The organism is Shinella sp. M27, assembly GCF_049199905.1.
In the GTDB taxonomy this organism is placed as follows: Bacteria; Pseudomonadota; Alphaproteobacteria; order Rhizobiales; family Rhizobiaceae; genus Shinella.
Genome location: NZ_JBLZPK010000072.1, coordinates 1 through 40,649, shown reverse-complemented (window position 1 = coordinate 40,649; position 40,649 = coordinate 1). Strand labels below are relative to the sequence as shown.

At 65.7% G+C, this 40,649-nt stretch carries 44 protein-coding genes; 6 read left to right on the top strand and 38 right to left on the bottom strand.

Annotation, left to right across the window (positions count from 1 at the left end):
- The 31 genes from ACOZK4_RS26020 to ACOZK4_RS25870 all read right to left on the bottom strand — a co-directional run.
- Positions 1-2,481 (bottom strand): bifunctional [glutamine synthetase] adenylyltransferase/[glutamine synthetase]-adenylyl-L-tyrosine phosphorylase (locus tag ACOZK4_RS26020; protein WP_421594551.1); only part of this gene is annotated, 2,481 nt, incomplete at its 3' end.
- Between the two features lie 31 nt (positions 2,482-2,512).
- A complete protein-coding gene (locus ACOZK4_RS26015) occupies positions 2,513-3,946 on the bottom strand; it encodes a sensor histidine kinase (protein ID WP_421594550.1) in 1,434 nt (477 codons plus the stop codon).
- Positions 3,947-3,951: 5 nt separating this feature from the next.
- On the bottom strand, positions 3,952-4,635 hold the full coding sequence (locus tag ACOZK4_RS26010; protein WP_064329523.1) for a response regulator transcription factor: 684 nt from the start codon (positions 4,633-4,635) through the stop codon (positions 3,952-3,954).
- A gap of 116 nt (positions 4,636-4,751) precedes the next feature.
- Positions 4,752-6,329, bottom strand: coding sequence for a Do family serine endopeptidase (locus tag ACOZK4_RS26005; RefSeq protein ID WP_313522790.1), 1,578 nt, complete (start codon positions 6,327-6,329; stop codon positions 4,752-4,754).
- Positions 6,330-6,463: 134 nt separating this feature from the next.
- Complete coding sequence (locus tag ACOZK4_RS26000) at positions 6,464-6,922, bottom strand: cytochrome c-type biogenesis protein (protein WP_421594549.1); 459 nt, start codon at positions 6,920-6,922, stop codon at positions 6,464-6,466.
- Positions 6,919-8,904 (bottom strand): heme lyase CcmF/NrfE family subunit, encoded by a 1,986-nt coding sequence (locus ACOZK4_RS25995; RefSeq protein ID WP_421594548.1) that lies wholly within the window; start codon positions 8,902-8,904, stop codon positions 6,919-6,921. The genes ACOZK4_RS26000 and ACOZK4_RS25995 overlap by 4 nt, the downstream gene beginning before the upstream one ends.
- On the bottom strand, positions 8,901-9,350 hold the full coding sequence (gene ccmE, locus ACOZK4_RS25990) for a cytochrome c maturation protein CcmE (protein ID WP_298100707.1): 450 nt from the start codon (positions 9,348-9,350) through the stop codon (positions 8,901-8,903). Before ccmE ends, ACOZK4_RS25995 begins: the two co-directional genes overlap by 4 nt.
- On the bottom strand, positions 9,347-10,474 hold the full coding sequence (ccmI, locus tag ACOZK4_RS25985) for a c-type cytochrome biogenesis protein CcmI (RefSeq protein ID WP_421594547.1): 1,128 nt from the start codon (positions 10,472-10,474) through the stop codon (positions 9,347-9,349). The genes ccmE and ccmI overlap by 4 nt, the downstream gene beginning before the upstream one ends.
- A gap of 113 nt (positions 10,475-10,587) precedes the next feature.
- Positions 10,588-11,016 (bottom strand): hypothetical protein, encoded by a 429-nt coding sequence (locus ACOZK4_RS25980; protein ID WP_313522796.1) that lies wholly within the window; start codon positions 11,014-11,016, stop codon positions 10,588-10,590.
- A gap of 106 nt (positions 11,017-11,122) precedes the next feature.
- Positions 11,123-12,541 carry an ATP-binding protein gene (locus tag ACOZK4_RS25975; RefSeq protein WP_421594546.1) on the bottom strand — a complete coding sequence of 473 codons (1,419 nt, stop codon included), beginning with the start codon at positions 12,539-12,541 and terminating at the stop codon, positions 11,123-11,125.
- Positions 12,531-13,202 carry a response regulator transcription factor gene (locus ACOZK4_RS25970; protein ID WP_298100715.1) on the bottom strand — a complete coding sequence of 224 codons (672 nt, stop codon included), beginning with the start codon at positions 13,200-13,202 and terminating at the stop codon, positions 12,531-12,533. Before ACOZK4_RS25970 ends, ACOZK4_RS25975 begins: the two co-directional genes overlap by 11 nt.
- A 54-nt stretch (positions 13,203-13,256) precedes the next feature.
- Entirely contained in the window at positions 13,257-13,508 is a 252-nt protein-coding gene (locus tag ACOZK4_RS25965) for a hypothetical protein (protein WP_298100716.1), read from the bottom strand.
- 93 nt (positions 13,509-13,601) lie between these two features.
- Positions 13,602-13,811: a hypothetical protein gene (locus tag ACOZK4_RS25960; RefSeq protein WP_421594545.1), complete on the bottom strand. Its 210-nt coding sequence runs from the start codon at positions 13,809-13,811 to the stop codon at positions 13,602-13,604.
- A gap of 15 nt (positions 13,812-13,826) precedes the next feature.
- Positions 13,827-17,663: a baseplate multidomain protein megatron gene (locus ACOZK4_RS25955; protein WP_421594544.1), complete on the bottom strand. Its 3,837-nt coding sequence runs from the start codon at positions 17,661-17,663 to the stop codon at positions 13,827-13,829.
- Between the two features lie 3 nt (positions 17,664-17,666).
- Entirely contained in the window at positions 17,667-18,110 is a 444-nt protein-coding gene (locus ACOZK4_RS25950; RefSeq protein ID WP_421594543.1) for an NlpC/P60 family protein, read from the bottom strand.
- Positions 18,103-18,993 carry a DUF2163 domain-containing protein gene (locus ACOZK4_RS25945; protein WP_421594542.1) on the bottom strand — a complete coding sequence of 297 codons (891 nt, stop codon included), beginning with the start codon at positions 18,991-18,993 and terminating at the stop codon, positions 18,103-18,105. The genes ACOZK4_RS25950 and ACOZK4_RS25945 overlap by 8 nt, the downstream gene beginning before the upstream one ends.
- On the bottom strand, positions 18,990-19,625 hold the full coding sequence (locus tag ACOZK4_RS25940) for a phage distal tail protein, Rcc01695 family (RefSeq protein WP_421594541.1): 636 nt from the start codon (positions 19,623-19,625) through the stop codon (positions 18,990-18,992). Before ACOZK4_RS25940 ends, ACOZK4_RS25945 begins: the two co-directional genes overlap by 4 nt.
- Before the next feature lie 28 nt (positions 19,626-19,653).
- Entirely contained in the window at positions 19,654-20,190 is a 537-nt protein-coding gene (locus ACOZK4_RS25935) for a phage tail tape measure protein (protein ID WP_421594540.1), read from the bottom strand.
- A gap of 3 nt (positions 20,191-20,193) precedes the next feature.
- On the bottom strand, positions 20,194-20,397 hold the full coding sequence (locus tag ACOZK4_RS25930; protein WP_421594552.1) for a rcc01693 family protein: 204 nt from the start codon (positions 20,395-20,397) through the stop codon (positions 20,194-20,196).
- Positions 20,394-20,750: a gene transfer agent family protein gene (locus tag ACOZK4_RS25925; RefSeq protein ID WP_421594539.1), complete on the bottom strand. Its 357-nt coding sequence runs from the start codon at positions 20,748-20,750 to the stop codon at positions 20,394-20,396. Before ACOZK4_RS25925 ends, ACOZK4_RS25930 begins: the two co-directional genes overlap by 4 nt.
- Positions 20,750-21,157: a phage major tail protein, TP901-1 family gene (locus ACOZK4_RS25920; protein ID WP_421594538.1), complete on the bottom strand. Its 408-nt coding sequence runs from the start codon at positions 21,155-21,157 to the stop codon at positions 20,750-20,752. Before ACOZK4_RS25920 ends, ACOZK4_RS25925 begins: the two co-directional genes overlap by 1 nt.
- Positions 21,158-21,182: 25 nt before the next feature.
- A complete protein-coding gene (locus ACOZK4_RS25915; RefSeq protein WP_421594537.1) occupies positions 21,183-21,590 on the bottom strand; it encodes a DUF3168 domain-containing protein in 408 nt (135 codons plus the stop codon).
- Positions 21,587-21,925, bottom strand: a complete 339-nt coding sequence (locus ACOZK4_RS25910) for a phage head closure protein (protein WP_421594536.1) — start codon at positions 21,923-21,925, stop codon at positions 21,587-21,589. Before ACOZK4_RS25910 ends, ACOZK4_RS25915 begins: the two co-directional genes overlap by 4 nt.
- A complete protein-coding gene (locus ACOZK4_RS25905; RefSeq protein ID WP_421594535.1) occupies positions 21,925-22,494 on the bottom strand; it encodes a head-tail connector protein in 570 nt (189 codons plus the stop codon). Before ACOZK4_RS25905 ends, ACOZK4_RS25910 begins: the two co-directional genes overlap by 1 nt.
- Before the next feature lie 110 nt (positions 22,495-22,604).
- The gene (locus tag ACOZK4_RS25900) at positions 22,605-23,855 is read right to left on the bottom strand and encodes a phage major capsid protein (protein ID WP_421594534.1); all 1,251 of its coding nucleotides are present in this window, start codon (positions 23,853-23,855) and stop codon (positions 22,605-22,607) included.
- Between the two features lie 14 nt (positions 23,856-23,869).
- A complete protein-coding gene (locus ACOZK4_RS25895) occupies positions 23,870-24,430 on the bottom strand; it encodes an HK97 family phage prohead protease (protein WP_421594533.1) in 561 nt (186 codons plus the stop codon).
- A gap of 72 nt (positions 24,431-24,502) precedes the next feature.
- Positions 24,503-24,811, bottom strand: coding sequence for a DUF6107 family protein (locus ACOZK4_RS25890; RefSeq protein ID WP_313532719.1), 309 nt, complete (start codon positions 24,809-24,811; stop codon positions 24,503-24,505).
- 380 nt (positions 24,812-25,191) lie between these two features.
- Entirely contained in the window at positions 25,192-26,331 is a 1,140-nt protein-coding gene (locus ACOZK4_RS25885) for a phage portal protein (RefSeq protein WP_421594532.1), read from the bottom strand.
- A 209-nt stretch (positions 26,332-26,540) separates the two neighbouring features.
- Positions 26,541-27,152 carry a glycoside hydrolase family 19 protein gene (locus ACOZK4_RS25880; protein ID WP_421594531.1) on the bottom strand — a complete coding sequence of 204 codons (612 nt, stop codon included), beginning with the start codon at positions 27,150-27,152 and terminating at the stop codon, positions 26,541-26,543.
- 2 nt (positions 27,153-27,154) lie between these two features.
- Positions 27,155-28,579, bottom strand: a complete 1,425-nt coding sequence (locus ACOZK4_RS25875) for a DNA-packaging protein (RefSeq protein ID WP_421594530.1) — start codon at positions 28,577-28,579, stop codon at positions 27,155-27,157.
- 55 nt (positions 28,580-28,634) lie between these two features.
- A complete protein-coding gene (locus tag ACOZK4_RS25870; RefSeq protein WP_421594529.1) occupies positions 28,635-29,180 on the bottom strand; it encodes a hypothetical protein in 546 nt (181 codons plus the stop codon).
- A 241-nt stretch (positions 29,181-29,421) separates the two neighbouring features.
- Between ACOZK4_RS25870 and ACOZK4_RS25865 the strand changes: the two genes are divergently transcribed.
- On the top strand, positions 29,422-29,754 hold the full coding sequence (locus tag ACOZK4_RS25865) for an MmcQ/YjbR family DNA-binding protein (protein ID WP_421594528.1): 333 nt from the start codon (positions 29,422-29,424) through the stop codon (positions 29,752-29,754).
- Between the two features lies 1 nt (position 29,755).
- On the opposite strand, the gene ACOZK4_RS25860 is transcribed toward ACOZK4_RS25865, so the two are convergent.
- Entirely contained in the window at positions 29,756-30,241 is a 486-nt protein-coding gene (locus tag ACOZK4_RS25860; RefSeq protein WP_421594527.1) for a YcgN family cysteine cluster protein, read from the bottom strand.
- Between the two features lie 178 nt (positions 30,242-30,419).
- Here ACOZK4_RS25860 and ACOZK4_RS25855 point away from each other — a divergent pair, with 178 nt between their 5' ends.
- From ACOZK4_RS25855 to ACOZK4_RS25845, 3 genes are all read left to right on the top strand, one after another.
- Positions 30,420-32,594: a transglycosylase domain-containing protein gene (locus ACOZK4_RS25855; protein ID WP_421594526.1), complete on the top strand. Its 2,175-nt coding sequence runs from the start codon at positions 30,420-30,422 to the stop codon at positions 32,592-32,594.
- Positions 32,595-32,676: 82 nt separating this feature from the next.
- Positions 32,677-33,270: a DUF1214 domain-containing protein gene (locus ACOZK4_RS25850; RefSeq protein WP_421594525.1), complete on the top strand. Its 594-nt coding sequence runs from the start codon at positions 32,677-32,679 to the stop codon at positions 33,268-33,270.
- Positions 33,263-33,814 carry a DUF1254 domain-containing protein gene (locus ACOZK4_RS25845; RefSeq protein ID WP_421594524.1) on the top strand — a complete coding sequence of 184 codons (552 nt, stop codon included), beginning with the start codon at positions 33,263-33,265 and terminating at the stop codon, positions 33,812-33,814. The genes ACOZK4_RS25850 and ACOZK4_RS25845 overlap by 8 nt, the downstream gene beginning before the upstream one ends.
- A gap of 136 nt (positions 33,815-33,950) precedes the next feature.
- On the opposite strand, the gene ACOZK4_RS25840 is transcribed toward ACOZK4_RS25845, so the two are convergent.
- Positions 33,951-34,139 (bottom strand): hypothetical protein, encoded by a 189-nt coding sequence (locus tag ACOZK4_RS25840; protein WP_313532207.1) that lies wholly within the window; start codon positions 34,137-34,139, stop codon positions 33,951-33,953.
- Between the two features lie 477 nt (positions 34,140-34,616).
- Here ACOZK4_RS25840 and ACOZK4_RS25835 point away from each other — a divergent pair, with 477 nt between their 5' ends.
- Both ACOZK4_RS25835 and ACOZK4_RS25830 read left to right on the top strand, forming a co-directional pair.
- Positions 34,617-35,429 carry a M10 family metallopeptidase C-terminal domain-containing protein gene (locus tag ACOZK4_RS25835; protein ID WP_421594523.1) on the top strand — a complete coding sequence of 271 codons (813 nt, stop codon included), beginning with the start codon at positions 34,617-34,619 and terminating at the stop codon, positions 35,427-35,429.
- Positions 35,430-35,740: 311 nt separating this feature from the next.
- Positions 35,741-36,718 (top strand): hypothetical protein, encoded by a 978-nt coding sequence (locus ACOZK4_RS25830; protein ID WP_421594522.1) that lies wholly within the window; start codon positions 35,741-35,743, stop codon positions 36,716-36,718.
- A 65-nt stretch (positions 36,719-36,783) separates the two neighbouring features.
- Here ACOZK4_RS25830 and ACOZK4_RS25825 read toward each other — a convergent pair whose 3' ends face one another.
- The 5 genes from ACOZK4_RS25825 to ACOZK4_RS25805 all read right to left on the bottom strand — a co-directional run.
- Positions 36,784-36,915 carry a hypothetical protein gene (locus ACOZK4_RS25825; RefSeq protein WP_281048136.1) on the bottom strand — a complete coding sequence of 44 codons (132 nt, stop codon included), beginning with the start codon at positions 36,913-36,915 and terminating at the stop codon, positions 36,784-36,786.
- A 90-nt stretch (positions 36,916-37,005) separates the two neighbouring features.
- Positions 37,006-38,658, bottom strand: coding sequence for a hypothetical protein (locus ACOZK4_RS25820; protein ID WP_421594521.1), 1,653 nt, complete (start codon positions 38,656-38,658; stop codon positions 37,006-37,008).
- Positions 38,659-38,757: 99 nt separating this feature from the next.
- Complete coding sequence (locus ACOZK4_RS25815; RefSeq protein ID WP_313532214.1) at positions 38,758-39,132, bottom strand: DUF1491 family protein; 375 nt, start codon at positions 39,130-39,132, stop codon at positions 38,758-38,760.
- Between the two features lie 65 nt (positions 39,133-39,197).
- Positions 39,198-39,929, bottom strand: a complete 732-nt coding sequence (locus tag ACOZK4_RS25810; protein ID WP_421594520.1) for a peptidoglycan-binding domain-containing protein — start codon at positions 39,927-39,929, stop codon at positions 39,198-39,200.
- The coding region (locus ACOZK4_RS25805; RefSeq protein WP_421594519.1) for a sensor histidine kinase at positions 39,901-40,649 on the bottom strand (749 nt) is incomplete at its 5' end. The genes ACOZK4_RS25810 and ACOZK4_RS25805, both read right to left, overlap by 29 nt.

Genomic DNA, 40,649 nt, shown 5'->3' with positions numbered 1-40,649 from the left:
CACGGTGCGGAAAATGTCGTCCGCCTCCTTCGTGAGGCTCTCGTCGCCGCACAGCACGCGGGCGCGGGTCAACGCCATATGCTCCCAGGTCCAGGCCTCCTCGGCCTGGTACTTGGCAAAGGACGTGATGCGGGTCGCCACCGGCCCCTTGTTGCCGGACGGGCGAAGCCGCATGTCGACCTCGTAGAGCACGCCCTCCGCCGTCGGCGCTGAGAGTGCTGCAATCAGCCGCTGGGTGATGCGGGTAAAGTATTTCATGTTGTCGAGAGGCTTCGCACCATCCGACTCGAAGGCATCGCTGTCATGGTCGTAGAGCAGGATCAGGTCGATGTCGGAGCCGGCCGTCAGCTCGAAGCTGCCGAGCTTACCCATACCGACCAGCGCCACGCGCCCGCCGGGGAATTTGCCATGCGCCGCCTCCACCTCGTCCAGCACCGCCTTGAGGGCGGCGGCAACGATGAGGTCGGCGACATGGGTTAACGCGCGGCCGGCCTGCTTGCCGGAGATTGCGCCCGTCAGCAGGCGGATGCCGATGAGGAAGCGCTGCTCGGCAGCGATGATGCGCAGGCGGTCGAGGATTTCCTCGTAGTGCCGCGCGCCGGAGACGAAGCCTTCGATGCGTTCGGCAAGATAGGCGCGCGTCGGCAGTTCGGCGAGCAGGCCGGGATCCAACATGCCGTCGAAGACATGAGGTTTGGCGGCGATCACCTCGGCAAGACGCGGCGCCGAGGACATGATGTTGACGATGAGGGAGAGCAGCGCGGGGTTGTTGCCGAGCAGCGAGAAGAGCTGGATGCCCGCCGGCAGGCCGGAGATGAAACTGTCGAAACGCAACAGCGCCTCGTCCGCCCGCTTGCTCTCGCCAAAAACGCGCAGCAACTGCGGTGTCAGCTCCGTCAGGCGTTCGCGCGCCTCGACGGATTGCGTGGCGCGATAGCGGCCGTAATGCCAGGTGCGGATGGTGCGGGAAATGTCCGCCGGTCGCTCGAAGCCCAGACGCTTCAACGTGTCCAGCGTGTCGGGATCGTCCTTCTGGCCTGTAAAGACGAGATTGCCGGTTTCGGAGGACAGTTTCGCCTCCTGCTCGAACAGCGCCGCATAACGCCGCTCGACGGTCTTCAGCACCTCGACGAGTTTTGCCGAGAAGCTGGCCGTGTCCTCGAAACCCATCATGAAGGCGATGCGCTTCAACTCCGCCTCGGTGTCCGGCAGGAGATGGGTCTGCTCGTCGCTCACCATCTGGATGCGGTGCTCGACATCGCGCAGGAACCAGTAGGCCTCCGTCAATTCCTCCGCCGTCGCCGGGTCGATCCAGTTCGCTTTCGCGAGTTCCCCGAGCATCGGCTCGGTGGCACGCAGGCGCAGCGCCGGCACACGGCCGCCGGCGATCAGCTGCTGGGTCTGCACGAAGAACTCGATCTCGCGAATGCCGCCGCGACCGAGCTTGACGTTGTGTCCCTTCACCGCGATCTCGCCATGGCCCTTGTGCACATGGATCTGCCGCTTGATGGAGTGGATGTCGGCGATCGCCGCATAGTCGAGATATTTGCGGAAGACGAACGGCGTCAGCCCCTTGAGGAAAGCTTCGCCCGCCTTGATGTCACCGGCCACGGGTTTTGCCTTGATGAAGGCCGCACGCTCCCAGTTCTGCCCGCGGCTCTCGTAGTAGAGCATGGCGGAATCGAAGGAGATGGCGAGTGGCGTCGCGCCGGGATCGGGCCTGAGGCGCAGGTCCGTGCGGAAGACGTAACCGTCGGCCGTGCGTTCCTGCATGATGCGGATGAGGCGGCGCACGAGGCGGGAGAAAGTTTCGACGGCCTCGCTCGCATCGACGGCGACCTCGGCCATCGGATCGTAGAAGACGACGAGATCGATATCGGAGGAATAGTTGAGTTCCGCAGCACCAAGCTTGCCCATGCCGAGCACGATCAGGCCGGATTTTTCGCTCGGCCGCGTGGGATCCGGCAATTTCAGCTTGCCGCTCTGATGAGCAGAAAGAAGAAGATGATCGATGGCAGCGGAGGTCGCCGCCTCGGCCAGCGCCGTGAGAAGAGCGGTGGTGCGGCGCGCGTCGAAAATACGGGCGAGATCGGCAAGCGCCGTGAGGAAGGCGACCTCGCGCTTGGCGACGCGCAGCCGGGTCATCAGCACGCCTTCGGTCACCTCACCGTCCGAAGCCTCCCAAGCCGTGCGGGCGCGGGCAATGGCGCCGTCGATTGCCGGGACGATCGGCTCCTCCAGCGCACGGACCAACAAACGCGGATCGATGCGGGCGGTATCGCGCAGATAGGGCGAGAGCGTGAAGGCGGCGACGATGAAATCCTTGAGCGGACCGTCCTCGCCAAGAAGCTTTGCGATGGCGGCGTAGTCCTTCGCCCAATCCTTGAGATCGGACAGCACCGACTTGACTTCGGTCTGGCTGAGCGGCCGGATGGGGGAAGCCGAAAGATCGGAAAACCGCGTCGTATCCGTCACGCTCATGATATCTCCTCGTCTTATCGAACGAGATGTATCAGTCCGGACGGATGGGGAAAACCATCCTGACGGTCAGCCCCCGATTGTTTTCCCGCTCGGAATGGGTGGCATCGAGTTCCAGCCGACCGTGATGCATCTCCATGACCGCGCCGACGAGCGACAGGCCGAGGCCCGTGCCGGGTTTCGAGCGGCTGGCATCGAGACGGACGAAGCGCTTCACCACATCGTCGCGTTTGTCATCGGGCACGCCGGGGCCGTTGTCGGCGACGGCAAGCACAACATCACCGTCGCGGCGCGAAAGCGAAACGCGGATTTCCGGTTCACCCTCGCCGCCTTCCGCATATTTGATCGCGTTGTCGATGAGATTGCCGAGCGCCTGGCCGACGAGTTCCCGGTTGCCCTTGATTTCGATAGCCTCGGCGATGTCGGTGACGAGACGCAACCCGCTGTCCTCGGCGACGGGCTCATAGAGTTCCGCACTATCGCGGGCGATCCCGCTGATATCGATCGCGCTCATCTCCGCCGGCGCCTGCCCCGCCTCCACGCGGGAAATCATGAGGAGCGCGTTGAAGGTGCGGATCAGCTGGTCGGACTCGCCGATCACCTCCTCCAGCGCCGTGCGGTAATCGGCCTTTTCGTCGCCAGAAAGCGCCGCCTCCGCCTTGTTGCGCAGGCGGGTCAGCGGTGTCTTGAGATCGTGTGCGATGTTGTCGGAAACCTGCTTCAGGCCCTCGTTGAGCTTTTCGATGCGGCCGAGCATGGTGTTGAGCGACTCGGAGAGGCGATCGAACTCGTCGCCGGAGCCGCTGGTCGGCAGGCGTTGCGAGAGATCACCGGCCATGATGCGCTGGCTGGCGCCGGACATGCGGTCCATGCGCTTCAGCGCGTTGCGGCCGATGAGATACCAGATGGCGAGTGCGCCGATGCCCATGACGCCGAGCGCCACCATCAGCGCCTGACGCACCAGCTTGCGGAAATTCTCGGGCTCGCCGAGATCGCGGCCGACAAGCACGCGCAACCCGTTGGACAGCACCACGACCTGTGCATAGGCCATGGGCCGCTTGCTGCCGCGCGCCTCCTCCTGATAGCGCTGATAGAGGAACGGCGTCTCGGTCCAGCCTTCGGTGTCGAGAACGCCGGGTTGCAGCGAGGCGACGTTGCCGGCCAGCACCTCGCCCGTCGGGCTTGCGATGATGTAGAGATTGGCGCCGGGCTGGCGGGCGCGCCGCTCCAGCGTGCGCAACAGGCCGTTCATGCCGCTCTTTTCGAAAATGGCTTCGATCTGTTGCGCTTCCTGCGCCACGGCATCACGCATCTGCTGGCGCAGAAGGCCTTCCGACATGGTGGAGACATAGAAGACGAGAAACGCCGCGCAGATGGCAAACAGCAGGAGATAGACGGCGGAAAGGCGCACCGCCGTGGTGCGGTAGAGAACGGTCAGGCGGCCGAGCAGTCCATGCAGTCCATTCATGGGGGTCAGCCCGCCGCCTCGTCCTTCATCATATATCCGGCACCGCGCACCGTGCGCAGCAGCGGTTGGTCGAAATCCTTCTCGATCTTCGAGCGCAGCCGCGAGACATGGACGTCGATGACATTGGTCTGGGGGTCAAAATGATAGTCCCAGACGTTTTCGAGCAGCATGGTGCGCGTCACCACCTGGCCGGCATTCTTCATCAGATATTCGAGCAGGCGGAACTCGCGTGGCTGGAGCAGGATTTCCTTGCCGGCGCGCTTGACCGTGTGCGACAGCCGGTCAAGCTCGAGATCGCCGACACGATAGACCATGTCCTGTTCCGGCGTGCCCTTGCGGCGGCCGAGAACCTCGACGCGTGCAAGCAATTCGCTGAATGCGTAAGGTTTTGGGAGATAATCGTCACCGCCGGCACGCAGACCCGTTACGCGGTCGTCGACCTGACCGAGTGCGGAGAGGATCAGCACAGGCGTGTGGATGTTGCGGCGGCGCAGTTCCGAGATCAGCGACAGGCCGTCGCGGCGCGGCAGCATGCGGTCGATGACCAGCACGTCATAGCTGTTTTCGGTCGCCAGAAAGAGGCCACTCTCGCCATCGCTTGCATGGTCGAGCACGATGCCCGCCTCGCGAAAGGCCTTCGAGAGATAGGCGGCCGCCTCCAGATCGTCTTCTACAATCAATATCTTCATCGCACGGACCTTACAGCATGTTCGCCACGCCTTGGCTAGAAGCCGAGGCCTTGGATACGGCAACGCCGCGAAATCTTGCGATTCCGCGGCGCCATTGAAGAGGGCTATGGAGCCGGTCAGCCCTGGTCGATCGGCAGCGCCAGGAAGCGGCTGCCATCCTTGGTCTCGACCTGGAACAGCGCCTTGGAGCGGCCGTCCTTGCGGGCGCCGTCGAGAACCTTCACGACGTCGGCGGCAGACTTGACCACCTGGTTGTTGACCGAGGTGATGCGGTCGCCTTCCTTGAGGCCTCGGTCGCTGGCATCCGAGTCCGGATCGACGGAGGAAACCGTCAGCCCGTCATCGCCAGGAGTGACCGAGATACCGAGATCGGCCAAAGCCTGTTCGCTCGGTGCGGCTTCCGGCTCGGCCTCGTCGGTGCTCGTCGCGGCCTGGATCTGCTCGCCGGCCAGCGTACCGATCTCGACCGGGACGTTCTGCGACTTGCCGTCACGCCAGATCGAAATCTCGACCTTCTTGCCGGGCGCGATCTGCGCGACGCGGCGGGCAAGGTCACGCGGGTCCTTGATCGGATCGCCATCGAGCGCGGTGATCACGTCGCCCTTCTTGATGCCGGCCTTGGCACCGGGCGAGTCGGCCTGCGGCTCGACAACCAGCGCACCGGCGGCATCCGCAAGGCCAAGCGAGTCGGCGATGTCACGGCTGACCGGCTGGATCTGCACGCCAAGCCAGCCACGGTCGACCTTGCCGTCCTTCATCAGGTTGGCGACGACGCCCTTGGCGACGGACGCCGGGATGGCGAAGGCGATGCCGACATTACCGCCCGAGGGCGAGAAGATCGCGGTGTTGATGCCGACGACCTGGCCGGAGAGGTTGAAGGTCGGGCCGCCCGAATTGCCGCGGTTCACGGCGGCGTCCACCTGCAGATAGTCGTCATAGGGGCCGGAGCCGATATCGCGGCCACGCGCCGAGATGATGCCGGCCGTTACGGTGCCGCCAAGACCGAAGGGGTTGCCGACGGCCACGACCCAGTCGCCGACGCGGATCTGGCTGTCGTCAGCGAAGTCCACATAGGTGAATTTGCGCTTGTCCTTTTCCTCGACCTTGAGGACAGCGAGGTCTGTGCGGCTGTCCTTGCCGACCAACTTGGCGTCAAGCTCCGTGCCGTCGTTCATGACAACAGTGAAGGCCGAACCGTCGCTTACGACATGGTTGTTGGTGACGATATAGCCGTCTTCCGAGATGAAGAAGCCGGAGCCCTGTGCGGTCGGGCGCAGATGCGGCTTGCGGCCGGGGCCGCGGCGGTCATCGCCGCGATCGCCGAACTGACGGCCGGGACCACGGTCGCCATGCATGTCGTCCTGGCCGCCGAATTCGCGGAAGAAACGCTTCAGCGGGTGGTCGTCGGGCAGTTCGTCAAAGCCGCGGCCACCGAAATTGAACGAGAAGTTGCTCTCGTCATTGGCCGGCTTGATATCGGACTGGACGCGGACGGAAACGACGGCGGGGGAAACGGCCGAAACGACATCGGCAAAGCTCGCGACCTTCGGGCCTTCGACGGAAACGGCTTCCGCAAAACTCTGGCTGACAGTGGCGGGAATGCCGGTCGCAAGCATCACGGCCGCAAGCCCGGCGACGGTTGTCGTCTTCAGGACGGTCTTGAGGCCCGGACGGAATGCTGAAATCTTGGACATTCTTTGCACCTTTTCTCTCATTTCGTGGCCGCATTCGGCGGCTGATGAGAGAAGAGATAGGACGGTGCACATTACGGCACACTATCCGTCGCATGAATTTTTGGTAATGTTGGAAAAATCCGGGAGCAAACGCGCTATTCGCCTTTGAGGGCACGCTCCAGCTCAGCCTTTTCCGTCTCGGACAGCGGCGTACCCGTCGGCTTCCCGCCGCGCTTGCGGACGAAGAGGATCATCGCCGTCGCACCGGCTAGGAAGAGCACGATCGGCGCGCCCCAGAGCAGCAGCGTCTCGCCGCGCAGGCGCGGGTTCAGCAGCACGAATTCGCCGTAGCGGGAGACGACATAGTCGATCACCGCCTGGTCGCTGTCACCGTTTTTCAGGCGCTCGCGCACGAGAAGACGGAGATCGCGGGCAAGCTCGGCGTTGGAATCGTCGATCGACTGGTTCTGGCAAACCATGCAGCGCAGCTGCGACGACAATGTTCGCGCCCGCGCTTCCAGTGCAGGGTCGGCGAGTACCTCGTCCGGATTGACGGCGAAGGCCGGAAACGCCGTGAGCAGAAAGGCTAAAGCGAGCAGCAGGCGGCGCATCACTCGGCCGCCTCCAGCACGGGCTTCACCTTGCGCGCCTTCTGCGGGGCGCCGACGCGCAGGCGGCGGTCTGAGAGCGATACGGCACCGCCCGCCATCATGATCAACGCGCCGATCCAGATGCACAGGATCATCGGCTTCCACCAGACGCGCACGACGATGCCGCCATCGGCCATCGCATCGCCGAGCGAGACATAAAGCTGGCTGAGACCAAAGGTGCGGATGCCCGCTTCCGTCGTCGGCATACGGCGCGCCGTGTAGAGGCGCTTGGAGGACCAGATGTCCGTGACCGTCACGCCGCCCTGCGCCACCGTGAAGTGGCCGGATTCCTCCGAATAGTTCGGCCCCTGCCCGCGGCGCATACCGTCGAAGGTCAGCGTATAGCCGCCGGCCTCCACCTGCATGCCGGGCTTCATCTCCACAACATGCTCCGTCTCGAAAGCCGTCACAGCGATCACGCCGATCACCGTCACGCCGACACCGATATGGGCAAGCGCCGTGCCAAAGGCCGAGCCCGGGAGACCGATGAATCGGCGAAAGGCGACATTGCCCTTCACTTTGCCGATACCAGCGCGCATCCAGAGATCGGTGACCGAGCCGGCAATCATGTAGAAGCCGAGCGCGATGCCGAAATAGGCCAGAACCGGCCCGCCGCCATGCGCATAGACGACGCCAGCCGCAACGACGAGGCCGGCCGCGACGGCCGCAAACAGCCGTTGTCCGGCCGCGAAGACATCACCGCGTTTCCAGGCGAGCAGCGGCCCGAAGGGAACAGCCAGCAGGAGCGGCAGCATCAAAAGCCCGAAGGTCAGGTTGAAGAAGGGCGGGCCGACGGAAATCTTCTCGCCCGTCAGCGCTTCCAGCACCAGCGGATAGAGCGTGCCGGTCAGCACCGTCGCCGCCGCCGTCGTCAGGATCAGGTTGTTGAGGACGAGTGCCCCCTCACGCGAAATTGGCGCAAAGAGCCCGCCAGCCTTCAGCGTCGCGGCCCGGAAGGCGAAGAGCGACAGCGCACCGCCGATGAAGAAGACGAGGATGGCAAGGATGAAGACGCCGCGCGTCGGGTCCGTCGCGAAGGCATGAACCGAGGTCAGCACGCCGGAGCGCACGAGGAAGGTGCCGAGCAGCGACATGGAGAAGGTGAGGATGGCGAGCAGCACGGTCCAGATCTTCAGCGCCTCGCGCTTTTCCATGACGAGCGCGGAGTGCAGCAGCGCCGTGCCGGCAAGCCACGGAATGAAGGAGGCATTTTCCACCGGATCCCAGAACCACCAGCCGCCCCAGCCGAGTTCGTAATAGGCCCAGTAGGAGCCCATGGCGATGCCGGCGGTGAGAAAGCTCCAAGCGGCCAGCGTCCACGGCCGCACCCAGCGCGCCCAGGCCGCATCGATGCGTCCCTCGATCAGCGCAGCGATGGCGAAGGAGAAACAGACGGAGAAACCGACATAACCGAGATAGAGCAGCGGCGGGTGGATCGCGAGGCCGACATCCTGCAGCACCGGGTTGAGGTCCCGCCCCTCGGCCGGTGCCGGCGAAAGGCGGATGAACGGATTAGAGGTCAGCAGGATGAACAGCGCAAAGGCGGTCGAAATCAGCCCCTGAATGGCGAGAACATTGGCGCGCAGCCGCTCCGGCAGGTTGGATCCGAAGGTTGAGACCAGCGCGCTGAAGAAGACGAGAATGAGGAGCCAGAGCATCATCGAGCCCTCATGGTTCCCCCAGACGCCGGAGATCTTGTAGATCATCGGCTTCAGCGAATGCGAATTCTCCCAGACATTGGCGACCGAGAAGTCGGAAACGACATAGGCGAAGGTCAGCACCGAGAAGGAGAAAAGCACCAGCAGAAAACCGGCAAGGGCTGCGGCGGGAGCCACGGCCATCAACGAGCGGTCGTTGCGGATCGTGCCGACCAGCGGCAGCACGGCCTGGATGATGACGGTCGCGAGCGCCAGAACCAGGGCATAGTGTCCAAGCTCGATGATCATTTGATCGTTTCCTTGCCGGAGAGTTCCACACCCTGCGCCTTCAGGCGATCCGCCACGTCCTTGGGCATATAGGTCTCGTCATGCTTGGCCAGCACCGTATCAGCGACGAACAGACCGTCCATGCCGAAAGCGCCTTCCGCTACCACGCCCTGCCCTTCGCGGAACAGGTCGGGCAGAATGCCGGTATAGGTCACCGGCACCGTCGAGAGCGTATCGGTGACGGTGAAAGTCACCGTCGAGCCTTCGCCGCGCTTCACCGTGCCGGCCTCCACCAGCCCGCCGAGGCGGATGCGGGTGCCCGGCGCGAGGTTCGCCTTGGCGAGATCGCCCGGCACGTAGAAGTAGGCGATGGACTGGCTGAAGGCGAACATGACGAGCAGCACCGCCGCCACGAGGAAGGCGACGCCGCCGCCGATGACTGCCAGACGTTTCTGCTTGCGCGTCATTGTGTGTTGCCCTCAACCGCAATCGACAGCTCCCGCGCCAGCGTCAGAAGCTGTTTGCCGTTCTCGCTGTCCGCCGGGAAGCTCTTCAGCGCCGTCTGTAACGCCGCCTCGGCCTTCGGCCTTTGATCCAGCACAACATAGGAACGGATGATGCGCATCCATCCTTCGAAATTATCCGGATTTTCCTGCAGTTTCGCCGCAAGGTTCTCCACCATGCCGGCGATCATCTGCTGGCGGTCACCCGTCGACATGTCCTGAGCCGCGGCCACATCGTCCGCCGTCGGATTGCCGAGTGCCGGGATCGTGCCGCCCTCGCCCAGCGCCGCGATATGCTTGTTGACCAGCGGCAGCCAGGCGGCATCGGCAGGGGAATCCTTGGCGAGCGCTTCGAAGGCCGCCCGCGCTTCCGGCTTCTTGCCTTCCTGCTCCAGGGCAAGCGCGAGGTAGTAGCGGGTGCGCGGATTGTCCGGCTTCAGCTTCAACGAAGCCTCAAGCTGCTTGCGCGCATCCGCCGTCACCACACCATCGGCAAGCGCGATCAGTGCCTCGGCATAACCATCCAGCCGCTCGGGGCTCTCCCCGAGCAGACGGATCGCCTGCGCGTAGGCATTCGCCGAATCTTCCATCCGGCTGCTGCGGTAATAGATCGGCGCCAGCAGGTCCCAGCCCGCGCCGTCATTGGGATTGCGCGCCAGATGGTTTTCCGCCCGTGCGATCAGGATGTTGATGTCGTTGCCCGGATTGGCAAGGCGTTCCGCAAGCGGCTGTGCCGGAAGATCCGGCCGGCCGGTCGCCAAGTAGAGACAGAGCCCGATGGCCGGAAGCACCACGATGACGAAGGCCTGCGCGAGACGATTGCGCCCGCTCGCACGTGTCTTTTCACCGGCTTCGGCCTTGCTGGCGGCGATCAGCCGGCGTGCGACTTCCGCGCGGGCAAGCTCGGCTTCGCCGGCACCGATGAGGCCGGTCGCCTCGTCGCGCTTCAGCTCTTCGAGCTGGTCACGATAGACCTCAACGTCATGGCCGGCATCGTTCGCGGCCGCCGGAGGGCGCCGCAGCAGGGGAAGAAGCAGGACAGCGGCCACGGCTGCCGTCAGGATGGCGACGAGAATCCAGAAAAGCATGACCGTTCAATTACTGGAACGCCGCGGCGTTTCCAATTCCCCTGGGAACAATGACGCAAAATTGAGGCGTTTCGCCGCAAGCTCAAGCAGTCGGGCGAAAACCGCCCGTTCCGTCAGGACAGCGGCTCCCAGGCCCCTTGGGCGTTCCGGCAGGCCGCGCCGCGTGTCGCGGTGTCGCGGCCATTGACGGTCAGCGTGTGGCTGTATTGCCGGCAGTTCTGCGACCCGACCTGATAGGGCGCCGCCGCCACCACCGATCCGGTCACGCCCTGCCCCTGCCAGACGACCGGCTGGCCGCCGGGCGCCGCTTCCAACGCACGGTATTCGGCTTCGAGCGCGCGCTGCATGTCGGCTTTGGAAAGCTGTGTCGCGGTGTTGCGGCTCACGAGGCCGCCCTGAAGCGCGGTGATATAGACGCCAGGGCCTGCCGCCACCGTGGTAGCACCGGCCGAAGCCTTGCCGCCTGACGTGGTCGTGCATCCCGAGGCCGTCACTGCTGCCAGAAGGAGGGGGAAAAAGGCGCCGCGCAAACCCGTCTTCATCCGCTCGACCGTCTCTCTTCCTGCAAGGCCGGCAGACCACCGGCAATTCGTTCGTCCCGCGATCCTCATCATCGCGAATATGTCTCTTGTTGCATTGTCCGCCGCCTCAGGCAACATCCTTTGTGACGGCCGGCAGCACGAGGCGCGCCAGAAGCCCGCCGCCGGCCCCGCGCGAAAGCCCGAACGTGCCCTGATATTCCGATGCGATCTCGCTGACGATCGAAAGGCCAAGCCCCGTGCCCGGCTTGCTCTCGTCGAGCCGCTTGCCGCGCTTCATCGCCTCGCGGATCTGGTCCGGCTCAAGGCCCGGCCCGTCGTCCTCCACCTCGATGACGACCCAGTTCTTGCGCCCCTCGTCATTGCCGCGCAGATCGGCCGGCGCCACGAAGACGCGCAGCGTCACCACCGTGCGGGCATAGCGCGCCGCATTTTCCAGAAGGTTGCCCACGGTTTCCTCGACGTCCTGCTGCTCCATGGCGAGCACCAGCCCCGGCGGATCCACCGTCAGCGGAAACTGCGTTTCGGCATTCAGCCTGCGCATCACGCGCACCAGCCGCTCAAGAACCGGCTGCGCCTCCGTGCGCGCCAGCACGGATTCACGCTGGGCGGCGATGCGCGCGCGATTGAGATAGGATTGCACTTGGCTCTGCATCGCCTCGGCCTGCGTCTTCACGAGATCGCCCTGCGGCGCCGAAATCAGCCGCGATTCGTTGAGCAGCACGGCGATCGGCGTCTTCAGCGAATGGGCAAGATTGCCCACCTGCATGCGCGCCCGCTCGACGATGCGCCGGTTGCTGTCGATCAGAGCATTCACTTCGCTCGCCAAAGGCAGGATTTCCCTCGGGAAATCGCCGTCGAGCTGCTCGCTCTCTCCCGCCCGGATCTTTTCCAGCGCCTTGCGCGCCCGGTCGAGCGGCCGGAGACCGATGAGGATCGCCGCCGCATTGAGCATAAGACTGCCCACACCGAAGCCGGCGAGCGCGAGATAGAGGCTGCCCGAGAAATCGTCGATGTCATTCTCCAGCACGTCGCGATTGCCGACCACGCGAAAACGCGCCGTGCGTCCCTCGTCGTCCAGCACCACTTCCGTCTCGCCCACCTCCACATCGTTCCCGAAGGAATCGATGGTGGTGTAGAAGCGCTCATAGCGCGTATCGAAGGGAATGCTGTCCGTATCGGGGATCGGAATGCTGCCCGTGCCGAGCGACGCCGAGGTCAGCATCTCGCTTGCTAGCGCCCCGCCGATCGGTTCGACGATCCAGTACCAGCCCGATTGCGGCTGGAAGAACCGGAGATCGCCGAGCTGTGGCGTGCCGGAAAGCCGCGTCGCCTCGTCCGTCGAGACGGAATTGATGACATTGTAGAGCTGGGCACGCAGCAGATCGCGAAAACTCTTTTCCGCGCTTTGGCGATAGAGTGTCGAAATGACGACGGCGATGACGATGAGCGCCAGCGCCGCCCACAAAGAGGCGAGGAAAAGAACGCGGAAGGTGAGCGAGCGGGAGCGCCTGGCGTTATTTGCCATTGGCCGGCGCTTGCATCCGGTAGCCGAGACCGCGCACGGTCTCGATCAGGTCGACGCCGATCTTCTTGCGTAGGCGTCCGACGAAGACCTCGATCGTGTTGGAATCGCGGTCGAAATCCTGGTCGTACATGTGCTCGACCAGCTCGGTGCGCGACACCACCTCGCCCATGTGATGCATGAGATAGGAGAGCAGCCGGTATTCATGCGAGGTGAGTTTCAGCGCCTCGCCATTGACCGTCGCCTTGGAGCCCTTGGTGTCGAGCCGGACGGGACCGCAGACGATGTCGGCGCTGGCATGGCCCGCCGCGCGGCGGATCAGCGCGCGGATACGCGCGAGCACTTCCTCGACATGGAACGGTTTGGCGACATAGTCGTCGGCGCCGGCATCGATACCGGCGACCTTGTCGCTCCAGCGGTCACGGGCGGTGAGCAATAGGACCGGCATGCCCTTGCCGTCGGCGCGCCATTTTTCGAGAACGGTGATGCCGTCCATTTCCGGCAGGCCGATATCGAGGATGATGGCGTCATAGGGCTCGGTATCGCCGAGATAGTGCCCCTCTTCGCCGTCGAAGGCCTGATCCACCACATAGCCAGCGTCCTTCAGGGCTTCGCTGAGCTGCCGGCTCAGGTTGACGTCGTCCTCGACCACCAGGATGCGCATTCGGCCTCTTTCTACGTTCTGCTTTTCCATCGCCGGGCCGAATGCCCGGCGGTTTTACATCGGGACGCGCACCGTCACCTTGCGCGGCCGGGCATTGCCCTTGCCTGGCACCAGCACGGTCACCACGCAGGTGTCTCCCTTCGGCTGCGCCGAGAGAAGCTCGCCGCCCGTCTCGGACACCACCTGCGCCGCGGCGGCGCTGCAGTCGCCCGCAACCTGCACGACATCGCTCCCGGTGCCCGTCAGAACGGGACCCGGCAGGGTCAGGCTGGCCGCAAGGGCGGTGATGAGAAGTGGCGAGGCCATGAACATACTTTCAGGTGCGGATCACTATGTTGCAAGCAATAACCGATCCTCGCTGAATGGCAAATGAATGGGGAGCGGAACTTCGGGCGGCATTCAGCGCACCGGACGGCGCGCCGAAATCCGGCCGTAGACGGCGATAAGGCCCCCGATCACGCCCGCCGCGGAGACCAGAAGATCGGCCAATTCTCCCTCGTCACCCGCCGTTATCTCGATGCCGGCGGCATTGGCAAGCGAAGCGGCAATGGCGATCAAGGCGCCCCAGACGGTGCGCGATGTGTACCAAGGTTTCGTCTCGTCGTTCATCGCTGTTCCTTTCGGTCAGAGGGTAAGATTGGCTTCCGCCGGCACGCCGAGCGGGATTGCCCGGCCAAGCTGGCGCACCCGAATGCGAATCGCCGTCTGCGCCGCGCCGAAATCGGCAAGCTCGCTTGCCGCCGCATAGGTAAAATCCGGACTTGTCGTCTCGACGCGCCGCACCACCGCAGCGCCCGAGAGGATTTCCAGCCGATACGCCTCCGACGGCTCATCGAGCGGGATATCGGCGGAGAGCCAGGTATCCGCGTCGACGCGCCCGCGCCGCACCCAGGAGAAACGCACCACGCCATCGGCCCCGCGCCGGCCGCGAAGATGCACCGGCGCAAGCGGCGTCAGCGCACGCTCACCGCCTGAAAAGACAAAGGGACCGGCCTGCCCGCCCGCCGCCCCCACCGCGTCGACCAACCAGTTGGAAACGCGTCCCACCTCATCGACATCGACCCCGAGCGGCAGCACAGCCTCGTCGAGCACCACCGCCAGTGCCCCGGAAAGGTGCCCCGACGCCATCGCATCCTCGGTCCCGAACAGACCACGCAGCAGCGTGGTGAGCCGCCAGCGCCCCGGCGCGATTTCGCTCGCACCGGCAAAGCCGATGATCTCCCAGCCGCCATTCTGCGCCTGCACCGCCAGCCGGTTCGCCCCGTTCAGCATCGTTACGGGATCGACGGCGGAAAGCCCGCCCGAGGCCAGATCGAGCACGATCTCCCGCTCGGGATCGAACCGCCCGAGCACGCCCGCCGGGAGCGCTGCCGCAAGCCACCCCAAACGCGCCGGCCGCTCCAGCCGCGCCCTTGCGCGAAACCCCTCACTGCCATCGGAACTCGACACGACCATCGCCCGCCACGGCTTCGCATAGGCCGCGACCCGTGCGAAATCCTCCGCCTCCCCGGCCCCATAAATCGGCAGATCGAGAAACACCACTTCGGGCGCAAAAGCATCCGCCGGCCCCGCCCCGCCCGTCGGAGAGCGTCCGCCTTCAGCCGGCGCGAAGGCCGGGCTGTCTCCCGCCGCAATCCCCCGCGCCTCGACTTCGCGCACCAGCCCGTCCGTCACACCGGTCACAAGGAAACGCCCCTCCGGCCCATCCGCAAGGCGCACGACATCGCCCGGCGTCACGCCGAGCGATGTCGGCGGAAGGCGGAAGGTGACGCGGCGCTGACCCGCCCGCTGTTCGCGCAGGACCGCCTCGACGGCCGAGGCCGCCGCGCCGGCATGCAGCACGGCCGGCAGCGCAAGCCGCAACACCCGGTCGCTGCCGTCGGCCATGCGGCGCGAACGCGCCGTCACGCGCCCATAAGCCGCCGCCGCTTCGAAATGATCGAGGATCGCCTCGCCGGAGAAATCACCGGCATGCCCCCGGCTTTCCTCGAAGGCTGCCTCGTCCGGCCGCTCGGCCAGAACGTCGATCTCGACCGGCGGCAATGCCGACTTCTGCCGCGACCGGAAGATGAGCTTGCCATCCGCCTCCAGCGCATCGACCTGAAACGCCTCCATCAGCGGCTCCAGCAACGCCCGCGCCGAAGACTGCTCGGCCTGCACGAAACCCGGCAGGTCACCCGCGACACCCGAGACATCGAACGCCGAAAACCCGTGATCTGACAGGATTGCCGCGATCACATCGGCGAGCGTGCCCGCACCGAGCCGGCCGTTCAGCCAATGCCCGCGCTGCCAGTTGCCACCGTCGGACCACAGCGCCGTCTGCTCCGGAAAGGCCGGATAGGGCCGCGCATCCCAGGTCCAGAGGAAGACATGGCCGGGATCGACCATGCCCGCCCCCGGTCCGCTGCCCTGCCACCAGCCATGATGCGCATCGAGAAACCGCCGCTGCACCGCATCGCTGCGCGCCCCGCCGGAGAAGTACGGCAAGGCGTTTTCAGCGCTTTTCGGATCGACGAAGACATTCGGCTGGTTCGGCCCCTTGTCGACCGCAGGACACCCCAGTTCGGTGAACCAGACCGGCTTCGACCGCGGCACCCAGTCGGTATGCCCCGCAAGTTCGCTCCCGTCAGGCCCACGCTCCCGATGAAAATTCGTCCACCAGCTCTCGATGTCCTTGTAGCGGAACACCCACGGCTTGCCCGCCGCGCCGTCGGTGATCGGCGAACGCACCCGCCCCCGCCGCGCGGCATCGCCGGCATAATACCAGTCGAACCCCTCGCCCGCCGCGATCTGCCCCCGCATCGCCGCCATGTCCTCGCCATGCCGGAACCTGTCCGGATTGCCCGAGAGCACATCGCCATCCTGCCAGTCGGAGAGTGGCATATAGTTGTCGATACCGACGGCATCGATCGCCGCCGACGCCCAGAGCGGATCGAGGTGATAGAGCACCTCGCCGCTTGCCCCCGGCTGGAACCCGAAATACTCGCTCCAGTCCGCCGCATAGGTGATCTTGGTCGCCGGCCGCAGCACCGAGCGCACATCCGCCGCGAGATCGCACAGCGCCGAAACGAACGGAAACCCACCCGTCCCGTCGCGTAGCCAGGTCAGCCCGCGCATCTCCGAGCCGATCAGGAACCCGTCCACGCCGCCCGCCGCCTCCACCAGATGCGCATAGTGCAGGATCAGCCGGCGAAACCCTTCATCGCTCGCCGGTCCGGTAACCGCCTCGCCCGAAACCGAAAAATCGCCCGCCTCTGCACTCCCCACAAAGGCCGCGACCTGACTGCCCGCCGCCACCGTTCCGTTGGCCGATTGCGGATGGCAGGTGATACGCCCCCGCCAGGGATAGGGCGCCTGCGCCGCGCCGCCATAGGGGTCGGGCAGGCTGTTGTCCGCCGGCACATCCATCAGAACGAAGGGATAGAGATAGACCGCGATCCCCCTCGCCTTCAGGTCCTTGATGGCCGCCACCACGCTGGCATCCGAGGGTGTGCCGCCATAGGCCGGCCCGCCGCCGCTCTGGCTCACGACATGTGCCGCGCCGCGCCCGATGCCGCAGACCCGCCACGGCCGGCTTTCATCCGTGCGGGCCGAAACCTCGACACCCGGCACGATGCGGCAATGCCCCGCCCGCAGATCCGTGCCGAACCAGGCGACGACCAGCCCGACCCGCTCCAGGTTCGGGCAGAGCGCCAGCAATTCGTCGATGGAAGCCTCCCAGTCGGTGGCCGCGACGAGCGTGTTGCGGTTGATGTTGCGCCCCTTGCCCTTGCCGAGCTTCTCCGTCACCAGCCGCGGATCGTAACCATGCTCGCTGGAGCCCGGAATGATCGTCACCGCCCGGACCTTCTCCTCCAGCGATCCGACCGGCTTAAGAACTTCGAATTGCAGCACGGGAATACGGTTGCCGAACGTATCGAGCGGCAGCCGCTCGAAGACGACATAAGCCAGCCCGCGATAGGCCGGCGTATCGCCCGCCCCCTGCTTCGCCTCGATCAGCGGATCGGGCGCCTGCGACGCGGTGCCCCGATGCAGCCGCATCGCGACCCCGGTCAGATCAAGCTCGCGCCCATCCGCCCACACACGCCGGATGCCGGCAATCGGCCCCTCACAGACCCCCACCGCGACATTCGCGAAATACCGAAACGTCTCGACGCGCGGCCCGCTCGCCTTGCCACCCGCGCGCTCGACGGACACTTCCTCCTCGAACCGCGTCGCCCAGATCAACGTGCCGCCGAGCCGCGCCGTGCCATAGACGCGGCTCATCGCCGTACCCTCGTCCGCGCCTGGAATGCGCCCGTCGCCGAGCCTTGCACCGGAAATCTTGCTTGCGCCGTTCAGCAGCGAGCGATCGACCACCGAGCCGGCAAGCGCGCCCGCCGCACGCCCGAGAATGGCGCCGAACGGCCCGAACACGCTGCCGAGCGCCGCGCCAGCGGCCTGGAAAAGAAGTGTCGCCATGGATCAAAACGTCTCCGGAAAACGGAAAACGCCGGCAATGCGCCGGCTCCAACAGGGCACGAGCGGCGATTCGATCACCGCCGCCTGCTCATAGGCGTGGATGAACCGTCCCTCGGGCGCCGCGATGCCGGCATGTTTCGCCGCGACGCCCGTGCGCCAGCGAAAGATGAGCAAATCCCCCGGCCGAAGTGCCGCGACCGGCAAAGCCGGCCCGCAATGCCGCACGGCCGCCAGAAGCAGCCGCTCCTCGCCTGCCCGCTCCGCCCAGTCGGGCGCATAGGGTGCCGGCACCTCCGGCTCGACGCCGTAAAGCTCGCGCCAGACGCCGCGGATCAGCCCCAGGCAATCGCACCCGACGCCCTTCCGCGCCCCTTGGTGCCGATAGGGCGTGCCGATGAACCCGCGCGCGACGACGACGACCCGCTCGCCCATTGCCGTGTCAGTCATAGAGCGGCCTCCCGTCATGCACGGTGTCGCCATCGGCATAACCATAGGTGAAATCGCTGCCCGGCATGTGTGGAAAGCCTCGAAAATTCAGCTGGTTGGCAAACTTCGCCTTGCAGGTCGAAAAGCGCTTGTCGCAGCCCGCCGTCACCTGCAGCGTATCGCCCGCCGCAAGCCCCGCCGGCCCCGGCAGCCAGAGCACCAGCTCGTCCGCGCCATCCGCCTTGCAATGATCCTCGATATCGGCCGAAAGCCCCGCCGCCGTGCCGCTCGTCACCGTCAGCACGCCGTAGCGGAAGAACCGCTCGGCAAATCCCGTGAGGCCGCCGACCTTGAGCCGCATCTCATCGAGCACCGCCAGCACCGTCGCCGTGGCCCGATAGGCCGGCGCCGAGGCATCGATACCGCAGCTGCTATCCCCTAAAACCGCATCGCAACGGTGCCCGTAGATGCGCCCGCGCACCTGATCGAGCCCATGCGTCAGCCGCCGCAATTCGGCGCGGAAAAGCCCGCCCTCGCGCCTGACCTCGCCCAGCTCCGCCGTGCGCAACAGCAACCGTTCCGAAGGATCCTGCCAATTGACCGTGAAAACCTCGACTTTCGCCCCGTCATAGCGCCCGGCCGAAAGATCGGCCTCGCGGATCGCCTCGGCGGAAAAGCCGCCCGAGACCTCGCCGCTCTCGGCGGCAAGTCCGTTGCCGTCCTCCGCCTCGCTCGCCTCGAAGCCGCTCGCCGCCACATAGTCCGTTCCGCCGAAGGAGAGACCGCGGTCATGATCGGTAAAGCCCAGCACCACGCCGTCGCGCCGTGTCACCCGCCACGCGTGGCAGAGCGTCGTCACGCCGCCGTCGAGATGGGCCTGAAGCCCCGCCGGGATCGTCCTCATGTCTTGATCTCCACCAGCGGAATGGAAGGGATGCGCCCGGCATTGAACTGCGCCAGATCGATATCGATGCGGTCGGTATCGAAGCGCACCGGCACATCGAATTCGAACCCCGCGCGAATGGCGCCGGAGGCCGGGATCTTGCCCGGCTTGAAGGTCACGATGCCGGTTGCGGCATCCACCGTGTAGTCAGCCGCCGGCACGGCACTCCCCGCCACCGAGAGGACCACCGACCCCGCCACCGGCTTTTCGATCACCCGCACCGTCGCGCCGCCCGCATCGGCATAGCGCTTGACCAGCTGGAATGCCGTCGTCGTGCCGTCGCCCGTGCCGATCTCCTGGTCGCTCGCGGCCGGGAAAGCCCCCGGCATACCGGACCGGTAATCGACGGGATCGCGAAAGCGGAACCCGTAAAACTGCCCCGCCCGCGCCTCGAAGAAGGCGAGCACGGCATAGAGATCGTCGATCGAGCGCACGCCCGATCCCGCATCGTAGCGCCGACGCGCGTCCTGCCAGCGCCGGTTACGGTTTTCCCGCCCGTTGGACAGGCTGACGATATCCGTGCGCCGCACCGGCCCGCCGCTGGTGCCGAGCGCGACGCGCAGCGGAAACCGCACCTCGTGAAATCCTGCCATCTCAAGTCTCCGATGTTGAAAGAAAGCATCACAGGCTGCGCTGCCCGCGCCCGACGGCGCGCGTCAGCATGGCCGCGATCTGCCCCTCGGATTTGCGGAAGCTCGCCGTATCCTGCGCCGTCACATTGAAGACGATGCGCGTGCCACCGCTGCCGCCGCCCTCGCTCGCCACGCCGAGCGCCCCGTCCGGCCCGCGCTTCAAGGGCAGGATCGCCTCCGCCCCCGCCTCGCCCATCAGGCCAAGGCCGCCGCCGAAATAGGTCGGCGCCGCCACCACGCCGCCCTTGGCAAAGGGCGTCACACCGCCCAGCAGAGAGGACACGCCGGAAGAAAGCATGCCCTCCAGCGGTTTCAGCCCGACGGAAAGCGCGATATCGCTCATCCGCCGTGCCAGCCCGGTCAGCACGTCTTCCAGCCCCTTGCCGTCGACGACCGCGCCCCGCAGCGCGCCCGTCAGCGCCGAGCCGAAGGAGCGCGAACGCGCCTCCAGATCGTCGAAGATCGTGGAAAGCTGCTCGGCGGTCTCCTTGGTGCCATCGAGCGACCTGTTGTCCGTTTCCGCCATGGTTCACTCCTTCTCGTCGGGAAAGGCCAGCATCAGGGCCGTCAGGTCCGCGCGCTGTGTCGCGAGCGACCGGGGCCGCAGCAGGCCGAGCGCATAGGCCAGTTCGCGCGGCGTCATGGCCCAGAAATCGCGCGTGGAAAGCCGCATCCGGCAGAGCCCGGCATGAAGCACCGCCTCCCAGGGGAAGGCGGCGGCCTCCGCACTCAGGCCGAATGCGGCGCCGGAGGGTTTGCCGCCTGCCCCTCCGCCGCGAAGGTCGCCTGCAGCAGGTCGGCGGTGATCCGCGCAAAGCCCGCAAGCCCGTCGACCGCCGCCATGCCCGCCACCTCCTCGTCGCTGAACAGGTTGCCGGCGCCGCGCAGCCCCGCGCCGATGATGCGGATAAGGTCGTCCGCCTTCAGCCGGCCGGAGGAGAAGCGTTCGGCCAGCCCCGCCATGCTATCGACGGCAAAGGCCGTCTCCAGTTCGGCAAGCGCCCCCAGCGTCAGGCACAGCACGCGCCGCTCGCCATCGAGAAAGGCCTCGATCTCGCCGCGCCGCCGGTTCGCCCGCGCGCCCATCACAGCACCACCAAGGTCAGCGCGCCCGCCGATTCCAGCGCGATCTCGAAGAGGATTTCCCCGTCATGCGCGCCGGAATATTCGAGCGCCGCCACCTGGAACGGCCCGGACACGGTGCCGAAATCCGGGATGACGATCTGCCAGTCGGAAATCGTGCCGGCAAAGAACACCGAGCGCACCAGCGCGTCCGATGCCTGGTCCTTGAAGATGCCGCTGCCGCTGACCGCCGCGCGCTGCACGCCGGCTCCGCCGAGCAATTCCCGCCAACGCCCCGCCGATTCCGCATCCGTCACGTCGACGATCTGCGCATTGAACGACAGCAGCTTCGAGCGCAGCCCTGCGACGGTCGCAAAGCCCGCCCCGTTGCTGATCTTGAGCAGCAGATCGCGCCCCTTCTGTGCCACCATGGCCAGGTCCTTTCCGTTGGATTGTTCAGGTTGCCGGTTCCGTCACCGCGCGAAACCGCATTTCGGCCCGGTGGAAGCGGGATTTCCCCTCGCGCGCCACGCGCGTCTCGCGATGAAAAAGCAGCACGAGGCGGTGCCCGGCGAGGCTGAGCGCCGCATCATGCAGCGCCACCCGCACCACGGCGGCGATCACCTGCGCCTGCCGATGCCCGGCCGCATCGGACCAGATATCCAGCGTGATGCCATGCTCCTCGCCCGGCTCCGTCGCCGTCGAATGGTCCGTGCTGTCGACGCCGGCGATCACGACGAGGGGGGCGGCCGGCGCGCTCGGACGCCGGTCGGTCACGGCATTGCCGCCGATCAGCGCCGTCAGGGCCGCATCGCCCGAAAGCCTTTCATAGATCGCCTTCTGCAAGGCCGATGCCGCGCTCATGGCTTGATCTCCTCGCAGTCGCAGAGCGTGTAGCGCCCGCTTTCATCCGGATCGCGGAAGGTATGAATGGAGAAAAGCCGCACCCCCTTGCGCAGCCGCATACCGCCGGAAAAATCGCTGCGCCGCCTGAGCCAGATGCGGTGCGTCACCGTCACCTGCAGCGCGCCCGCCGCTTCCTCCGCGCGCGCCGAGACCGGCTCGATGCGCGCCCAGAGCGTCGCCAGCGCCGAAAAGCCCTGCGTGACGCCACCCTGCCCGTCCGGCGTTTCGACCGGCTGCTCCAGCACGAGCCGGGCGGAAAGCGCGCCGGGGTCGATCGTTCCCGCTGACACCATCACAGCCTCCGCTGGCAATGCGGCGCGATCAGCCGCTCGTAACCCTGCGGCACCGCCCCCGGCTGGTCGTCGAGCGAGAGCACGCCGCGCAGCTCGAACATCGTCGCGACATGCAGCGTGAGCGCCCGTTTCAACGTGTCCGGCACATCCGCGCCGCTCTCGCCGAAACCGGCGGTAAAATCGATCTCGATGCCGTTCAGTGCCCGCCCCGTCGCCCGCCGCTCGGGCAGCACCAGCCGCGCCGGCCGCGCCGCGCCATCCAGCACATAGCCTGCCGTATCGATTTCGACCGGCGTACCCAAGGCATCGTAAACCGTCACGATCTCAATGGTTTGCACCGGCCCCCTGGCAATCTGAATCACCCGCCCCTCCGGCCAATCGTCGAGATAGAGGCGCAAAAGCCGGGAAATCAGGCAGAGCCCCGTCTGGCTTTCCAGATGAAGGCGCGCCGTGCGGATCAGGCCCGCCAGCAGCGTGTCCTCCTCGGTCGTCTCGAGGCGCAGATGCGCCTTCACCTCCGCAAGCGTGACCGGCTCGACGGCAGGCGGCAAAAGTTCGGTTATCGTCATGGGGTCCTGTCCGGTGAAAGGAGGATGCGGGCGCGGCCGGGAGGAAACCGCGCCCGCGGCACCGGCGTCAGGGAAAGCCGCCGGTGCAAGAGAAAGCAGCGCGGAAAGCCTCAGCTCAACGCGAACTTCACCAGCTTGATCGCCTCGAAGTTCTGCACACCGCCGCCGACGCGCTTGGTCGTGTAGAACAGCACATAGGGCTTGGCGGAATAGGGATCGCGCAGCACGCGCACGCCCGTGCGATCGACGACGAGATAGCCGGCACGGAAGTCGCCGAAGGCGAGGGAGAAACTATCGGCGGCGATGTCAGGCATGTCCTCGGCTTCCGCGATGCCGAAGCCCATCAGCGAGGCGGCCTGGCCGGCCGTTGCCGGCGGACGCCAGAGGTAGTTGCCGTCGGCATCCTTGAACTTGCGGATCTGCGCCTGCGTCTTGCGGTTCATGACGAAATTGGCGTTCTGCCGGTAGCCTGCCTTCAGCGCATAGATCGTGTCGAGCAGCGTGTCGGAGGGGTTGCTTGCCTTGAAAGCGCCCGCCGCACCGGAGGCGATGTAGCCGATATTGCCCCAGGCCCAGCTGGCATCGGCGACATTGGTGTAGTTCAGGAAACCCTTCGGCTTGTTGGTGCCGTCGCCGGAGATGAAGGCCGTGCCCTCCTGCTCGGCGAAGACGATGTCGACTTCCGAAGCGATCCAGCCCTCGACATCGACGGCCGCGTCATCGAGCAGCGCGGGCGTCGCCGCCGGCATGGCGTAGAGTTCCATGGTCGGGAAGGAGAGTTCGGCCAGCTGGGCGTTGTTGGTCTGTGGCCGCGCCGCCGTTTCCGCCACCCAGCCCGTCGCCATGCCCGAGGTCGCGAACGGCTTCTTCAGCACCGTGCCCGAAACCTGGCGCACGGTGGCGAGCGCCCGGATCGGCGAGACCGTCGAAAGCCGGCGGCCGATTTCCGTGTCGGTTTCCGGCGGCACGACATAGCCACCATCGGCCGCCGAGCCGACGGACATCGCCTTCTCCTCCAGCGCACGCATCGCGCTTTCGTCGCCGCGGCGCATATAGGCGGAGAAGGCGGCCTTGTGCTCGGCCGCCTCCAGGCTCGTCGTACCGCTGCCGCCGAGCGCCGGGCGCGCCTTCTTCAGCGCCAGCTGGTCGAGCACGCGCTTGTGGTCGTCCATGGCGCGATTGATGCGGTCGACCTTCTCGCGCGTCACCACGTCGGAGGTCAGCTTCTGCTCGATCTCGCCGAGCCTGATGTCGTTGGTCTCCTTGAAGGCCTCGAATGCCTGCATGAAGTCGTCGAAGGCGGCGGTCATCGTTTCCGGCACGGCCTTGATTTCCGGCGCGGTCTTGCTGGTTTGCGTCATGCTTGTCGTCTCCGTTAGCGTTGCATCATCATCCGGGCCGCCCGGCGCATGGTGCGTACGAGCTCCGTTTCCCGGTCGCGGAACCACCGCGCATTCTTCACGTTCGACACCCGCGCCGAGGGCAGCATCGGAAAGGTGACGATCGAGATTTCCCAGAGATCGGCCTCCAGGATGCGGCGCACGCCGCTTGCCCGGTCGGTGCGGGAGCGCACCGTCTGGAAGCCGATGGAGAGCCCGTCGAGCGCGCCGGATTTCATGAGGTTCAGCACCTCGCGGGCCCGAGCCACGCCGGGCGAAAGCACACCCTCGACATAGAGCCCGCGCGCGTCCTCGCGGATGGTGCGCCAGCGCCCGATGGGTTCGGCCGGGTCGTGCTGGAAGAGCATGCGCACGCCGGAAGGCCCGCGTTTTTCCAGCGAGCGCCCGAAAGCGCCGGGCGCAATCGCATCCTTGCCGAGATCGACCTCGCCGAAGAGGCTGGCATAGCCGGAAAACACCCCGTCGCCCGAGACACCCGCAAGCGTCAGATCGGCATACTTCTTCGTCCGCCAGACCGGCAGGTCGGTGGTTGTCATAGAGATCTCCGATGTCTGGATTGAGCGAACGGATGGACGGCGCCAGCCGTTCGCGAATTACTCGTGGCGCGGCTACTGCCGCATGCGCTCGGCCATGCGCGCCAGCACGCCGAGCCCCCACCAGGCCGAAAGGCTCGCCGCCGCCGATCCCGTCAGCAGCACCTCCGCCGGCCCGAGATAGCCGGCGATGCCGAGCCGGACCGCGATCCACAGCCCCGCCGGCCCGCCGAAGACGAGGCCGCAGGCGAGCCCGGTGAAGAACCGGCATCCCGCCTCGCGGCGACTTTTCGGCAGCAGATAGATGAGTGACACGGCAGCCCCCGCCGACGCGCCGACCAGCCGGGCCGTCCAAAGCCCGCCGTCGTTTCCGAAGTCAGCCATTGTTAAGCCTTTCCGTTTATTATGGAAATCGAGACCGTCAGGCCAAACGCGGCCACACGCACCCTGGCTCACGCCGAGTCAGGCAGCGCCAATCCCTGAGTCTTTTGAATCGCTTGCGCCTGATGGCTTGCAAAGGGATTCAACGCCTTCACAAAGCGATTCTGGCCGTGGCGACGTCGATTCAAACCGCAGTGCCAAACCTTTGTTTTTCAGCCGCTTTTCGACAAACGACGCCGCTCGCACGGCACGACACGCGGCCACCCTCAAAACTTGCCGGTTGACGCATCACCAGGTGCAAAAATAGGTTCCCACAACCGTCATGATGACGGCCAGCAGTCCGATGCCGCTTCGGCGCGGACTGCGCCCTTCATGCGTCGTGGTCAGTATCCGACCGCGCTGCGTTTCTCCTCGTCGCTGAGGAATGTCGCCGCCCCCACCCGCGCCCAGAGTTCCGAGCGCTCGGCAGCGAGCCCGCTCACCTGATCGAGATCCGGCACCAGCCGCAGCGCGCCGTCGCCGCCCTCATCAAGCCATCCCGCGAAGGCCGCCGCCGTGCGGCTCACCAGCGGCAACACGGTCAGCCGCCAGAAGGCGCGGTTGGCCTCCTGATAATTGGCATAGGTCGCGTCGCCGGGAATGCCGATCAGCATCGGCGGCACGCCGAAGGCGAGCGCGATGTCGCGCGCCGCCCCGTTCTTCGCCTCGACGAAATCCATCTCGCGCGGCGAAAGCCCCATCGCCTTCCAGTCGAGCCCGCCCTCCAGCAGCATCGGCCGCCCCGCCCGCGCCGGGCCGGAATAGCCCTCCTCCAGCTCGCTCTTCAGCCGGTCGTACTGGTCGGGCGTCAGGTTGCCGCCCTCCTTCGGCTGATAGACGAGCGCGCCTGATGGACGCGCCGAATTGTCGAGCAGCGCCTTGTTCCAGATCGCCGCCGCATTGGAGAGATCGAGCGCCATGGACGCCGCCTCCAGCGGCGCGAACCCCAGCTGGTCGTCGAGCGGATGGAACAGCCTGAGATGCAGGATCGCCTGCCCCTCGCCCGCAGCATGCCGGCGGACATGGTTGCCCGTGCGGTATTCATAAGCCTCCGGCCAGCCGTCGCGCCCCTCGACGATGCGCACGCGGTCGGGCCTCAGAAGATGCAGTTCCCGCAGGTCCTCCCCCACCCGCACGCCCTCGACGAAGGCATTGCCGGAGAGCAGCAGATGCCCATAAAGCATCTCGAAGAAATCCGTGCCCGCCATGCGCCCGTTGGGCCGCTGCAGCAGCGCAAGCGCCGGCGCGTCCGGCCGCTCCGCCTCGCCGTCATAGGCAAGCCAGGGCACGGACGCGGCCGCCTCCGCAATCATGCGCACCGCCCGGTGCGCCACCGGGTTCTTCATGAACCCCTCGCGCGACAGCGAGGCATAGGAGCGGCTCGACCAATGCGCCCGGCCCTCGGCCGTCAGCGCAAAGAAGCCCGACGCCTTGGTTTCCGCCGGCATCGGACGCCGCCGAGAGAGGAAGGATGGGAGTTTCATGATGTCCTCGGTTTGTCGAATGTGAAAAACACCGTGGGCGCAGCACCCGTGGCGTGGATCCTCGGCTCAAGGCCGAGGATGACGAAAGAAGAGAGGACGGCTTGTTATCGCACCGCCGCCTATGCCGATCTGCTCAAGAAGCGGGGAAACCAATCCTCCCCTCCGTCATCCTCGGGCTTGACCCGAGGATCCACGCCACGGGTAAAGCACTACCCGCCAAGCGCCGCGAAAAACGTCCGCCCGTACCCCGCCACGCGCTCGGCCCTGTCCAGCCCGTTGACGATGCGCCGCGCGCCCACCCAGTCGGCGCGGCCTGCCGAAAAATGATCCGCCAGCCGCCGCCCCGTGAACGCCCCGTGCAGCATGCCGACGAAGAGGATTTCCACCGAAACCGCCATCTCCATGGCCCGCTCCGGCCGCGCGACGAGGTCGATGCCGGTCAGCGCCGAAAGCCGCTCGTAGTTCCGCCGGTGTGTGATCTGCACCAGCCCGCGCCCGAGCCAGCTGTGCCCCGCCGCATCGCGCCGCCAATACGGCTCGGAAACCTGCGGCAGCTTCCCGGCCGCAAAGGCCCGGTCGAGCCGGCCGATCGCCGCCTCATCCGTCGCCGCGAAGGTTTCGCGCACCGGCTGCAAACGCCCGCCGGTCTCGTGATGCGCCGTCGCCAGCATATAGGCGAGGAAGCGCCGGTCCTTCGTCTCGCCACCCGCCTCGAAGCGGTCGATGAGCGCCGTCAGCCCGGCGACCTGCGTTCCGGCCAGCCGCCCGCCATAGAGCACATCTCGCACACCGTCGAAAAAGGCCTTGCGATCGATTGCCATCGTCAAATCCCCCGCACTCTCGGTTCACCCTGCCGGTCGAGCACCAGCGCCGTCAGCGCCCAGACCAGCGCATCGAGCCGGTCCGGCGAGCGGCCGGCGGAAAGCCCGTCCGGCCCGAAATCGCACATCTGGTCTTCCAGCTCGGCAAAGGCGCCGGCATGCGCCACGCGCCCCTGTTCGTAGAGGGCGGCCACCGGCTCGGCGCGCAAAAACTTGCCGCGCGTCGCCCGTACTGTGGTGACGGGCAGGCCCGCCTCCACACTCTTCAGCATGGCCGTCACCATGTCGCCGCCCTGGTTGATTTCTGCCACCACCCGGTCCGCATCGAACCGGCGGAAGGCGCGCACAACCGCTCCGGCCCAGCCGGCCGGGCTCGCGCCCGTCACCGAACAGTCCGCCAGCACCACCGCGCGCCCGGTGCCATCCAGCCCCGCCACCACGATGCCGCAGACCGAGGCGGCGGACGCCGTTGCCGGCGGATCGACCGCCACGACGATGCGTGACAGCGGCCCGATGTTGCGCAGCCGGATCGCTTCCAGCCGCGCCCGGCTCCACAGCGCATCCTCACGGTCGGCGATCAGCTCGCCGTCGAGCTCCTGCCGCCCCAGCCGCGTACCGCCATAGCGGTCGGCCATGGCGGCGATGAAGCCGGGCGAGAGGTTTTGCGCATTGTCCGATGTCGCGATGCGCCGCACCGCCGTCTTCGGATCGGCCGCCAGCGCCCGCAGCAGCGGCACCGGCCGCGGCGTTGTTGTTACCAGCACGCGGGGTGCTGCCCCGAGACGCAAGCCGAATTGCAGCATGTCCCAGGTCTCCTGTGCATGTTTCCATTTGCCGAGTTCGTCGCACCAGGCGAAGTGGAACTGCGGCCCACGCAAACTCTCCGGATCCTCGGAGGAAAAGATCTGCGCAATCGAGCCGTTCGGCCAGACCAGCCGCCGGCGCGACGCCTCGAATTCCGGTCGTGCCCGCCCGGCGATCCGGCAGATGCCGGACACCCCGTCGATCATCACCTCGCGCCCGTCGCCCAGCGTCTCCGCCACCAGCGCGATGCGAAGCTCCGGCTGAGAAAGCGCCAGCGCATGCACCCATTCCGCCCCCGCCCGCGTCTTACCCGAGCCGCGGCCGCCCATCAGCAGCCAGACCCGCCAGTCGCCGGAGGGCGGCATCTGGGCAAGCCGGCCGGTGAAGTGCCAGCGGTTCAATTGCCGGCGGTTGTGAAGCCGCACCAGATCGCTGGTAGAAGGCCCGCGCCTCTTGCCGATCTCCCCCACAAGGGGGGAGATCGGAGGCATGTGCGGCGCCGCCTTCGAACTCGCATCGGGGCGATCATCGCCGCGCCGGAAACCCGCTTCCAACCCATCCATTTCGACAAGCAGCTTTCCCGCCGCTGACGTCTCCTTGATCATCCTGAAACCTGCGGCCATCCCGTGCATCTGCTTGTCGAATGTCTTGCCGACCGCCGCGCAGGCCCGCCGCGCCCTACGGTCCGCTTTCCATTCGCGCGGCAGCATCCCCGCCAATCCCGGCTTCCCGCCGCCAGTCTTCCCTCGCCGCATTCAACCGCTCCATCACGCGCGTCTCGACCAGATGGTCGAATTCCGCCACCAATGCTGCCTCGTCCTCCGGCTCGCCGCGGGCGGCCTCCGCCTCCGTACGTTCCGAGATCAGCGTGCGCTGCAGGCTGTCGATCTTTTCCAGTGTGCGCACGATCAGCGACACCGCCTCGATGGCTGCCTTGGCATCGCTTTGCGCCAGCTTTCGCGCGGCCTCGTCCTCCGCGCCGGCGGCATCCTGCTCGGCCAGAGCCTTCTGGCTTTGGAAGCGCTGGAACCGCTCGCGCAGCTCCTTCGTCATCTCCAGAAGCATCGCCTGCATGTCGAGAAAAGGATCGAGCGGCGCATCCGCCTTGGTGTCGAGCACCAGCGCCGCCGCGCCCGCGAAATCCACCCGCCGCCCGCCAAGCCCGTCATAAACCGCCGGCTCCGGCGAGAGGCCGAACAACTCAAGATCGATCGCCGCGTCCATCGCAAACCCCAAACAAAAAGGCGCCCGGTTCGATGAACCCAGCGCCTGTCAATATATTCCCAAAATCCGTGACCGGCAGAACCCACCGCCCCGAAGGATCGCCGAGAAAATCAAGCGATCCCGCCGCCCACACCTTTCCGACTGTGCCATAACCCTATCAAACGACCGTCACGCCGTCAAGGACTATTTTCCTATTTAGCGAAATCTTTTGCGAAGGCGTGAAGGGTGCTACTCTTGCCGCATGACCTCGGAGGATCTCATCGCGATCGCGCTCGGCATGCCGGGGACGCGGGAAAGTGCGCATTTCGGGAAGCGTGACTTCCGGGTGGGCGAGAAGATCTTCATGTCCCTGCCGCAGGCCGGCCGCGCGGTGCTTAAGCTCACGCCGGACCAGCAGGCCATGGTGGTGGAAACCGATCCGGGGCTGTGCGCGCCCGTGCCGGGCGGCTGGGGCGCCAAGGGCTGGACGTCGCTCTATTTCGACAGCGCCGACGACGAGCGGGTGCGCGATCTCATCGGCACCGCTTGGCGCAATGTCGCGCCGAAGGCCCTGGTCACCGCGACGATGAACTGAGTTACTTCTCTTCGCCCACTTCCATCGGCCAGGTCACGAGATAATCCTCGTAGTCCTCGATATCGAGGCCCTCTTCGCTGACAGTGCGGCCGCGCGCCGAAATGCCGGCCTGGTGCACGGTGTCGGGATCGCCCGAGACCAGCGGATGCCACCAGTAGAGGTCGTGCCCGTCGCGGATGAGGCGGTAGCCGCAGGTCGGCGGCAACCAGGAGATCTTCTCCACGCTCTCCACCGTCAGGCGGATGCAGTCCGGCACCGTGGCCTGCCGGTTGTCGTAGTCCTTGCAGCGACAGCTCTCGCCGTCGAGCAGCACGCAGCGGACGGACGTCCAGGCGATTTCACCCGTATCCCAGTCCTCCAGCTTGTTGAGACAACAGAGCCCGCAGCCGTCGCACAGGCTTTCCCATTCTCTGTCGTTCATCTCGGCGAGCGTCTTCGTCTTCCAGAAAGGAAGGTCGCCCCGCTCCTGCGCAGTGCTTGTCGTCATGCCTGACCCCTGAACCTCTCGCGCCCAAAGGTCAAGTCCGCCCGGCCGGTAACCGTACCCGGCAAAATCCGTTCTGCTGCCTTCAAAAGACTGCTATCGTCCCCGAATAGGACGTGGTCAGAAGACGTTAACCGGATGCGGGCAGGCTGCGGCCCGTCCCGAGACAAGGTTACCGAGCGTGGAAGCCGAAAGCCCGAAGCCGCAAAAACCGCGCCGCCGCAAGCGGCACATCTTCCTGCGCCTCGATTCCTGGATCGATTCCACGGTCTGGAATGCCGGTTTCCGCGCGGCCGAAATCTGGGAGGAGATCACCATCTTCTTCCGCCGCTTCCAGGTGAAGGGCTGGAAGAAGGCCGTCTTCGAGATCGCCGGCGAAGGCATGAACCTCGGCACCGCCGGCTTCGTCCTTCTTCTGGCGCTGGCGCTGCCCGCCTTCGAGGAGACCAAGGGCGACTGGCGCGCGCAGAGCGACTTCGCCGTCACCTTCCTCGATCGCTACGGCAACGAGATCGGCCACCGCGGCATCATCCACGAGGATTCCGTGCCGATCGACGAGCTGCCCGATCACCTGATCAAGGCCGTGCTCGCCACGGAAGACCGCCGCTTCTTCAGCCATTTCGGCATCGACTTTTTGGGCCTCGCCCGCGCCATGAACGAGAATGCCCGCGCCGGCGGCGTCGTGCAGGGCGGCTCGACGCTCACCCAGCAGCTGGCGAAAAACCTCTTCCTCTCCAACGAGCGCACGCTGGAGCGCAAGGTCAAGGAAGCCTTCCTCGCGCTCTGGCTCGAGGCGAACCTCTCCAAGAAAGAAATTCTGCGCCTCTATCTCGACCGCGCCTATATGGGCGGCGGCACGTTCGGCGCGGCCGCGGCGGCACAGTTCTATTTCGGCAAGAACGTCACGGACGTAAACCTCGCCGAATCCGCCATGCTCGCCGGCCTGTTCAAGGCCCCGGCCCGCTATGCCCCCCACGTCAACCTGCCCGCCGCCCGCGCCCGCGCCAACGAGGTGCTGACCAATCTCGTGCAGGGCGGCCTGATGACCGAGGGCCAGGTGATCGCCGCTCGGCGCAACCCCGCCAGCGTCATCGACCGAAACGAGAAGACCGCGCCCGATTTCTTCCTCGACTGGGCCTTCGACGAAGTCCAGCGCATCGCAAAACCTTTCGCCCAGCATTCCCTCGTCGTGCGCACCACCATCGACATGGGCCTGCAGGCCGCCGCCGAGGAATCGGTGGAAAGCGGCCTGCGCCAGTATGGCGAGAGCTACCGCGTCAAGCAGGGCGCGCTTGTGATGATCGAGAACGGCGGCGCCGTGCGCGCCATGGTCGGCGGGCGCGATTACGGCGAGAGCCAGTTCAACCGCGCCACGAGGGCGCTGCGCCAGCCGGGCTCCTCGTTCAAGGCCTATACCTACGCCGCCGCGATGGAGTCCGGCATGACGCCCGAGACGACCATCGTCGACGCCCCGATCAGCTGGGGTGGCTGGTCGCCGCAGAATTACGGCCGCAGCTTCGCCGGCCGCATGACGCTGATGACGGCGATGGCGAAATCGATCAACTCCGTGCCGGTGCGGCTCGCCAAGGAAAAGCTTGGCACCAAGCGTATTGCCCAGATGGCCAAGGACATGGGCGTCGAAACGCCGATCCGCACCGACAAGACCATGCCGCTCGGCACGTCGGAAGTGACCGTGCTCGATCAGGCCACGGCCTACGCCGTCTTCCCGGCGGGCGGCACGCAGTCGCGCCGCCACGGCATCAGCCAGATCCTCAATTACGACGGCGACATCCTCTACGATTTCTCCCGCGACGAACCGCCGGCCAAACGCATCCTGTCCGAACAAGCGGACTCATCGATGAACCGCATCTTCGTGACCATCCCGGTCAGCGGCACCGCGCGCCGCGGCGCGCTCGACCGCGGCATCGTCTCGGGCGGCAAGACGGGCACGACCCAGGCCTATCGCGACGCCTGGTATGTCGGCTTCACCGGCAATTACACCGCCGCCGTCTGGTTCGGCAACGACGACTATACCTCGACCAACAACATGACCGGCGGCTCGCTGCCCGCCATGACCTTCAAGCGCCTGATGGACTATGCCCATCAGGGCATCGAGCTGCGCCCCATTCCCGGCATCGAGAACCCCCTGCCGGATGGCACCAAGGCGACGGAGGTCGCGGCGACGACGACGGATGAGAACAATCCCCTGCCCGCGCTGGTGCGTCCTCGTTCGCTCTCCACCGATGTCACGAAACTCCTGAAGGATGTCGCCCGCCAGCTGAACGAGGCCAAGCCCCTCAAGGCCGATGGCCGGGTGGCTGCGCTTGACGCGGCTCCGGTCAACCGGACAGAGTGAGCGATAAAGCGTTTCCGCGTTTCTCCGAATCGCCAAAACGCTCTATCTCTTCGTTTCGACACAACTCCAACGGTCGATTGCCTTGTTCCGAACGCCCCTCGTCATCGCCACCGCGCTCGCCGTCGCCTTCGGGCTTGGCATCCTGAGCTCGATCTATGCGCTGCGGGCGACCGTCGGCTTCGGCGCCATCGCGCTCGGCCCCTGGACCGCCTTCCCGAGCGCCCAGACGATCGATGCCGATCCCTATGCCAAGGCGCACCGCGCCCGTGACGGCAAGCTTTTGCTCGGCGGCGCCGAGGGCCTCACCTTCACCGCCGCCACCGACAGCGACAATCGCAGCCTTTCGGCAAACTGCCGCTACGAGATCAAGGGCATCACGCCGCCCGCCCGCCTCTGGACGCTGCACGCCGCCGACCGCAACGGCAATCCGCTTCTCGGCACGCGCCCCGGCCTGCCGGATGGCCTGAACGCCTGGTCGGTCCTGCGCAGCGCCGACAGCGATTTCGTCATCCGCATCGCCGCGACGGCGACCTCCGGCAACTGGCTCGCCGTGCCCGAGGGCAACGCGCCGTTCCTCCTTGTCATGACGCTGCTCGACACGCCGACCGCCGGCAGCTCCGGCGTCATCGATCTTGCCATGCCCGGCATATCAAGGCTGGACTGCACCGATGCGTAGTTTCCTCTATGCCATCGCCATCGGCCTTGTCGGCGCGGCCCTGCTGCACATCGTCATCATCCTCTCGCTGCCGAGCTTCACCGGCCGCGATGCCTATACGCGCGTCCAGACCTTCGGCGAAAACAACCGCTTCTTCCCGCTCGCCAGCGTCGGCGACACACTCGCGCCGCTCAACGACGACCCGGCAATGAAGACCGCCGTCTGCACCTTCTCCGTCGAAAACGGCCCGATCCGCCTCTTCGCCGATGGCGAGGTGCCCTTCTGGTCGCTCGCCGTCTATGACGATGCCTCCAACGAGGTGTTCAGCATGAACGACCGCACCTCCGTGACGGGCGCGCTCGACACCCTGATCGCCACGCCCATCCAGCTCATCGGCATCCGCAAGGCGCTGCCGCCGGAGCTGGAACAGTCGATCCTCGTCGAAATGCGCGGCAACGAGGGCTACGCGGTGCTGCGCACCTTCGTGCCCACCGCCAGCCGCCAGCCGGCTGCCGTCGGCTTCCTCGCCGATGCCGGCTGCGAGACGTTCTCGCCTGCCCAATAGGGCCAACTCAAGTGGGAAATCGTGCTCTCAAGAGCATATGCCGCTGGGCGGCGCAATCGTGCACCCAGCCTGAATGCTGTCGGTCGGCCGCGCATGTGTTCGCCGTCAATCCCGGCGCCGCGTGCGATATCATAGATCAGGGCCTGCTGGCGGCATCCTGGGCGCTCGCCTTCGCCGCCTTGCCGCGGGCCGCGAGCATGGCGGGGGTCAGGCGCTCGTAGCGCACGCCTGTGAAGAGAAGCACCTGGGCCGGAGCCGTATGCGGAACGGGCGCACGTTTCGGGGTGCGCGCAAGCCATTCCTTCAATCTAACAACGTCTGCCATTCTCGCCTCCAAAAGAAGAATCGAGACGGATGAAGCACTCCTACAAATCTCACCCTGCCCTGTTCGGGCCGGTGCATCCGGTTCCGTCACCCGGCTGCGACGCACATTGTCATCCCAGTCGCATACGGGTGGAAAACGGCGATAGGGGCCAGAAGTTTCCCATTCACGGGAATGTGTCTGGCGACCGCCCGGTATCCGGAACATCGCACCTTTCCCATCAGGAACGGCAGCCGTTTCGGCGAACCACCGTTCCCATGCTCGAATCATAGCACGTCTCAAATAATAGACGAGCAGACCCTTACCCCTAAAACTAACGACGATTGGGTTAACATGCTGTTAACACTAGCGTGATCCGCCGCGTCGCGCTGTTCCCGGCGGCACAGGACGAGGCCGGTCTCCGCCAAAGCCTTCCGTTAACGCATGGACAAGCATGCATGGCGTAGACTGTGAGCGTTTGTTTTAAGCAAGGATTTGGCCATGAGCTTTTGGGGCAAGACCATCGACACCCGCTACGATTTCCGGGCGTTCGACCCGAAGCATATCTGGGACTGGGGCCTCGTCACCATCGGCAAGGGCACCGAAATCGACTTCGGCGAGACGAACGGTATCTATTCGATCGACTTCGCCGACAAGGAGATCGCCATCCGCTTCCAGGATATCGGCGCCTTCTCGAACTATTCGCGCAACGGCCCGGCCTTCGTCGACTATAACGACACGCTGAACCGCATGATCGGCTTCAGCCTGCAGACCAATATGAAGGGCCTCACGGCCAGCGACATCACCGTCTATGACAACGAATTGCGGATCGACTGGCGCGGCACCTCCTTCAACACAAACACCTATGTGCTCATCAAAGTGAAGTTTCAGTACGATGCCATCAACGGCACGAACGGGAACAACACCCTGAAAGGCACGAAACACGACGACTTCTTCTTCGGCAAGCGCGGCGCAGACACCATGACCGGCGGCACGGGTGCCGACCATTTCATCTTCTCCACCGGTGACACCGGCGGAACCAAAGCCACTGCCGACCTCATCAAGGACTTCAAGCCGGCCGAATTCGACGTCATCGATCTCAGCCGTTATGACGGCAATTCCACCCTTGTCGGCGTGCAGGATTTCAAGTTCATCGGTACCAAGAAGTTCTCCAAAGTCGTCGGCGAACTTCGCTACGAGAAGGTCGGCGCGGAGACCCACATCACCGGCGACACGAACGGCGACGGCAAGGCCGACATCATGATCCGCCTCACCGGCAAGATCGATCTGACGGCCGATCACTTCATCTTCTAGAGTTTGTCAGGGAAAAGTGGGAACCGGTTTTCCCGAAAAGACAAACGAAAAACAAAGAAATGAGAAGATGCCCGCTCAGACTGAACCGGGCATCTTCTAATGGCACAAGCGCGCCAGCACCTTTACCGGCTGTTAATCATACCGCCGTTAGGATTGTGTTTACGGTCGCCCCGCGCGACAGGCGCTCAAGCAGCGAGAACCGATTGATTGCGGAAACGGCAGGCATGCCGCGATCCGCTCGGGATTTTGCTGGTTTCGCCAAGGACAGATGGACGCGGCAAGGGGCTGCCGCTTCGGGGATAGGGTGTTTCGTGGCGGACAGGTTTCGCGAACTGGAGAGACCGCAGGCAGGGCGGCCGAAGGACATCGTCTTGATGGCCACGGTGTCGAGCTTCGAGAGCCTGCGCTTTCCGTCGAAGTCGGATCTGCGCCAGTTCGGCGAACTCTTCGAGCCGCTCTACGCCGCCTCCACCGAGGAAGCCCGCCGCCAGGCCGTCGCCGCCCTCTCCCGCTGCCCGCAGATCCCCGATGAGATCGCCCTCTTCATCGCCGGCCAGCCGATCGGCATCGCCGCCATCTTCCTGATGGGCTCCAAGGCAATCGCCGATGGCGTTCTGATGCGGATCCTGCGTGTGGCCGGTCCCGAGCATGCCCGCGCCATCGGCAAGCGCGACGATCTCTCGCCCGCCGTCATCGAGGCGCTCGTCGGCAGCCACCAGGATCATGCAAGCCGCCGCACCGGCGAGGACCGCGCCGCGGCCCTTGCCGAAGCTGCACGGCTGGAGCGGGAAGAAGACATGCGCGCGGAACTGCGCGCGCTGATGCGGGCCGCGCTCCCCGCCGCCGAGATACCGGTCAAGCTCGAGGCCGCGACCGAGGTTCACCAGGCGCTGTTCGTGCGTTTTGCGCGCGCCGGCGAGATCGGCATGATCGCCGTCACGCTCGCTGACGCGCTCGCCTCCAGCCAGTGGCTGTCGGAGCGCATCCTGCTCGACGTCTCCGGCCGGCAACTGGCCGAGACGCTGGTGGCGCTCGCCGTGCCGGCGGAAGACTGCCTGTTCGTGCTGGGAAAAATCTACCCGCACCTGGCCGAGGGTGGCGCCGAAGCGCTGATCGCGTCGCTAGACCCGGCCGAGTCGACCCTCCGGGTCGAAAGCTGGCAACGGGCGGATAGCTACACGAACGGCGATGGCTTGCCGAAGGCGGCCAACAGTGAAAGCGCGAATGCGGACGGGCAGGATCACCACGACAGGTCCTCCGGGGACGGGCGGCATCGCGCCGCCGGCTGATCGGCTTCTTCAAGGTTCCGTCCTGCGGAACCGATCGATTTCGGAAACGGTTTTCAGAACGCTTTTCAGAACACTGGGCGCTTGGCCGGCGCGCGAAGTGCGACACCTTCGTTGCGCTCGGCGGAGAGCGCGGCCAGCATGGTCACGACGAACATTCCCGAAATCAGCAGTGCAAGGGCGGGCAGCACGATAAACATGGGTGTTTCTCCAAGGGTTCACAGGCCGTTGCCTGTGCCTCCCTTTTCCCATGTGCCCGCTTTCATCGCTGTTCCCGCCGGAACAGGGGTTCAGAACAGGAAATCCGCCTTCGACAGATCCGAGAGGTCGACATGCTTCAACGTCAGCACATCGTTGCCGGCCTTGATCAGCACGTCATCGCCGCTCTGCACCGCATGGTTCTTCATGAGGTCGGAAAAGCTGGTGATGGCAGCGAGATTGGAAAAATCGATCCGGTCGGTGCCGGCCACGAAATCCGTCACCGTGTCCTTGCTCGAGCCCTTTGAGAAGATGAAGACATCGGCACCGGCGCCGCCGGTCAGCGTGTCGTTGCCGGCGCGTCCGTCAAGAATGTCATTGCCGCCGAGACCCGACAGCTTGTTGCCGCCGCTGTTGCCGATCAGCACATTGGCGAGCGCATTGCCGGTGCCGCTCATGCCGGCCGTGCCGAGCAGCACGAGCTTTTCGATATTGGCGCCAAGCGTGTAGCTCACCGTGGATTGCACCGTGTCCGTGCCGCCATTCGCCTTCTCGATAAGCTTCAACGCCGCATCGCCGACGAGATAGGTATCGTTGCCCGCGCCGCCGGCCACGGTGCCGATAACCTTGCCGCCGCGCGTATCGAACGTATCGTTGCCGGCACCGAGATCGACATTGCCGCGGATCGTGCCGTTGTTGGTGATGATCTCCACACCACTACCACCCTTGAGCGCGGTGCCCGTGGCGGTGATCGAGCCGTTGTTGGAAAGGATGTTCTTGCCGCTGCCGAGAAGGGCCACGGCAATGCCGCTCGTTGCCGTCACGCTGCCATTGTTGGTCAGCGTCGCGGAGGCGCCGTCCATCAGGATGCCGGCGGCACCCTTGATCGTGCCGTTGTTGGTGACCTCAGCATTCGCGCCGCCGACATCGATGCCCTCGCCGGAAGTCGAGGTCAGCGTCTTGTGGTTGGCGAAATTGACCGCGCTGCCATCGAGCCGCACCGCATCCTTGGCGGCGCTGATCGTGCCGTTGTTGGAAATGACGGCACTGGCGCCGGTCACCACAAGCCCCTCGTCGCCGCGCGACAGAAGCTTGCCGTTGTTGGTGATGATAGCGCTCTTGCCGGTCACGACGACCGCATCCAGCTTGCTGTCGACCGTGCCGCTGTTGGTGACGATCGCCTTCGTGCCGGCGCTGCGGATGCCGTCATCGGCGGTCGAGTTGATCATGCCGTAATTGGTTATGATCGCGGCGGTGCCGGAAACCGTAACGGCATCGCCGCCGCTCTTGATCGTGCCGTGGTTGGTGACGAGCGCCTTGTCGCCCGTCGCCTTGATGCCGAGGCCGGTGGAAGAAAGCGTCGGGCCGCGATTGGTGAAATTGATGCTGGCGCCGGCAAAGATGCCCGCCACTGTCCCGCCCGAGAGCGTGCCGAGATTGGTGAGGATGAGCCCGGTTCCCGACGCCGTCAGCCCGACCAGCTTGGCGGAAACCACGCCGTCGGCCTTGATCGTGACATCGCCGGACTTGGCGGTGATCGCTGCATCGCCGAAGACGATGCCATTGCCGGCGGTGGAGGTGATCTTGCCATCGATGGCCAGCGAGCGGCTGGTGTAGACACCGCCGGCATCCACGGCCGTCCCCTTGGTGGTGATCTTGACGCCGGGATCCACGATCCACTGGCTGCTGGCCTTACGGGCAACAAGCGTCGACGTCATGTCGATCTTGATTACATATTTGGTCATTCTATCGGGCGTCCATCATTGACGTAGCCACGTCCTAGCGCCTTATTGGCAAAGAATTCGTTTCCATTGCGGCGTCAGCGGCAAAGCCTTGCTACAAGGTTAACGGCGAAAGAACCCGTCGTCGGCGGGCTCCGTCCCGGCAAACTCCAAGAGATCGCCGAGATCGTCCGTCTCGATCGACACGACCCAGAGGTCGCTGTCGAAACGCCGCTCCCGCGCAATCGCCTCGGCCACCGCCGTTGTCTCCGCGCGCTCGAGCCGGGCCTCGAACAGCCGCGACCGATTGCTGTCGTCCTCGCCGAAGAAGCTCTGCGGCGCCGGAGCATAGAGGCTCTCCGTCCCGTCGCGAAAAACCTGCCGCACGAAGATCGCACCCGCCTCCTCCGCGCCCTTCGCCTCGACGGCCGCGAAATCGCCGCGGGCAAACACGCGGCGCAGCAGGGCGGAGACGAAGATATCGGTACGAAGACGCATGGCCCGCGTCCTACACGGCGCACGCCCCAAGGGCAATCGCGAGATCTGGGGTGACGAGCGCGGCGCTAAAGCGCGCCGATGTCCTTGAGCTTGGCGAGAACCTGCTGGTTGGGCTCCCCCGTTACGGGCAGGCGATAGTGCTTTTCGAAATGGCGGATCGCCACGCGGGTCTTCTCGCCGATCAGGCCGTCAACGGCGATATCCGTATAGGCGATGTTGCTCAGACCCTTCTGGATCTTCATCACCATGTCGCTCGGCACGGGCTTGGCCACGGCGGAGGTGACCGCCGGATCGGCCTCGGCCTCCATGATCGCGGCGGCGACCGGATCGGATTCCTCTTCGGCGACGGGCTTGGCCGTCGTCGCTGGCTTCTGCTGGATGACCTTCGCCACCTCGTCGAACGGGCGCTCGCCGGGCGTCACGTCGGTGATTTCAGGCAGTTCCTCGCCCTCCTCTTGCCGCTCGATGACGAAGGTCGTCACGTCATGCGGCTCGGGATTAGTGGCGGTGAAACCGAGGGAATTGTCGGCCGAGCGGGTCTTCAGGAAGGGCGAGGGATGGCCGCCCGGCTGATACCACAGCGCATTGGCCGCGACGAAGGAGAAGACGACGATGAAGGCGCAGGTGCCGCCGATCAGCGTGGGATTGCGCGCGGCAAGCCCGCCGAGCGCGACAAGCCCGGTGATGACGATGTTGGGCCGGCGCGGCGGCGGTGCGGGCGCACGCGCGCTGGAACGGCCCTTGCGGGCCTGGCCCTGCGGCCGCCGCTCAGGCTGTTTTCTGACGTGCGCGTTCATCTTTTCTGTCCTTGCCATCGAGCGAAGGCTGGTAAACGGTCTCCATATCAGGTGCAAGGCGCGGCGGGAAATCCACGGTGGATGCGCCGGCGGCGGCGAGATCGTTTTCGCGCGCGATGCCAGCGCCATCGGCGGGAACGCGGATGGTGATGACGGTGCCCTCACCCGGCTTGCTCTGGATCACGAACGAACCGCCATGCAGCGCCACGAGACCCTTGACCAGCGACAGGCCGAGGCCGGTGCCCTCATACTTGCGGGTATATTCGTTCTGCACCTGCATGAAGGGCTGGCCGATCAACGCCAGCTTGTCGGCGGGAATGCCGATGCCGGTGTCGCTGACGGTGAGCAGCAGGTCGCGCCCCTCGCGCGCCGCATCCATGGTGACGATGCCGCCACGGTCGGTGAACTTGATGGCGTTGCCGACGAGATTGATGAGGATCTGCTGGATCGCCCGCTGGTCGGCCACCACCTCGCCGATGGCGCGCGGCACGCGGCTCGTCAGCTTGATGCCCTTGTCGCGGGCCTGGAGGCCGAGCATCTGCTCGCAGGCGCGCATGCTGTCGGCCACCGCGAAAGGTTCCGTCAGCAGCTCGTAGCGGCCGGCCTCGATCTTCGAGACGTCCAGCATGGTGTTGACCACTGATAGCAGGTGCGAACCCGACTGGTGGATCAGCGCCACATATTCGCGCTGGCGGTCGTTTTCCAGCTTGCCGAAATATT

What these genes read in the sequence shown, in the direction of transcription:
- ACOZK4_RS25820 (WP_421594521.1), bottom strand. Translation starts at nt 38,658, where the DNA reads ATGACCAAATATGTAATCAAGATCGACATGACGTCGACGCTTGTTGCC.
- ACOZK4_RS26005 (WP_313522790.1), bottom strand. Translation starts at nt 6,329, where the DNA reads ATGTCCAAGATTTCAGCATTCCGTCCGGGCCTCAAGACCGTCCTGAAG.
- ACOZK4_RS25880 (WP_421594531.1), bottom strand. Translation starts at nt 27,152, where the DNA reads ATGGCAATCGATCGCAAGGCCTTTTTCGACGGTGTGCGAGATGTGCTC.
- ACOZK4_RS25860 (WP_421594527.1), bottom strand. Translation starts at nt 30,241, where the DNA reads ATGACGACAAGCACTGCGCAGGAGCGGGGCGACCTTCCTTTCTGGAAG.
- ACOZK4_RS26015 (WP_421594550.1), bottom strand. Translation starts at nt 3,946, where the DNA reads ATGAATGGACTGCATGGACTGCTCGGCCGCCTGACCGTTCTCTACCGC.
- ccmE (WP_298100707.1), bottom strand. Translation starts at nt 9,350, where the DNA reads ATGACGCGCAAGCAGAAACGTCTGGCAGTCATCGGCGGCGGCGTCGCC.
- ACOZK4_RS25890 (WP_313532719.1), bottom strand. Translation starts at nt 24,811, where the DNA reads ATGGCTGACTTCGGAAACGACGGCGGGCTTTGGACGGCCCGGCTGGTC.
- ACOZK4_RS25995 (WP_421594548.1), bottom strand. Translation starts at nt 8,904, where the DNA reads ATGATCATCGAGCTTGGACACTATGCCCTGGTTCTGGCGCTCGCGACC.
- ACOZK4_RS25920 (WP_421594538.1), bottom strand. Translation starts at nt 21,157, where the DNA reads ATGGTGGCACAGAAGGGGCGCGATCTGCTGCTCAAGATCAGCAACGGG.
- ACOZK4_RS25935 (WP_421594540.1), bottom strand. Translation starts at nt 20,190, where the DNA reads ATGGCGGAAACGGACAACAGGTCGCTCGATGGCACCAAGGAGACCGCC.
- ACOZK4_RS25960 (WP_421594545.1), bottom strand. Translation starts at nt 13,811, where the DNA reads ATGAACGACGAGACGAAACCTTGGTACACATCGCGCACCGTCTGGGGC.
- ACOZK4_RS25940 (WP_421594541.1), bottom strand. Translation starts at nt 19,625, where the DNA reads ATGGCAGGATTTCACGAGGTGCGGTTTCCGCTGCGCGTCGCGCTCGGC.
- ACOZK4_RS25865 (WP_421594528.1), top strand. Translation starts at nt 29,422, where the DNA reads ATGACCTCGGAGGATCTCATCGCGATCGCGCTCGGCATGCCGGGGACG.
- ACOZK4_RS25965 (WP_298100716.1), bottom strand. Translation starts at nt 13,508, where the DNA reads ATGGCCTCGCCACTTCTCATCACCGCCCTTGCGGCCAGCCTGACCCTG.
- ccmI (WP_421594547.1), bottom strand. Translation starts at nt 10,474, where the DNA reads ATGCTTTTCTGGATTCTCGTCGCCATCCTGACGGCAGCCGTGGCCGCT.
- ACOZK4_RS25905 (WP_421594535.1), bottom strand. Translation starts at nt 22,494, where the DNA reads ATGACGATAACCGAACTTTTGCCGCCTGCCGTCGAGCCGGTCACGCTT.
- ACOZK4_RS25955 (WP_421594544.1), bottom strand. Translation starts at nt 17,663, where the DNA reads ATGGCGACACTTCTTTTCCAGGCCGCTGGCGCGGCGCTCGGCAGCGTG.
- ACOZK4_RS25885 (WP_421594532.1), bottom strand. Translation starts at nt 26,331, where the DNA reads ATGAAACTCCCATCCTTCCTCTCTCGGCGGCGTCCGATGCCGGCGGAA.
- ACOZK4_RS25845 (WP_421594524.1), top strand. Translation starts at nt 33,263, where the DNA reads ATGCGTAGTTTCCTCTATGCCATCGCCATCGGCCTTGTCGGCGCGGCC.
- ACOZK4_RS25975 (WP_421594546.1), bottom strand. Translation starts at nt 12,541, where the DNA reads ATGGCAAATAACGCCAGGCGCTCCCGCTCGCTCACCTTCCGCGTTCTT.
- ACOZK4_RS25835 (WP_421594523.1), top strand. Translation starts at nt 34,617, where the DNA reads ATGAGCTTTTGGGGCAAGACCATCGACACCCGCTACGATTTCCGGGCG.
- ACOZK4_RS25915 (WP_421594537.1), bottom strand. Translation starts at nt 21,590, where the DNA reads ATGAGCGCGGCATCGGCCTTGCAGAAGGCGATCTATGAAAGGCTTTCG.
- ACOZK4_RS25970 (WP_298100715.1), bottom strand. Translation starts at nt 13,202, where the DNA reads ATGCGCATCCTGGTGGTCGAGGACGACGTCAACCTGAGCCGGCAGCTC.
- ACOZK4_RS25980 (WP_313522796.1), bottom strand. Translation starts at nt 11,016, where the DNA reads ATGAAGACGGGTTTGCGCGGCGCCTTTTTCCCCCTCCTTCTGGCAGCA.
- ACOZK4_RS25870 (WP_421594529.1), bottom strand. Translation starts at nt 29,180, where the DNA reads ATGGACGCGGCGATCGATCTTGAGTTGTTCGGCCTCTCGCCGGAGCCG.
- ACOZK4_RS25895 (WP_421594533.1), bottom strand. Translation starts at nt 24,430, where the DNA reads ATGACAACCACCGACCTGCCGGTCTGGCGGACGAAGAAGTATGCCGAT.
- ACOZK4_RS25875 (WP_421594530.1), bottom strand. Translation starts at nt 28,579, where the DNA reads ATGGCCGCAGGTTTCAGGATGATCAAGGAGACGTCAGCGGCGGGAAAG.
- ACOZK4_RS25950 (WP_421594543.1), bottom strand. Translation starts at nt 18,110, where the DNA reads ATGACTGACACGGCAATGGGCGAGCGGGTCGTCGTCGTCGCGCGCGGG.
- ACOZK4_RS25810 (WP_421594520.1), bottom strand. Translation starts at nt 39,929, where the DNA reads ATGAACGCGCACGTCAGAAAACAGCCTGAGCGGCGGCCGCAGGGCCAG.
- ACOZK4_RS25945 (WP_421594542.1), bottom strand. Translation starts at nt 18,993, where the DNA reads ATGAGGACGATCCCGGCGGGGCTTCAGGCCCATCTCGACGGCGGCGTG.
- ACOZK4_RS26010 (WP_064329523.1), bottom strand. Translation starts at nt 4,635, where the DNA reads ATGAAGATATTGATTGTAGAAGACGATCTGGAGGCGGCCGCCTATCTC.
- ACOZK4_RS25925 (WP_421594539.1), bottom strand. Translation starts at nt 20,750, where the DNA reads ATGGGCGCGCGGGCGAACCGGCGGCGCGGCGAGATCGAGGCCTTTCTC.
- ACOZK4_RS25815 (WP_313532214.1), bottom strand. Translation starts at nt 39,132, where the DNA reads ATGCGTCTTCGTACCGATATCTTCGTCTCCGCCCTGCTGCGCCGCGTG.
- ACOZK4_RS25900 (WP_421594534.1), bottom strand. Translation starts at nt 23,855, where the DNA reads ATGACGCAAACCAGCAAGACCGCGCCGGAAATCAAGGCCGTGCCGGAA.
- ACOZK4_RS25825 (WP_281048136.1), bottom strand. Translation starts at nt 36,915, where the DNA reads ATGTTTATCGTGCTGCCCGCCCTTGCACTGCTGATTTCGGGAATGTTC.
- ACOZK4_RS25840 (WP_313532207.1), bottom strand. Translation starts at nt 34,139, where the DNA reads ATGGCAGACGTTGTTAGATTGAAGGAATGGCTTGCGCGCACCCCGAAA.
- ACOZK4_RS25910 (WP_421594536.1), bottom strand. Translation starts at nt 21,925, where the DNA reads ATGGTGTCAGCGGGAACGATCGACCCCGGCGCGCTTTCCGCCCGGCTC.